The sequence below is a fragment of the Gluconacetobacter tumulisoli genome (assembly GCF_014174155.1).
Classification (GTDB): Bacteria; Pseudomonadota; Alphaproteobacteria; order Acetobacterales; family Acetobacteraceae; genus Gluconacetobacter; species Gluconacetobacter tumulisoli.
Genome location: NZ_JABEQM010000010.1, coordinates 113,484 through 155,402, shown reverse-complemented (window position 1 = coordinate 155,402; position 41,919 = coordinate 113,484). Strand labels below are relative to the sequence as shown.

At 66.6% G+C, this 41,919-nt stretch carries 38 protein-coding genes (1 of these 38 cut by a window edge); 26 read left to right on the top strand and 12 right to left on the bottom strand.

Annotated elements, in window-relative coordinates:
- The 5 genes from HLH28_RS13155 to HLH28_RS13135 form a co-directional block, all read left to right on the top strand.
- On the top strand, nucleotides 1-184 hold a 184-nt coding region (locus tag HLH28_RS13155; RefSeq protein WP_182959886.1), incomplete at its 5' end, for a hypothetical protein.
- A gap of 31 nt (nucleotides 185-215) precedes the next feature.
- Complete coding sequence (locus HLH28_RS13150) at nucleotides 216-956, top strand: TlyA family RNA methyltransferase (RefSeq protein ID WP_182959884.1); 741 nt, start codon at nucleotides 216-218, stop codon at nucleotides 954-956.
- Nucleotides 957-1,055: 99 nt separating this feature from the next.
- The gene (gene rlmN, locus HLH28_RS13145) at nucleotides 1,056-2,273 is read left to right on the top strand and encodes a 23S rRNA (adenine(2503)-C(2))-methyltransferase RlmN (RefSeq protein ID WP_182959882.1); all 1,218 of its coding nucleotides are present in this window, start codon (nucleotides 1,056-1,058) and stop codon (nucleotides 2,271-2,273) included.
- 133 nt (nucleotides 2,274-2,406) lie between these two features.
- Nucleotides 2,407-3,636 (top strand): argininosuccinate synthase, encoded by a 1,230-nt coding sequence (locus tag HLH28_RS13140; protein ID WP_182942698.1) that lies wholly within the window; start codon nucleotides 2,407-2,409, stop codon nucleotides 3,634-3,636.
- Nucleotides 3,637-3,686: 50 nt separating this feature from the next.
- Complete coding sequence (locus HLH28_RS13135) at nucleotides 3,687-4,181, top strand: FKBP-type peptidyl-prolyl cis-trans isomerase (protein ID WP_182959880.1); 495 nt, start codon at nucleotides 3,687-3,689, stop codon at nucleotides 4,179-4,181.
- A gap of 50 nt (nucleotides 4,182-4,231) precedes the next feature.
- On the opposite strand, the gene HLH28_RS18155 is transcribed toward HLH28_RS13135, so the two are convergent.
- Entirely contained in the window at nucleotides 4,232-4,453 is a 222-nt protein-coding gene (locus tag HLH28_RS18155) for a hypothetical protein (RefSeq protein WP_246396151.1), read from the bottom strand.
- Nucleotides 4,454-4,467: 14 nt separating this feature from the next.
- On the opposite strand from HLH28_RS18155, the gene HLH28_RS13130 reads away from it, so the two are divergent.
- From HLH28_RS13130 to HLH28_RS13120, 3 genes are read left to right on the top strand one after another with little or no spacing between them, the layout of a single operon-like run.
- Entirely contained in the window at nucleotides 4,468-5,010 is a 543-nt protein-coding gene (locus HLH28_RS13130) for a c-type cytochrome (RefSeq protein WP_338029732.1), read from the top strand.
- 40 nt (nucleotides 5,011-5,050) lie between these two features.
- The gene (gene trpS / locus HLH28_RS13125) at nucleotides 5,051-6,046 is read left to right on the top strand and encodes a tryptophan--tRNA ligase (RefSeq protein WP_182959876.1); all 996 of its coding nucleotides are present in this window, start codon (nucleotides 5,051-5,053) and stop codon (nucleotides 6,044-6,046) included.
- A 29-nt stretch (nucleotides 6,047-6,075) separates the two neighbouring features.
- Complete coding sequence (locus HLH28_RS13120; protein WP_182959929.1) at nucleotides 6,076-6,495, top strand: secondary thiamine-phosphate synthase enzyme YjbQ; 420 nt, start codon at nucleotides 6,076-6,078, stop codon at nucleotides 6,493-6,495.
- A gap of 25 nt (nucleotides 6,496-6,520) precedes the next feature.
- On the opposite strand, the gene HLH28_RS13115 is transcribed toward HLH28_RS13120, so the two are convergent.
- From HLH28_RS13115 to HLH28_RS13105, 3 genes are read right to left on the bottom strand one after another with little or no spacing between them, the layout of a single operon-like run.
- A complete protein-coding gene (locus HLH28_RS13115) occupies nucleotides 6,521-7,318 on the bottom strand; it encodes a ribonuclease T2 family protein (protein WP_338029731.1) in 798 nt (265 codons plus the stop codon).
- Nucleotides 7,319-7,321: 3 nt separating this feature from the next.
- On the bottom strand, nucleotides 7,322-8,170 hold the full coding sequence (gene fghA / locus HLH28_RS13110; RefSeq protein WP_182959874.1) for an S-formylglutathione hydrolase: 849 nt from the start codon (nucleotides 8,168-8,170) through the stop codon (nucleotides 7,322-7,324).
- A 4-nt stretch (nucleotides 8,171-8,174) separates the two neighbouring features.
- Nucleotides 8,175-9,290 (bottom strand): S-(hydroxymethyl)glutathione dehydrogenase/class III alcohol dehydrogenase, encoded by a 1,116-nt coding sequence (locus HLH28_RS13105; RefSeq protein WP_182959872.1) that lies wholly within the window; start codon nucleotides 9,288-9,290, stop codon nucleotides 8,175-8,177.
- 311 nt (nucleotides 9,291-9,601) lie between these two features.
- Between HLH28_RS13105 and HLH28_RS13100 the strand changes: the two genes are divergently transcribed.
- Together HLH28_RS13100 and HLH28_RS13095 are read left to right on the top strand one after the other, a co-directional pair.
- On the top strand, nucleotides 9,602-10,477 hold the full coding sequence (locus tag HLH28_RS13100; RefSeq protein ID WP_182959870.1) for a bestrophin family protein: 876 nt from the start codon (nucleotides 9,602-9,604) through the stop codon (nucleotides 10,475-10,477).
- A 74-nt stretch (nucleotides 10,478-10,551) separates the two neighbouring features.
- Nucleotides 10,552-11,142, top strand: coding sequence for a CarD family transcriptional regulator (locus HLH28_RS13095; protein WP_182959868.1), 591 nt, complete (start codon nucleotides 10,552-10,554; stop codon nucleotides 11,140-11,142).
- 77 nt (nucleotides 11,143-11,219) lie between these two features.
- Here the strand turns inward: HLH28_RS13095 and HLH28_RS13090 are convergent, their stop codons facing one another.
- Nucleotides 11,220-11,672, bottom strand: a complete 453-nt coding sequence (locus HLH28_RS13090; RefSeq protein WP_182959866.1) for a PACE efflux transporter — start codon at nucleotides 11,670-11,672, stop codon at nucleotides 11,220-11,222.
- A 2-nt stretch (nucleotides 11,673-11,674) separates the two neighbouring features.
- Entirely contained in the window at nucleotides 11,675-12,652 is a 978-nt protein-coding gene (locus HLH28_RS13085) for a sterol desaturase family protein (RefSeq protein WP_182959863.1), read from the bottom strand.
- Nucleotides 12,653-12,829: 177 nt separating this feature from the next.
- Here HLH28_RS13085 and HLH28_RS13080 point away from each other — a divergent pair, with 177 nt between their 5' ends.
- On the top strand, nucleotides 12,830-13,204 hold the full coding sequence (locus tag HLH28_RS13080) for a response regulator (protein ID WP_182959861.1): 375 nt from the start codon (nucleotides 12,830-12,832) through the stop codon (nucleotides 13,202-13,204).
- Nucleotides 13,205-13,267: 63 nt separating this feature from the next.
- A complete protein-coding gene (locus HLH28_RS13075) occupies nucleotides 13,268-14,875 on the top strand; it encodes a tetratricopeptide repeat protein (protein WP_182959859.1) in 1,608 nt (535 codons plus the stop codon).
- A gap of 28 nt (nucleotides 14,876-14,903) precedes the next feature.
- Here the strand turns inward: HLH28_RS13075 and HLH28_RS13070 are convergent, their stop codons facing one another.
- Both HLH28_RS13070 and HLH28_RS13065 read right to left on the bottom strand, forming a co-directional pair.
- Nucleotides 14,904-19,112, bottom strand: coding sequence for a translocation/assembly module TamB domain-containing protein (locus tag HLH28_RS13070; RefSeq protein WP_182959857.1), 4,209 nt, complete (start codon nucleotides 19,110-19,112; stop codon nucleotides 14,904-14,906).
- Nucleotides 19,112-21,004 (bottom strand): autotransporter assembly complex protein TamA, encoded by a 1,893-nt coding sequence (locus HLH28_RS13065; protein WP_408869849.1) that lies wholly within the window; start codon nucleotides 21,002-21,004, stop codon nucleotides 19,112-19,114. The genes HLH28_RS13070 and HLH28_RS13065 overlap by 1 nt, the downstream gene beginning before the upstream one ends.
- 598 nt (nucleotides 21,005-21,602) lie before the next feature.
- Here HLH28_RS13065 and miaB point away from each other — a divergent pair.
- From miaB to HLH28_RS13030, 7 genes are all read left to right on the top strand, one after another.
- A complete protein-coding gene (miaB, locus tag HLH28_RS13060) occupies nucleotides 21,603-22,982 on the top strand; it encodes a tRNA (N6-isopentenyl adenosine(37)-C2)-methylthiotransferase MiaB (protein ID WP_246396143.1) in 1,380 nt (459 codons plus the stop codon).
- A gap of 134 nt (nucleotides 22,983-23,116) precedes the next feature.
- Nucleotides 23,117-24,127: a PhoH family protein gene (locus HLH28_RS13055; protein WP_408869848.1), complete on the top strand. Its 1,011-nt coding sequence runs from the start codon at nucleotides 23,117-23,119 to the stop codon at nucleotides 24,125-24,127.
- 43 nt (nucleotides 24,128-24,170) lie between these two features.
- Nucleotides 24,171-24,683, top strand: a complete 513-nt coding sequence (gene ybeY, locus HLH28_RS13050) for an rRNA maturation RNase YbeY (protein WP_182959853.1) — start codon at nucleotides 24,171-24,173, stop codon at nucleotides 24,681-24,683.
- Nucleotides 24,680-25,615, top strand: a complete 936-nt coding sequence (locus tag HLH28_RS13045) for a hemolysin family protein (RefSeq protein WP_246396124.1) — start codon at nucleotides 24,680-24,682, stop codon at nucleotides 25,613-25,615. The genes ybeY and HLH28_RS13045 overlap by 4 nt, the downstream gene beginning before the upstream one ends.
- 57 nt (nucleotides 25,616-25,672) lie before the next feature.
- On the top strand, nucleotides 25,673-26,620 hold the full coding sequence (panS, locus tag HLH28_RS13040; RefSeq protein WP_246396122.1) for a ketopantoate/pantoate/pantothenate transporter PanS: 948 nt from the start codon (nucleotides 25,673-25,675) through the stop codon (nucleotides 26,618-26,620).
- A gap of 74 nt (nucleotides 26,621-26,694) precedes the next feature.
- Nucleotides 26,695-27,315, top strand: a complete 621-nt coding sequence (locus HLH28_RS13035) for a thioredoxin domain-containing protein (protein ID WP_182959843.1) — start codon at nucleotides 26,695-26,697, stop codon at nucleotides 27,313-27,315.
- A gap of 16 nt (nucleotides 27,316-27,331) precedes the next feature.
- Nucleotides 27,332-31,870, top strand: a complete 4,539-nt coding sequence (locus tag HLH28_RS13030; protein WP_182959841.1) for an AAA family ATPase — start codon at nucleotides 27,332-27,334, stop codon at nucleotides 31,868-31,870.
- Between the two features lie 98 nt (nucleotides 31,871-31,968).
- Here the strand turns inward: HLH28_RS13030 and HLH28_RS13025 are convergent, their stop codons facing one another.
- Entirely contained in the window at nucleotides 31,969-33,489 is a 1,521-nt protein-coding gene (locus HLH28_RS13025) for an acetyl-CoA hydrolase/transferase family protein (RefSeq protein WP_182959839.1), read from the bottom strand.
- Nucleotides 33,490-33,686: 197 nt separating this feature from the next.
- Between HLH28_RS13025 and HLH28_RS13020 the strand changes: the two genes are divergently transcribed.
- The 5 genes from HLH28_RS13020 (at nucleotide 33,687) to gltA (ending at nucleotide 37,493) form a co-directional block, all read left to right on the top strand.
- Nucleotides 33,687-34,010 carry a hypothetical protein gene (locus HLH28_RS13020; RefSeq protein WP_182959837.1) on the top strand — a complete coding sequence of 108 codons (324 nt, stop codon included), beginning with the start codon at nucleotides 33,687-33,689 and terminating at the stop codon, nucleotides 34,008-34,010.
- A gap of 293 nt (nucleotides 34,011-34,303) precedes the next feature.
- The gene (locus HLH28_RS13015; RefSeq protein WP_338029735.1) at nucleotides 34,304-35,023 is read left to right on the top strand and encodes a metallophosphoesterase; all 720 of its coding nucleotides are present in this window, start codon (nucleotides 34,304-34,306) and stop codon (nucleotides 35,021-35,023) included.
- A 70-nt stretch (nucleotides 35,024-35,093) separates the two neighbouring features.
- Entirely contained in the window at nucleotides 35,094-35,438 is a 345-nt protein-coding gene (locus tag HLH28_RS13010; RefSeq protein ID WP_338029734.1) for a chorismate mutase, read from the top strand.
- Nucleotides 35,438-35,998 (top strand): SixA phosphatase family protein, encoded by a 561-nt coding sequence (locus HLH28_RS13005; protein WP_246396120.1) that lies wholly within the window; start codon nucleotides 35,438-35,440, stop codon nucleotides 35,996-35,998. Before HLH28_RS13010 ends, HLH28_RS13005 begins: the two co-directional genes overlap by 1 nt.
- Before the next feature lie 196 nt (nucleotides 35,999-36,194).
- Nucleotides 36,195-37,493 carry a citrate synthase gene (gene gltA, locus HLH28_RS13000; protein WP_182959833.1) on the top strand — a complete coding sequence of 433 codons (1,299 nt, stop codon included), beginning with the start codon at nucleotides 36,195-36,197 and terminating at the stop codon, nucleotides 37,491-37,493.
- A 326-nt stretch (nucleotides 37,494-37,819) separates the two neighbouring features.
- Here gltA and HLH28_RS12995 read toward each other — a convergent pair whose 3' ends face one another.
- Nucleotides 37,820-38,059 (bottom strand): hypothetical protein, encoded by a 240-nt coding sequence (locus HLH28_RS12995; protein WP_182959831.1) that lies wholly within the window; start codon nucleotides 38,057-38,059, stop codon nucleotides 37,820-37,822.
- Nucleotides 38,060-38,281: 222 nt separating this feature from the next.
- On the opposite strand from HLH28_RS12995, the gene HLH28_RS12990 reads away from it, so the two are divergent.
- Complete coding sequence (locus HLH28_RS12990; protein WP_182959829.1) at nucleotides 38,282-39,040, top strand: orotate phosphoribosyltransferase; 759 nt, start codon at nucleotides 38,282-38,284, stop codon at nucleotides 39,038-39,040.
- A gap of 55 nt (nucleotides 39,041-39,095) precedes the next feature.
- Here the strand turns inward: HLH28_RS12990 and murI are convergent, their stop codons facing one another.
- Nucleotides 39,096-39,893: a glutamate racemase gene (murI, locus tag HLH28_RS12985; protein ID WP_182959827.1), complete on the bottom strand. Its 798-nt coding sequence runs from the start codon at nucleotides 39,891-39,893 to the stop codon at nucleotides 39,096-39,098.
- 85 nt (nucleotides 39,894-39,978) lie between these two features.
- Nucleotides 39,979-40,983 (bottom strand): polyprenyl synthetase family protein, encoded by a 1,005-nt coding sequence (locus HLH28_RS12980; RefSeq protein WP_182959825.1) that lies wholly within the window; start codon nucleotides 40,981-40,983, stop codon nucleotides 39,979-39,981.
- A gap of 115 nt (nucleotides 40,984-41,098) precedes the next feature.
- Between HLH28_RS12980 and HLH28_RS12975 the strand changes: the two genes are divergently transcribed.
- On the top strand, nucleotides 41,099-41,919 hold the 5' portion of the coding sequence (locus HLH28_RS12975; protein ID WP_246396118.1) for a tRNA1(Val) (adenine(37)-N6)-methyltransferase. The gene runs 13 nt beyond the window's last position; the window shows 821 of its 834 coding nt (coding positions 1-821); it begins with the start codon at nucleotides 41,099-41,101; its stop codon lies off the right edge, out of view.

Genomic DNA, 41,919 nt, shown 5'->3' with positions numbered 1-41,919 from the left:
GCACCACCTGGCCCGCACCGGCCTGCTCGACACCGTCCGCTTCCGCCCCATGACCCTCCCCGACCGCTTCATCGACCACAACACCCAGGACGCCCAGTATCACGAGGCCGGGCTCGACGCCCTCGCCATCTCACACACCGCGCTCCACGCCCTGGGGGTCGCCGCGTCCCAGCAGACCGCCTGATCCGGGACGGATAGGACAGGGGGATCGGCGGATGGCCAAGCAGCGTGTGGACCAGATGCTGGTCGATCGGGGCCTGGTGGAAACGCGCAGCCGCGCGCAGGCGCTGATCCTGGCCGGTTTGGTGTTTTCGGGCGAACAGCGGGTCGCGAAGGCCGGTGACCAGTTGCCCGAGGACGCGCCGCTGACGCTGCGGGGGCAGGACCATCCCTGGGTATCGCGCGGCGGGATCAAGCTCGCCCATGCGCTGGAACATTTCGGCCTGTCGCCCGAAGGCGGCATCTGCCTGGATGTCGGCGCATCGACCGGCGGCTTCACCGACGTCCTGCTGACCCACGGCGCACGGAAGGTCCATGCGGTCGACGTCGGGCATGGGCAATTGGCGTGGAAGCTGCGCAGTGATCCACGCGTGGTCGTCCTGGAAAAATGCAACGCCCGCGCGCTGGATCGCACGATCATCCCCGATTCGATCGACGTGCTGGTGTGCGACGCCAGCTTCATCGGCCTGCGCACCGTCCTGCCGGCCGGGTTGGAATTGTGCCGGCCTGGCGCATGGGCCGTGGCGCTGATCAAACCGCAATTCGAAGCCGGACGGGCCGCCGTCGGCGCCAAGGGCGTGGTGCGCGACCCGGCCGTGCATGACGAGGTCTGCCAGACCGTTCGCGACTGGTGGGACGCCCTGCCCGGCTGGCAGGTCCTGGGGATCGAGCCCAGCCCCATCACCGGGCCGGAAGGCAATCGGGAATTTCTTATCGCCGCCCGGCGCGACGCCTGAACCATCCAGGGACGCACCCGCAGGTATTTCCCCTTTTGCCGCGCGAATGTGTTACGCAGCGCGGATTCAGCCCTGCCCCAACCGGATGATTATCTTTCCATGAGCGCCGTTTCCGCCCCCGCGACCCAGCATCCCGCCGACACCGGCCTGGCCGCCACCCTGACGGATGCCGAACGCCAGCGGATCCTGGCGAAATCCGCCCTGTTCGCCCCCCCCAGCGGCGTGCTGCCGGACGGACGGCGCGAACTGGTGGGCCTGTCGCGGGAGGAAATGACCCAGGCGCTTCTGGAAATCGGTGAAAAGCCGTTCCGGACCAAGCAGCTATGGCACTGGATCTATCATCAGGGCGTCACGGATTTCGAGCGGATGAGCTCGATCGCCCGCCCCTTGCAGGCCAAGCTGGCCGAACGGTTCGTCATCGGCCGGCCCGAGGCCGCGACGGTGCAGACATCGAGCGACGAGACGCGCAAATTCCTGTTCCGTTTCCGCGACGGGCAGGAAGCCGAGACCGTCTATATTCCCGACCGGCGCGAGGATCGCGGGGCGGTGTGCATTTCCTCGCAGGTCGGTTGCACCCTGTCCTGCACCTTCTGCCATACCGGCACCCAGAAGCTGGTCCGGAACCTGGGCGCCGCCGAAATCGTCGGCCAGTTCATGGCGGCCCGCGACAGCTATGGCGAATGGCCCAGCCCCCGTGGCGAGACGCCGCGCCTGCTGTCGACCATCGTGCTGATGGGCATGGGCGAGCCGCTGTACAATTACGAGAACATCGCCAAGGCGATGAAGATCGTCATGGATGGCGAGGGGATCGGCCTGTCGCGCCGGCGCATCACCCTGTCCACGTCGGGCGTGATCCCGATGATGGACCAGTGCGGCAGCGAACTGGGCATCAACCTGGCGATTTCGCTGCATGCGGTCCGTAACGACCTGCGCGACGAGATCGTGCCGCTGAACCGCAAATACCCGATCGAGGACCTGATCGCGGCGTGCCGGCGCTATCCGGCCGCCAGCAACGCGCGGCGGATCACCTTCGAGTACATCATGCTGCGCGGCATCAACGACAGCGAGGCCGAAGCCCGTGAACTGGTGCGCCTGATCGCGGGAATTCCGGCCAAGGTCAACCTGATCCCGTTCAATCCCTGGCCCGGCAGTTCCTACAAGCCCTCGACGCGCGAACAACTGGCGAAATTCGCCCAGATCGTGATGGAAGCCGGCTTTGCCTCGCCCATCCGCATGCCGCGCGGGCGCGATATCCTGGCCGCATGCGGACAATTGCGTACCGAAAGCCAGCGCGAACGCCGCGGCCAGCCGGCCTGACGCCGCTTCGGACCGGCTGCGCCCAAAAAACAGGCGCACCCGCTGGCACCGCCCGCCATCCAATGCTAGGACGCGGGAACCCTACAGGCGGGTCCGCCCGTACTTCAGCTTCGACGACAGGAGACCTCTTTCCATGGCCGCAAAGGACGTCAAGAAGGTCGTACTCGCCTATTCAGGCGGTCTCGACACGTCCGTGATCCTGCGCTGGTTGCAGACCAGTTACGGGTGCGAGGTCGTGACCTTCACGGCCGACCTGGGCCAGGGAGAGGAACTGGAGCCCGCCCGGAAGAAGGCCGAGATGTTCGGCGTGAAGGAAATCTTCGTCGAGGATCTGCGCGAGACCTTCGTGAAGGATTTTGTCTTCCCGATGTTCCGCGCGAACACGCTGTATGAAGGCCAGTACCTGCTGGGCACCTCCATTGCCCGCCCGCTGATCGCCCAGCGCCAGATCGAGATCGCCGAAGCGGTCGGCGCGGACGCCGTCGCCCACGGGGCCACCGGCAAGGGCAACGACCAGGTCCGTTTCGAACTTGCCTACTACGCTCTGAAGCCCGATGTGACCGTGATCTCGCCGTGGCGCGAATGGGACCTGACCTCGCGCACGCGCCTGCTCGCCTTCGCCGAGGAACATCAGATCCCCATCGCCAAGGACAAGCGCGGCGAGGCCCCGTTCTCGGTCGATGCCAACCTGCTGCACTCGTCGTCCGAAGGGAAGCTGCTGGAAGATCCGGCTGTGGCGCCCGACGAGATCGTGTTCCAGCGTACGATCTCGCCCGAAAACGCCCCGGACGTCGCGACCGAGATCGCGATCGACTTCGTGTCGGGCGATCCGGTGGCGCTGAACGGCGTGACCTTGTCGCCCGCGACCCTGCTGACCCGCCTGAACGAGCTGGGCCGGGCGAACGGCATCGGACGTCTGGACCTGGTGGAAAACCGGTTCGTCGGCATGAAGTCGCGCGGCATCTATGAAACGCCGGGCGGCACCATCCTGCTGGCCGCACATCGCAGCATGGAGACCATCACGCTGGATCGCGAGGCCGGGCATCTGAAGGACAGCCTGATGCCCCGCTATGCGGAGCTGATCTATAACGGTTTCTGGTTCTCGCCCGAGCGCCGGATGCTGCAGGCCCTGATCGACGAGAGCCAGCATTCCGTGACCGGCCGCGTGCGCCTGAAGCTGTACAAGGGCAATGTGATCTGCGTCGGACGCGAAAGCCCGAACAGCCTGTACGATACCCGCGTGGTGACCTTCGAAGACGACGAAGGCGCCTATAACCAGGCCGACGCCCAGGGCTTCATCAAACTGAACGCCCTGCGGCTGCGGCTCGGGGCCCAGATCGGGCGACGCGGCGGCGCGCTGTGACCATGGCGCGGCCGGCTCTTCCTCCTCCGCCATTTTCCGACCGAGGTGTCATGAAACGTCTGTCCCGCTTCATCCCCCTCCTTGTCGCATCTGCGCTGGCCCTGCCGCTGGCGGCGTGCGGCAACAAGGCCGGTGATGACGAACCGGATCTGACGCCCGCGCAGTTCATGACGAAGGTGCGCGCCCAGCCGGGGGTCAAGACCCTGCCGGACGGGTTGGCCTACAAGATTCTGGATTCCGGCCCGAAGGATGGCCAGAGCCCGTCGCCGGGCGATATGCTGATGGTCATCTACGAAGGCCGCCTGCCGGATGGCGGCATCTTCGACAGTTCGGACCAGCACGGCCACGGCGCCTACATGCAGATGCCGCTCGACGGTGTCATCAAGGGGTGGATGGAAGCCCTGCCGATGATGCATGTCGGGGATACGTGGATGCTCTATGTTCCGCCGGAACTGGGATACGGACACCGGGCGATGGGCATCATTCCGTCGGACAGCCCCCTGGTCTTCAAGATCCAGTTGCTGGGCGTGTCCCGGGGCCAGTAACGGGCCGGGGCTGAATGGCGCGACCGGATCACCCCATCGCGCCATCCGCCCTAGCCCCCTGTCCTGCCTTTCCCATGCCTGCCTTTGCCGAACATGGCCCGGCAACGGGGCGAGAGCTTGTCGATCTTCTTTTCCATGCAGGCCTGCACCTTGCTTTCGTTCGGGATGGCGAAGGCGCAGAGCTTGATCGCGTCGCCCCGGCAGGCAGCGGACTGCTCCTCACGCGTTGGGGCGGCGGTCGCGGGCCAACTCCAGGGGCCAAGGCTGGCCAGCGCTGCAACGCAGCATGAAACGGGCAATAAAATGCGGCGCACCGAAATCTCCTCTTGTCCGCAGCTTATGCGATAGTGCCTTGATGCAACGTCGCCCGCGAACAGCCGTTTCCTGCCTCGCCATCCTGCTTCTGCTTCCGCTGGCGGACTGTTCGCGGCATGGCGGGCCGGGGCTGTCACGATACCGTCCCAACTGCGGGATCTGCCATCATGGCGGGGAAGGCATGAAAGGGGAGATCCCGCCCCTGATCGGGCGGATCGACCAGATCGCACGCACGCCCGAAGGCCGGCATTACCTGGCCGACGTGCTGTTGAACGGGTTGAACGGACCGCTGATCGCCAATGGCGATCGCTACAATTTTTCGATGCCATCCTTCCGGCGTCTGCCGGACCAAGACATCGCCGCCATCCTGACCTATCTTTCGGCGGCGGGGGATCGGCCGGATCCGCCGGTCTTCCACGCCGCCGATATCGCCGCCCAGCGAACGCCAGTCCTGTCTCCGTCGGCGGTTGCGGATGAACGTCGGGCCCTGGACAAGATCCATCCCCTGCCCTGACCCTTGACCGAATGGGGCCGGACGACTGAAAAGAACGCTCATGCAACGCATTTTTTCCGGCATCCAGCCGACCGGTATCCCGCAACTGGGCAACTATCTCGGCGCGATCCGCAACTGGGTCGCCCTGCAACGCGATCACGAGTGTATTTTCTGCCTCGTGGACATGCACGCGATCACGGTGTGGCAGGATCCGGCCGCCCTGCGCCAGCAGACGCTGGCCCAGACCGCCGTGCTGCTGGCGTCGGGGATCGACCCCCATGCCCATATCCTGTTCAACCAGTCCGCCGTGTCGGCACATGCGCGACTGGGCTGGATCCTCAACTGCGTGTCGCGCCTCGGCTGGCTGAACCGGATGACGCAGTTCAAGGACAAGGCCGGCAAGGACCGCGAAAACCATTCCGCCGGCCTGTATGTCTATCCCAACCTGATGGCCGCCGACATCATGGCCTACAAGGCAACACGGGTGCCGGTGGGCGACGACCAGCGCCAGCACCTGGAACTGGCCAACGATATCGCGCAGAAATTCAACCATGATTACGGCGTCGATTTCTTTCCGGCGATCGAGGCGCTGATCCCGCCTGGCGCCGCGCGGGTCATGAGCCTGCGTGACGGCACGAAGAAGATGTCCAAATCCGACCCTTCGGCCCAGAGCCGGATCGAGATGACGGATGACGCCGACGCGATCGCACTCAAGATCCGCCGGGCGAAGACCGACCCCGAACCCCTGCCCACCGACCCGGCCGACCTGCCGGCGCGGCCCGAAGCCCGCAATCTGGTTGAAATCTATGCCGCGCTGGCGGGCATGACGGTCGCGGATGTCCTGGCGCGCCACGGCGGCGAAGGGTTCGGCCCCTTCAAATCGGCGCTTACCGACGTCCTGGTCGAGACCGTCGTGCCGATCGCATCTGAAACACGTCGGCTTCTGGATGATCCAGAGCATCTGCAGACCGTATTGCGCGAGGGTGCCACGCGCGCCCGGGCCATCGCGGAGCCGGTGGTAAGCGAGGTCGAACGGCTCGTCGGCTTCCTGAAATAGGATTGAAAGAGGACAGAGGACATATGCCCATGCGTCAGGCCCTGCACCGTCTAAGGATCGCCACGCATGGCAAGGGGCTGGTGCCCTTCACCCGCGATGTCCGGGATTGGGTCACCTCTACCGGGATCGGAACGGGGTTGCTGACAGTATGGTGCCGGCATACGTCGGCATCCCTGACCGTTCAGGAAAACGCCGATCCGACGGTGCTGGAGGATATCAAGCGCTATTTCGAGGCGCTGGTGCCCGAGGCGCCCGGGCGCTACATCCATGACGACGAGGGGCCGGACGACATGCCCGCGCATCTTCGCACCATGCTGACCCAGACCCAGATCTCGATCCCCGTGGCCGACGGGCGCCCTGTCCTGGGGACGTGGCAGGGTCTGTACCTGTTCGAACACCGGCGCCATCCCCATCAGCGGGACATCGTCCTGCACCTGATCGGCGAATAGGGGCCTCCATACCCGACGGCCGCCTTTACCGTGCCACTGCGGGCCAGATCGGGATCGTGAAGTTTGCGGGGCAGTTGTCCTGCGGTTCCGGCGACCTCATGAACGATTCCGGCCGGGGAAACGAAGCAACGGCCCCGGTTCGGATGGTGAACCAGAACTGGGTCAGCATGCTGCGGCCATGATCGGTTTCGCAACGTAGCTGCAGGGCGCGGTCGACGTCGGTCCCAAAGGTGCCCCGGAACACGGCCAGAAGCGCGTCATGGCCGACCTCCTGGCCGGCATGCGCACGCAGATACGCCCCCATCGGAGAGGCCGCGACCGTCGCCCGCATGGCCAGGGCAGTGCGGAAAAAGGTTTCCGCGGGCATTCCGAAGCATTGCACATGCTTGCGGTATTCATGTGTCGCCAGATCGTCGCGCAGATGCGCGACGGCGTCACCCAATGCCTGCCGCGTGCCCTCTGTCAGGACGATCGGCGCGCCCTTGTCCTGACCGGGATAGATGTCGCATCCGGCGGCCCACCATTGCGGCGGGGTCACGCCCTGATCGATCAGCTTCTGGGGGCGCGACGCCCATAGCCCGTGCAATCCGATCAGCGGCGCCTGCGGCTGGTCGGCCAGGCAGCCGGGTCCGCTGGCGCAAAAGCCGGGCTGCCATGTCAGGGCCAGCGTATAATGACCGAAATCGCCATGCGCGGTCGGCTGCAGTACCGGCAGGCCAAGGGTGGCCTCGGGCAATGGGGCCGGCGCCTTGGGCGCGCACGCCGCAAGCCCCAGCACCAGCAGTGCCGTCAGGGCCAGGCCCGTCACATGTCGGAACAACACCCTCTAGCCCCTGAGGATGGCAGCATGGTGGGCCAGATGGTCCTGGATGAAGGACTGGATGAACCAGTACGAATGATCGTAGCCGGGATGGCGCCGCAGAGTCAGCTCCTGCCCTGCCGCCTTCGCGGCATCTTCCAGATGCTGGGGCTGCAATTGCTCGGCCAGGAACTGGTCCGCCTTCCCCTGGTCGACCAGGATCGTCGTCGGATGACGATGCCCCGCCCGCAGCAGCAGGGTCGCGTCATGCGACGCCCAGCTTGCCCGGTCCGGCCCCAGATAGCCGGAAAACGCCTTCTCGCCCCACGGCACGCCGGCCGGATGAACGATCGGGGCAAAGGCGGAGACCGACTTCCAGCGATCCGGCGCGCGCAACGCATGGACCAGCGCCCCATGGCCGCCCATCGAATGGCCCATGATCCCGCGCCGAGCCCCGTCCAGAGGGAAATGGGCCTCGGTCAGAGCCGGCAGTTCCGTGCCGACATAGGACCCCATGCGGTAATGGGCGTTCCAGGGCGCCTGGGTGGCGTCCAGGTAGAATCCGGCGCCACTGCCGAAATCATAGGACTCGTCTTCGCCGGCGACGCCCGCGCCGCGCGGCGACGTATCGGTGGCGACCAGCGCGATGCCGGTTTCCGCGGCGAAGCGAATGGCATTCGCCTTGATCAGGAACGTCTCCTCGGTGCAGGTCAGGCCGGCCAGGACGTGGATCACCGGCACCCGCGCCACGTCCGACGCCCCACCGGGCAGGAAGACCGCAAAGCGCGCCTCCAGCCCCAGGGACGCCGACATGTGGCTATAGAACCCCACCCTGCCGCCACAGCAGGCATGTTCGGATCGCGTGGTGATGGTCATCGGATCAGAACTCGACGACGGTGCGGATGCTCTCGCCGCGCGTCATCAGGTCGAAGCCTTCGTTGATCTTCTCCAGCGGCAACTTGTGGGTGATCAGGCTGTCGATGTCGATCTTGCCGTCCATGTACCAATCGACGATCTTCGGTACGTCGGTCCGGCCGCGCGCGCCGCCGAAGGCCGATCCGATCCAGCGCCGGCCGGTGACCAGCTGGAACGGGCGGGTGCTGATTTCCTGCCCCGCGCCGGCTACCCCGATAATGGTCGATACCCCCCAGCCCCGGTGCGAACATTCCAGCGCCTGGCGCATCAGGGTGGGATTACCCACGCATTCGAACGAATAATCCGCGCCACCGCCCGTCAGTTCCACCAGATGGCCCACGACGTCGCCGTTCGGTCCCAGGTCCTTGGGATTGACGAAATGAGTCATGCCGAACTTGCGCGCCATCTCCTCGCGCGCCGGGTTGATGTCGACGCCGACGATCATGTCGGCCCCGACCATCTTCGCGCCCTGAATGACGTTCAGGCCGATGCCGCCCAGGCCGAACACCACCACGGTCGATCCGGTTTCAACCTTCGCGGTGAACAGCACGGCGCCGATGCCCGTCGTCACCCCGCAGCCGATATAGCAGACCTTGTCGAAGGGCGCGTCGGGGCGGATCTTGGCCAGGGCGATCTCCGGCAGGACCGTGTAGTTCGCGAACGTCGAACAGCCCATGTAATGATGAATCGGCTGGCCCTTGTACGAAAAGCGCGAGGTGCCGTCGGGCATCAGCCCCTTGCCCTGCGTCGCGCGAATCGACGTGCACAGGTTCGTCTTGCGCGACAGGCAGGACTTACATTCCCGGCATTCCGGCGTGTACAGCGGAATCACATGGTCGCCGGGCTTCAGGTGGGTGACCCCCGGTCCGACCTCGACCACCACGCCCGCGCCCTCGTGCCCCAGAATCGCGGGGAACAGCCCTTCCGGGTCCGCGCCCGACAGCGTGTACTTATCTGTATGGCACAGGCCGGTCGCCTTAACTTCAACCAGGACCTCGCCCGCCCGGGGCCCGTCCAGCTGGACCGTTTCGATCTCCAGCGGGCGTCCCGCCTCGAATGCCACTGCCGCTCTTACGTCCATGCCCGTGATGCTCCGCGTCCGTCAGGTTAGAAATCGTGTACGAAATAAAGACGTGCGTTCCCGGACGGTCAATGTCCGGCGGCGCATTATGCGGGATCGGCGACATGTGGCCCGCACACTTTCCTGATTGCGACAGAAAATGTCGGGATCGTCACAAATTTTCTTCATGAATGCCAAGGCATTGTCTTTCCCGTGGCACCGTGCGAGCCACAATGGCCAAACGGCATGGCCGTCGGGACCACCACCATCCACTCGCAACAGGGGCCGTGCGGTCGGCGCGCGCGTCACACGCCCCGAAGGAGAATCATGCGATGATTGTCGACCGGAAGATCGGCCTGTTCATCCTCATGAGGGAGAGCCTGCTGTCGCTGACGCTGCTGTGCGCGTGGGACGTCTTCGTCGTCGTCATGTTCCAGGTCTTTCACCAGGATTGGATGGAGCAGCCCAGCCTTCCCGTATCCCTGATCGGCTCCGCACTGGTACTGTTCATGAGCGTCCGGAACAGCACCGCCTACAACCGGTGGTGGGAAGCACGGACGTTGTGGGGGGCGATCACCAACAACTGCCGATCTTTCGGACGGCAGGCCGGTACCCTGCTGGGCGGGCGGCCCGACCTGGCGCGCGCCATGGCGGCCTATCCCTACGCGCTGCGCGGCGCGCTGGGCCGTCTGGACGCCTCGGCCGACGTGGAACGCCTGCTGCCGGAGGCGATGAAGGATGCGATTGCCGGCTGGTCCAACCAGCCGAACGCCATCCTGTACCAGATCGGACGCGAAGTGAACGCCGAGGTCGCGCGCCAGGGGATTGACGGCGCGGTTCATGGCCAGATCGACCGGATCCTGTCCGACCTGGCCAACGCGCAGGGGGGGCTGGAACGGATACGCAACACGCCGCTCGCCATCCAGTTCTCGGTGATCCCGCGGCTGGTCGCCAATGTCTTCTGCATCGTCCTTCCGCTGTCGATGGTCCAGACCCTGGGATGGATCACGCCGCTGGGGTCATCCCTGGTGGGACTGCTGTTCGTGGCGCTGGACAAGATCGGCAGCGACCTGCAGGAACCGTTCATCCATTCGCCGCACGCGATGCCGATGCTGACCATGGCGCGGACGATCGAGATCGACCTGCTGCAACCCGACCGACAGCCGGTCGGCGGGCCGATCGCCCCCGTGGGCGGCGTGCAATCCTGACCCTTGGCGACCGGTGCCGCCCGCCCCTCCGAGGGGTCAAGACAGAATATGAAAAATGTGGTATGTCATGCCCCATGAGCATGTTCAGAACGACTCCTAAAGGCGGCGTGACCGATGCAATGGCCCGGACTGCCGCCGCCGTAACCGCCGCGCAGGCCAAGACCAAGGTCAAGGACGAGGATCCGTTCCGCGAGGGAGATGCCATCGTCTATGCGGCTCATGGTGTCGGGCGCGTGGATCGCATCGGCATCGATGAGATCGCCGGCACGAAGCTGGAAATGATCCAGATTTCGTTTCCCGGCAACCAGATGACCTTGCGCATTCCGCTGTCGAAGGCGCGCAAGGCCGGCCTGCGCAAGATCGTCTCGCGCGAGATCGTGGACAAGGCGATGGCCATCATCAAGGGCAAGCCGCATGTCAGCCGGGGCATGTGGGCCCGCCGCGCCGTCGCCTACCAGGAAAAAATCAATTCCGGTGACCTGGTGCAGATCGCCGAAGTGTTGCGCGACCTGCGCCGCAATGTCGACAGCCTGGACGGCAGCTTCAGCGAGCGCAAGCTGTTCGAAGCCGCGCAGGAACGCTTCGTGGCCGAGGTCGCGGTCCTGGAAGGCAAGGAACCCGCCGCAGTCCTGGAAACCCTGACGGCGGCGATGAAGGCCGCCTGAGAGTTGGCGCCGGCTCGGCTGAATGGCCGGTCCATGCACCGAAGGCCCCGGGGGACATTGCTCTCCCGGGGCCTTTTTTACGTTCCCTGCGCCCTGGCGGCCTCTGGATCCATGCGGGCGCACGGAATCGGGAAGACCAGGTCATAGGCCCAGGTGAAGACGAAATTGTACACCAGATAGAACAGGGTCAGGGTGATATTCGCCAGGAACGCCGCGCGCATGCCCTGGCCAAGATAGAGCGCGATCGCCGGCACAAGCATGACGATCAGGCCCACCTGGAACAGCACCGCATGCGCGATCCGGTCGGCCAGCGTCTTGCGGGCCGCCCCCCTCAGCCACAGAACGAACTGGTCGAACACGCGATTGAACGCATAGTTCCACAGGACCGCGACCACGGACGATCCCACGCCGATGAATCCCATGTCGACCAGGCGGATACCCAGCAACAGCCGTCCACCCGGCAGCACCATCGCCAGCCCCGCGGCCTCGAACAGGATCGTGTAGCGGATCCTGTCCGCCGTCGTACGCACCCTTATCGCGCCATCGGGCGGGACCCGCTGGATGGGGGCGGCGAACGCCGCCAGCGCCGCGTCGCCAGGCGCCAGGACAGGCGCAGCCCCGCCGCCTGCTGCGCCCCCCATCCCCCGTTGACCAGCGCGGCCTCGGCCTTCGGATCCCCCGTTTCCACCACATTGTGCGAAAAATTGGCCGTCCGCAGGATCATGTCCCACCAGGGGAACACAGCCCCGTAATTGCATGAATTCCGCCCCGCCGACCGCATGCCGTGATGCACCCGATGGAATTGCGGCGACACCAGCAGACGCTCACCCAACCAGCCGAATCCGACGGTCGTGTTGGCGTGCGACAGGCTTTCGACCAGACGCAGCAGCAGGATCAGCAGGGGAAACTGCAACGGGGGCACCCCGATCAGCAGGCCCACGGCAATGGCCCATACATAGGACACGACGTCGTCGAGAAGATGATTGCGGTCGTCCGACCAGAATGTCATCTGGGTCTGGGCATGATGCAGGGCATGCAGGCCGTACCACCACGCGAAGACATGGGACAGCCGATGTCGCCAGTAATCGGCGAAATCGAGAATCACGGCGTAGATGAAAAAGGTCAGGACCGGCCAGTCCATCAGCGTCGGGAACAGGCTTTCGAGCGTCGGCGGGATATAGCCCCGATCGGTCAGGAACCCGTTCATCCAGGTCTGGATTTCATAGAATCCGAAAAACGTCACCAACGGGAACAGGCCGATCCGCGCCACGATGGTATAGACGATATCCATCGTCACATTGTCGCGGTTTTCCCATTTCTGCAGCGGTCGGAACCGTTCCAGAGGCACGCAGATCGCCAGGTTCAGGACCACCTGCAACACACCGTAGATGGCAAACATCGCCCACAGGAACGACGTATCCTCCCATTCCATCCATCCGAAGCGATAGAGGACGGGAATCAGCCAGTTTTCCTGGATCCATCCGGCAAGCCATGTAAACGGGTCGATCATTCCGGCCTTCCTGTCGTGGGTCGTTGGGCGCGATGCAGGATCCTATCGCATGCCGGCCGACCTCATCAGCCCGCCCCGGGAATACCGGGTACGTGAACCTCCGGGTGCGGCCGGCGTTGGACAGGACATGCGCAAGCTTCTTCACCCGCGCCTTCGCACGCATCCGATTCCTGTCGCATGACTATAGCGCCCATTCTTCTGGTCGAGGATGATTTCCTGATCCGCACGATGCTGGCGACGTACCTGCGCCTGCGCGGCGGCTTCACGGTCATCGAGGCCGAGACCGCCCCCGACGCCCTGGCCGTCATCGACGCGCAGGACGACATCGCCATCCTGCTGACCGATATCCGGGTCCCCGGCGAACTGGACGGTTCGGGAATCGCGGCGAGGGCACGACGGAAATGGCCGGACCTGCCGGTGGTCTATGTCAGCGGCTACGCCAAGGCGCCCGGCGGCTCGACCCCGGAAGGAAAGCGCGATAGCTATATCGCCAAACCCTACGAGCCCTCGACTGTCCTGAAACGGGTCCGGTTCATCTTGGGACAGGCCTGACCCCCGCCCGCGCCGGGCTTCGGTTGCCCGAGAGTTCAGATTCCAACCGGGCGATCCTGTACGATGACCATCGATCCTTCTCCCTCCGCCTCGGTCCTGGACAATGTCCTGCGGCAGGCGCTGGAACGGATCAGGGCCGGCCGGTTCACCGAGGCCCTGAACCTGCTGACGCCGCTGGAACACTGCGTCGACGAACGGATCGACCTGCTGCTGGCGCATGCCCGGGCCGGATGCCACGATCCCGCAGGGGCGGCAGCGCTGTTCTGCCGGCTGGCCCGCAGGCACCCCACGGCCATTCACCCGGCACACGAGACGATCGGGTTCCTGGTGGCGCAGGATCGCCGCGCGGACGCCGAACCCGTCCTGCGGTCGGTCGTGGAACTGGCGCCGGAGGACGCCCGCGCCCATGAATCGCTGGGCGACCTGCTGATCCAGCTTACCCGCTTCACGGAGGCGGAGGCCGTGCTGCGATCGGCGTTGCATCTGCGTCCCGACAGCATTTCGGCCGGCAATCTTCTTGCGGCCGCGCTGTCGGAACAGGGGCGGATCGCGGAGGCCGATGCCCTGCTCCGCAAGGTGCTGGATGCCCATCCGGACAATTCCATGACCCACGCCAACCGCGCCAGCCTGCTGTCGATGGAAAACCGCGTGGAAGAGGCACTGGATCATTTCCGGACGTCGATCACGCTGAAACCCGACGACGCCCGTGTCAGGCTCAATCATTCGATCGCCCTGCTCAAGGCAGGTCGTCATGCCCAGGGCTGGGCCGAGCATGAATGGCGGTTTTGGCTTCCGGGCCACACCAGCCTGCCGCCGGAGACGCTGATGCCGTCGATCGCGCCGGGGCTGGACATCGCCGGCAAGCGGATCCTGGTCACACAGGAAGAGGGGCTGGGCGATACGCTGATGTATCTGCGCTTCCTCCCCGCCCTGATCCGCCGCGGCGCGCGCCTGACCGTCTGGGTGCCGGATGCCCTGGCCGGCCTGGTCCGTCGCATGCCGGGGCTCCACAGGGTCATGAGCGGCGATCACGCCGTTCCGGCGCATGATTGGCATTGCCCGTTTATCAGCCTGCCGCGGGTGTTTTCGGCGACGGCCGACACGATGGGGGACCTACCCCCTTATCTGGCGGCCGCACCTGCACTGGTCCGGCATTGGGCCGCGCATGTGCCGTCCAACGGCCGGCTGAACGTCGGCCTTGTCTGGGCGGGCGCCCCCCGGCCCGACATCACCAATGCCCACATCATCGACCAGAAGCGGTCGATGAAGCTGGCCGTCCTGGCGCGCCTTGCCAGTGTTGCCGGGATCAACCTGATCAGCCTCCAGAAAGGTGGCGCCACCAGTCAGATGGCCGACATGCCGGACGGCATGCGCTTGTACGACCCGATGGACGACGTCCGGGACATGCACGACACGGCGGCACTGATCGCCAGCCTGGATGTCGTCGTTTCCGTCGATACCTCGATCGTGCATCTGGCGGGGGCGCTGGGCTGCCCGACCATCCTGATGGATCGGTACGACAATTGCTGGCGCTGGCTGTCCGGACGCGACGACAGTCCCTGGTACCCGTCGCTGAAAATCGTCCGGCAGACCCGGCCCCGGGACTGGAACGACGTCGTCCGCCGCGTGGCCACCCTTCTGGGCGACATGGCGGAACGGCGCCAGGCCTGATTCCCCCGACCAGGCACCGGAAGCGGCGTCAGTACTGGAACTGGTAGGCCAGGCCGACGCTGCTGCCCGGATCGTTCTCAGGCGTGGTGAAGCCGGTGACGTTGCCCCCGGTACCGACCGTCGTATTCAGTTTCAGCCGCCGCGTCAGGTCGACCTGGACCTGCGCCTGCGTGCCCGAACCCGACGTCGCCTGCTTGGCCCCGACATAGACGCCGCGCATGACGTACTTTCCGGCCTCGACACTGGTGCCGGCACCATTGCCGACCCCCGATCCGCTGCCCAGCTGCAGCCGGTCCAGGCCCAGCGTGTTGCGCACCGTGCCGATGGGATCGAACCCGCCTCCGCCGGTCAGGCTGGCGACAGCCGCCGCGATCTCGGCCATCTGCGTCGGCGACAGGGATTGCGCGTCGGTGCCGAACAGCAGCATGGCCATGATCTGGTCCTGCGACAGAGGCGGCGAGGACGAAAAACTGATCTTCGGGGCACTGGCATATCCGCCGACCGTCAGGCGGGCCGTCCCCGCGTTCGTACCCCGCTCGGCCTCGAAATCCAGGGTCGGGTCGATAGCCTGCGTCACGCCGGTGCCATTGAACGCCACGCGCCCCTTGGTGAAGTCGAGCGAGATCCCCGCCAGGTTGAAACTGCCGCGCCGCATGGTGAATCCGCCGGTGATCACCGGCGCATCCGCGGTGCCGCCGACATGCAGTCGCCCGAGCATCTCGGCATCCAGGCCATGTCCACGCACGAACATCTGCCCCGGCGAGGACGCCGTGACATCCAGCCCCACGACCATGCTGCTGCCCGTATCCTGCGCGGCCCGGGTATCATCGCCCGGACGGATGACGTCCAGCCGCGCGACGGAGGTCGGGAGCGAACTGGGGATATTGATTTCGGCATGCGGAATTGCGACCGACCCCGCAACATCGATACGCGAAGCCAGAAGCCCCCGAACGGTCAGGTCGCTGTCAATCGTCGCCGTCACCAGGTCGCTGGCCAGAGGCCGCGCCTTGGCCGCCCTGATCCGCAGGTCGATCGGCAGGCCGGGCTGGAACGCCCCGACGGTCCCGCTGACCGTGATCTCGCCCGGACCCGCCACGGCGCTCAGCTGGTCGATCGTCAACTGGTCGCCATGGGCCACGATCGACCCGTTCACGTTCGACAGCTGGATGCCTTGGGCATAATCGTGGACCTGCCCGTTGGCCAGGCTCACGGTCCCGTCGGCGCGCGGGGCCGATAGCGGCCCCGTCAGTGCCAGGGCGAACCGCATCATGCCTTCCGCCTGGCGTCCCTGCGCGCCCAGATAGGCGTTGGCCGCCGACAGGTCGATTTTTCCGTCAGCGTGCAGGGCCATGCTCCCGCTCGTATTGGTCGGCACCGTTCCCCGCACCGCCAGGTCCAGCATCGATCCGGCATGGGCGCTGGCGTCGAGCCGTGCCTGCGTTCCCGCCAGTTGCGCCGTGGCGTCCAGATTTGCCGCCGGCAGGGCCCCGCTGAAATCGGTATGATATCTCATGTCGCGGGCGGTCAGCGTCACCGTGCCCTGCGGGTTGGCCAGCGTCCCGGACAACTTCGCCCGTGCCGAAATGAAGCCGCTGGCATCCAGGGACGGCATGAACGGCCGGGCAACAGCCGGCGTCAGGCTGTCGATCGCGACGTTCAGGGACAGGACGGGCCTGACGCTGCCGGAAATGTCGATCTGCGCCGGGGCAACACCCGGCGGCGCCACCGTCGCCCGCAGACGGTCGACGCCGATCGCGGTGCCGAAGCCGATCCTGGCCGGCGCCAGCAGGCGCACCGTCTCGCCTTTCGCGTTCGCCTGCAAGGTACGCAGGGCCACGGCCCGGCCGGGCAGGTCGAAGACGAAATCCGTCGACAGGCTGGCCGGCGCACCGGCCAGGTTCTGCAGCGCCGACGTCGCCGTGACGGCCAGCGCGCCCCGGGGGCCGCGGGCCGTCACGCGGGCATTGCCGGTCACGCCGCGCACGGCGACCCCATCGATCGCAAGCGTCAGGTCAGATCGCGCCGTCCCCACCGGATCGGCGATACTGCCGGCCAGGACGACATGGCGAACGGTGGCGGCACTGCTGGAAACATTTCCGTCCAGATGCAGGGTCACCGTAGGGGGAACGGCGGCATTCGCGATATCCGATGTCCGAACCGACGCCGCGACGGCGCCCGAGATCGGCTGGCCCAGCAGCCGGGACAGATCGGCCAGCCGCGTCATCTGGAAATCGAGATTTCCCAGCGGAACCATCTTGCCGGCCGCCAAGGCCAGATGGCCCTTGCCGGAGGCGCTTTTCCAGTCGAGATGGTCCAGGTCGATCGTGCGCGTGCCCTGTGCGTCCTGCTCCAGGTCCGCCGCGATGGAAAGCGGCGCGCCATCCACGGTGCCCTGTGCCATCACCGTGCCCTGCGGCGTCGACGGCAGATGATGGATCACCGCATCCAACATGACGGGGCCGGCCGGCATGTCGCCGGTCCCCATTTGCCCGTCCAGGTGCGCGGTCGCGGACAGGTCGTTCATCGGACCGTTCACGGCCAGGTCAAGGTCGCTGCGCCCGCGCAGGGCGGGCAGGACCCGCCGCAGATCGTCCAGGCCCAGCTTGAGGCGGCCATCCAGCATCCTGTTGTCCGCGGCCCCCGTCTGGCTGCCCGACAGGGCAAGATGCATCGCCTGTCCGTCGACGTTCAGGCTGTCGATCCGGATCGCGCGCGCGCCTGCTGCCCCTTGCCCGGCTCCCAGTCTGGCCCGCAGGGCCAGATGTCCGTCCGGCCCGACCAGGCCGACGGCCTGCGGCTGGCCCCCGGTCAGTCCGACGTCGCCGTCAAGTGCTAGATCCGTGTCGCCGCCGGGATGGACCGGCAGGGCAAACGTGCCGTGCAGGCCGGCATGGCCCGCCAGCGCGACCGACCCGATGGCCGCCAGAGGACCCAGTTGCGGCACCGCCAGGTCGAACGCGCCATGTGCCGGGCTGGACGTGGCGACGCGGCCGACCAGATGGAGGAGGGAATGAGACAGATCGATGTCGAGCGGCGATCCCGTATCGTCGGGATGCAGAAGCAGATCCATCGTGATCGGCGCCGCCGCGAACAATGTCGGACGTGACCCCGATATCGTCAGCCCATCGAGCGTGGCGCGCAGATGCGCCAGGGCCGGCTGACCTGCCGCCGCCTCATGCCCGTCGAAGCTCACCGCGATCCGGCTGGCATCGGTACCGGCCACCGATGGCCGGTCGAGAACCAGCCGCCCGTCGCCGACCGGATGGCGCAGATCGCCCGAGAGATGGGCGTCGAGCGCGACTTCGCGCCATCCGATGCCGTCACGCACCGTCATCTGGGGCGCATGCGCCGTCAGGGCAATCTGCGTTCTTCCGTGAAGAAAATCGACTATCCCATTTATTTTGGAAGATATTTCCCCTGCTTTCAGCACGAAATTCAAACGGTTTGCATCGCGTGGTCCGTCAAGGTCGAGCGCCAGGTGAAGCGGATCCAGCGGCGCCATGCCGGCGACGGTCGCGAACCCGCCCGCTGTTTCGTCGGCGGTCAGATGCAGGCCCAGCCTGCCGGGCGTCACCGTCGTGCGCAGGGCCAGGGCGCCATCGTGATCCAGGCGCTGCAGGCCCAGGGTGATGGCGGCGTCGGGCAGTGTAGCGACGCTGGCGCCGTTCAGCACCGGCGCGATATGGGCCAGGCGCGCCTGGCCATCGAGGGCGAATGATGCCGCGGTGCCGGCGATATCGGGTCCGACATCGATCCGCCCGACATGGATGGCGCGGATATCGACGCCGAGATCGAGCCCCCCCTGCGAGGACGACTTGCCCGAACTGCCCGTCTGGCCGGCCGGCAGGCGTGGGATCGACAGCCGGTCCATCGCGATGCGGTCGACCCGTGCCGTCCTGAACAGCAGGCGCGTGGGACGCCAATCCAGGGACAGGCCATCGATGGAAAGCCAGGTGCCCTTGCTGTCGGTCAGGGCGATATGACGGATCAGCAACGCATCGGGAAAACGGCCCGCCACCCCCTGCAACTGAACGGTCCCCGCCGTCAGGGCAGCAGTCTGCCGTTCGATGAAATGACGGCCGGGACCGGTATTGGCGGCGATCAGGATGCCGGTTACGGCCAGCAGGACCAGACCCGCCGGCACGCCCAGCATCAGGCCGGCCGTCCACAGCAGGACCCTGGACCAACGCCGCCTGGCGGAAGCCCCCGGATCGGGATTGCGTGGGTCCGGCGCCATCAGAACGTCTCCCCCAGACCGATATATAACTCCCACGTGTCGCCTTCCGGCGGGCGGTTGAGCGGCACCGCGACGTCTACCCGGACGGGGCCGATCGGGGTGTAGTACCGCACGCCCGCCCCCGCGCCGACCCGCAGCTTGCCTTCGAACGGGCGGCTGCCGGTTCCGACCTGTCCGGCATCGGCGAAGAGCGCCGCGCCGAAACTGCGGAACAGGCGCTGGCGGAATTCGAACGATCCGGCATCCATCGATGTTCCGCCGATCGCATATTTGCTGTTGGGAAATTGCGGACCCACGCCCTGGTAGCGGAATCCCCGCACGGTGGCACTGCCACCGGCGTAGAGACGCTGGTCCGGCGGGATATCGAAGGTCGAGGCCCCCTGCACGTTGCCGATGATGCCGCGAAACGCCAGGACGCTGCGTCCGGGGCGGGACAGTCCCAGATGCGCCAGGTCGAAATAGGTCGAGGCATTGGCCTGCAGGATCGTGAAGAAGGACGTCCCGTTGATCAGCGAGGCCGACGGGGTGGCGCTCATCGACAGGCGCACGCCATGGGTCGCGGGGTCGATCGGGTTGTTCACCCCCGTCCCGTCATACGTCGCCGACAGGGGCAGCGAGACGATCGTATAATCGTTCGTCCGGCCCATCTGGTCGATCTGTTCCTGTTCCGCCTCGCCCCCGTAGGACACGGTCCAGCGCCGGCCCAATCGCCGGACCAACCCTGCCCGCACCAGCAGTGCCGTCTGGCGATAGGAATAGAGCAACTGCCGGATTCCTTCGACCCGCACGCTGAGGTTCTGGTTGCGGGACCCGAAGTCCGGCTTCATCAGGTCGGCATAGACGTCATAGCCCAGCCCCTGCTGCGCGGAGCCGCCAAGGCCCGTTATCAACGCCGTCAGCCGCAATTTCTCGGCATTGCCGAAGATGTTGTTGTGCGTCCAGCTGACGCCGCCCCGGCCGCCCAGATCGGTCGAATAGCCGCCTTGCAGCTCCACCATCCGCCGCTTGCCCTCGGTGAACCCGAAATCGAGCGGCATGCGATCGCCCGGCGTCAACGGGGGTACGTCGCGCACCTGGACGTCGGAAAACACCCCTAGCGACGCCAGATCCTGGCGTGCCGCCTCGATACGCGAGGGCTGGTAGAGCATGCCGGGATGAATCGTCAGCCTGCGTGCGATATAGGCCGGATGCACCCGCTTCAGGCCGGTCAGCGTGATGGCGCCGATATCCACGATCGGTCCGCGCCGCACGGTGAACACCAGGTCGAGCGTGCGCGTCTCGGGATGCAGCCACGCCTTGGGGGGCCCGACCTCGGCCAGGGCGTAGCCTTCTTCCTTCAGTTCCGACTGCAGGCGCGTGGCGGCCGCCAGGACGTCCGATGCGACAGCCGGCTGGCCGACACGCAGCCCGAACGCCGCGGCCTGCGGGTCGGTCAGCACGACGTCCCCGACCCCGTCCTGGGGCGCCCGCTGCAGCGTCAGGCGCCCCAGCCGAAAGAGGTCCCCGCGCGTGGAAGTAACGGTGATCTGCACGTTCTGCCCCTTCGGGACGGACAGCAGCCATTCCGGCAACCGCGGATCCCGGCCGTCCAGCGTGGCGCCACCGGGCGCCCCCTTGCGGGGCGACATCCCCACCTCGATCCGGATGGTCGGCGCATAATAGCCGAAGCTTTCCAGGGCCGTGCGAATGCGGTCGTACTCGCCGCGGATCCGTCCCGCCAATGCGAACGGGCTGACGGCATGCGTCTTCTGCAGGGCCAAAAGATTGGAGGACGAGTTGATCGCGGCATCCAGGTCGCCCTGCCCCGTCGCGCGAATCGTCGTGACGTAGGTTTGCGGATCGGCGGCCCGGGCAGGGACAGGCAGCCAGACCGACAGCGTCGAGACCGCAATCCCGGTGGCCAGCAGGACCGCGCGCCGCAACCCGCTTCGTCCCTGATCGGCATCACCTGTCCCAGCCACGTTTTCCCGTGAAATCGCCTGGGGGTGCCGTGACGCTGCCAATGTGTCCGAGCCCTGCCTCTGTGCTTCACCGATGGTAGAACGACCCGGCCAGCCGTTTGTTCGCCGTCCTTGTCAACCGTCCCCCGGGAAACGGCCTGCCTGCCCTGTTTATACGGCAGCCATTTGACAAGACGATAAAAAATTGTCGCCTGGCATGCCGAAGAGCAGTTCGTCCCCGGCGCATCCAGGACACCCGGCCCGGCGAGATATTTTTTTTGATGCGGGACTCGGAGAGTTACCTTGACAAGGACGGGGCTTCTTTTGCCAGATCACGAACAGGAATGCTGCGGCCACCGGCATTGCCTGATGGAGGTCCGCCACGCGATGATCCTGTCGTACACCGGTCTCGCTGCTTCCGGCCCAGCAGGTGCCGGGCCTTGACCCGGAGCCCCGCACATATGATGTGTTCGCGCGACCGCGCGGGATGGTCCGGCGGTACGCCGAGAAAGTTTCAGCCGTGACCGATCGCTCTGACTGCCCCCCCGTCATGGACGCCGCCCCCGAGGATGGGCGCAAAGGCCTCCATGTCATCACATGGGGCTGCCAGATGAATGTCTACGACAGCGCGCGCATGGCCGATGTGCTGCGTCCCCTGGGCTACAGGCCGGTCGACACGCCGGACGCGGCGGACATGGTCATCCTCAATACCTGTCATATTCGCGACCGCGCGGCGGAAAAGGTGTTTTCCGAGCTCGGCCGGCTGCGCGTGGTCAAGGACGCTCGCGCGATCGAGGGACGCAGGACCGTACTGGCCGTCGCCGGCTGCGTGGCGCAGGCCGAAGGCAAGGAGATCCTGGCGCGCGCGCCGTTCGTCGACATCGTCCTTGGACCGCAGACCTATCACCGGCTGCCGGAAATGGTGGCGCGAGCGTCCCGGGCGGCCGGGGCCGTGATCGACACCGATTTTCCCGCCGAGCAGAAATTCGACTTCCTGCCCGATACCCAGGCCCGGCAGACCCCGGGGGGAATCACGTCCTTCCTGACGATCCAGGAAGGGTGCGACAAATTCTGCTCGTTCTGCGTCGTGCCCTACACGCGCGGGGCCGAGGCCAGCCGGGCCGTGGCATCGGTCCTGGCGGAGGCCCGGCGCATGGTCGATGCCGGCGCCCGCGAAATCACCCTGCTGGGCCAGAACGTCAACGCCTATCATGGCGCGGCACCGGACGGGCGCGTCTGGGGCCTGGCCCGGCTGGCCGAGGCCCTGTCGGCGATTCCGGGGCTGGCACGCATTCGCTATACGACCTCGCACCCCCGCGACATGGACGAAGCGCTGATCGCGGCCCATCGCGACCTGCCGGCGCTGATGCCGTTCTTGCATCTGCCGGTGCAGTCGGGGTCCGACCGGATCCTGGACGCGATGAACCGGGGCCACACGGCCGGGCAATATCTGGAACTGGTGCATCGCCTGCGCGAGGCCCGGCCCGATATCGCCCTGTCGTCCGACTTTATCGTCGGCCACCCCGGCGAGACCGATGCGGATTTCGAGGCGACCATGCAGTTGATTCGCGATGTCGGATTCGCGCAGGCATTCTCGTTCAAATATTCCCCCCGTCCCGGCACGCCAGCCGCCGGCGCCGCCCTCCAGGTCGCGGAGCCGGTGAAGGATGCGCGCCTGCAGGCCTTGCAGGCCCTGTTGCGCACTCAGCAGGACGCCTTCAATGACGCGACGGTGGGACGAGCCCTTCCGGTCCTGTTCACCGGGCGCGGACGCAAGCCGGGTCAGCTTTCCGGCCGCTCCCCCTATCTGCAAGCCGTTCACGTCGATGGACCGGATACCCTGATCGGCCAGGTCACGGATGTGGAGATCGCAGAGAGACTGACCAATTCGCTGAGTGGAACCCTCGTGCAGGAGAGAGCCTTCGCTTGAGAGAACAGACGGTATCACCGGTCCTGTCCGGCCAGCGCCCGACACGGACGCCTTCCCCCCAGGATCCGTCACGGCATGGCGCCGACGCCATGCGGACGGTTACCCTTCAGTTCGACGACAATGCCCTGCTGGCGATGCTCGTCGGGGATCATGACCGTCATCTCCTTCTTCTCGAACGCGGCTTCGGCGTGCGGCTGTCCTGCCGCGGCAACCGCATCGCCATCAATGGCGAGACCGGACGTGTCGAGAGCACCCGAATCGCCCTGACCGGCCTCTATCGCAAGCTGGAATCCGGTACCGGGCTGGATACCGCCGAAATCGAGGCTGCGATCCGCATGGCCGCGCCCTCCCGTCCCCCCATTCCCCCCCCGGCGACGGAAGGAAGGTCGAAAATGTCCCCCGAAGGCACGAACCTGCTGACCCTGTCCGAACTTCCCGCGATTCGCACGCGGCGCGGCGCCATTGCCCCGCGTTCCGCCGGCCAGGCCGGCTACATGGAAATGCTGGCCCAGACCGAAATGGTGTTCGGCATCGGCCCGGCCGGCACCGGCAAGACCTACCTGGCGGTCGCGCAGGCGGTGGCGATGCTCCAGGCCGGCCAGGTCGACCGGATCGTGCTGTCCCGCCCCGCCGTCGAGGCCGGCGAACGGCTGGGATTCCTGCCCGGCGACATGAAGGACAAGATCGATCCCTATCTGCGTCCGCTGTACGACGCCCTGCACGACATGATGCCGGGCGACCAGGTCGTGCGCCGCATGGGCACCGGCGAAATCGAGGTCGCGCCGCTGGCCTTCATGCGCGGGCGCACCCTGGCGCATTCCTTCGTCATCCTCGACGAGGCGCAGAATACCACCTCGGCCCAGATGAAGATGTTCCTGACCCGCATGGGCACGGGCACGCGCATGGTGGTGACCGGCGACCTCAGCCAGGTGGACCTGCCCAATGGCGTGCCGTCGGGCCTGCGCGATGCGGTGGACACGCTGGAAGGCCTGCCCGGGATCGGCATCACGCGCTTCGAATCCCGCGACGTCGTGCGTCACCCGCTGGTCGCGCGCATCGTGGACGCCTATGATCAGCGGGCGGCGGCCGAAAGGGACATGTCCCGCAGCAGGGCGCGCCGGGAGAACAATGGAACCTCGAAGTAGCCAGAACTCCGTTAATCCTGACGGAGTCCCGGAAATATCGCCGATGGCCGGTCCGGCCGTCGGCCTTTCCCCCATTCTGCCTCCTGACGAGGCCGAATTTGACGTAATCGTGGCCGATCCACGCTGGCATGGCGCCGTCCCCCGGGTGGGCGCGCTCGTCCAGCGCACCGCCCGGGCGGCGTGGGAGGCCTGCGGGTCGGCCCCCGTCACCATCGTGCTGGACAGCGATCGCGCCATCCGGCGGCTGAATGCCCGGCACCGGAACAAGAACAAGCCGACCAATGTGCTGACGTTCGAATATCCGGCTGGCCATCCGGGGGGCGACGTCATGATCGCGCTGGACACCGTCCGGCGCGAGGCCAGGGCCGCCGGTCGCCCGATCCGCCACCATCTGATGCATCTGGTGGTCCACGGGATCCTGCATCTGCGCGGCCATGACCATCATCAGGCCGGCGAGGCGCGACGGATGGAAATGGAGGAGGCCCGGATTCTCGGGCGCCTCGCCGTTCCCAATCCTTGGAAAAATCGGGCCGGCATGGCGGGGGACGACCAATGAGCCGCCCCCCGCCCGAGCCGGTGCCGGATGGTGGTCCGGGCCGGTCCGACGACGCCTCGCCTGCCGCCAGACCGCGCAGCCGCGGCCTGCGCGCGCTGTTCGGGCGGCGGCGGGTCGAACAGGGGCTGCGCCATTCGATCGCCGCCCTGGTGCAGGAAGCCGACGAGGCCGAGGGCGACGGCTCTGGCGAGGCATCGGAACTGGACCGCCAGGAACGCGCGCTGATCGCCAATGTCCTGCGCCTGCGTGGAATCACCGCCGATGACGTGATGGTGCCGCGCGCCGACATCGTGGCGATGCCGGTGGCCCTCAGCCTTGCCGACGCGCTGGCGCTGATGCGGCGGGAAAATCATTCGCGCATGCCCGTCTACCGCGAACAGCTGGACGACATCGTCGGCATGATTCACGTGAAGGACCTGATCGCCTACGCCGGCACCAGCGAAGCCTTCAATGTCGAGTCCCTGTTGCGCCAGCCCCTGATGGTGGCGCCCCAGATCCCGGTGCTGGACCTGTTGTTGCAGATGCGCCAGCGGCGCGTCCATCTGGCGCTGGTCATCGACGAATATGGTGGCGTCGACGGCCTGGTGACGATCGAGGACCTGGTGGAAACCATCGTCGGCGACATTTCCGACGAGCATGACGAACCGACTGCCGTCCTGATCCAGGAACGGCCGGACGGCACGTTCGATGTCGACGCCCGGATGCCCGTGGAACAGTTCGAGGCCCGCATGGGGCCGATCCTGACCGAAGCCGAGCGCGAGGCGGAAATCGAGACGGTCGGCGGACTTGTCTTCTTCCTGGCCGGGCACGTGCCGACGCGCGGCGAAGTCCTGACACATGGCAGCGGTCTGGTCTTTCGGGTGCTGGACGCCGATTCGCTGCATATCCGCAAGGTCCGCGTCCGGTTGCCGGCGCCACCCCCAACCCCCTGATCCATATGGCCGGACGGGCGCATGCCCGTCCGGCCTCCGCAAGCGGATTTTCGTTTCTTGCAGATCCTTACACGCTTGTTTCCCCTGTGGGCGATACTGGTCTCGGCCGCCGCGATCGGCGTGCCGGGACCGTTCCTGGCCCTGTCGCCCGCGATCACCCCGCTGCTGGCGTTCGTCATGTTCACGATGGGGGTCACGCTGACGGCGGCGGATTTCCGACGGATCGCCGTGCGTCCCGCGCCGGTCCTGGCCGGGATCGGGCTTCATTACACCGTCATGCCGCTGGCGGCATGGCTGGTGTCGTGGATGCTGGACATGCCGCCGGCCCTCAGGGTCGGCATGATCCTGGTCGGCAGCGTCTCCAGCGGGACGGCGTCGAACGTCATGATCTATCTTGCCCGGGGGGACGTCGCGCTGTCCGTCAGCATCAGCACGCTGTCGACCCTGGTGGGCATCGTCGCGACCCCGTTCCTGACCCGCCTGTACGTCTCGACCGACGTCGCCGTGAATGTCTGGGGCCTGCTGCGCAGCATCGTCGAACTGGTCGCCCTGCCCGTCATCGGCGGCGTCGCGGTCAATGCCTTCGCCGGCCGCCTGATCCGGCGCGTCGAATCCGCCCTGCCGCTGGTGGCCATGGTGGCGATCATGGCGATCATCGGCTCCATCGTCGCGGCGACACGCCCGGCGCTGGCCTTTGCCGGACCGGTGGTCCTGCTGGCCGTGGTAATGCACAACGGCATCGGCCTGCTGGGCGGCTATTGGGGCGGCCGCCTGCTGCGCCTGGACGAAAGCACCTGCCGGACACTGGCGATCGAGGTCGGCATGCAGAATTCCGGCCTGGCCGCCACGCTGGGGCGCCTGTATTTCGGCCCTCTGGCCGCGTTGCCAGGGGCGATCTTTTCGGTGTGGCACAATATCTCGGGCTCGGCCCTGTCGGCATGGTGGGCTGGCCGGCCCACCGGGGAGGCCGCGCCGCCACCGGCCACCGTTACGCGGGCACCTTGACGTTCACGCGCTTTGTGGGCTCTGTCGCCTTTCACGCGCCCCCTTCGTCCCAGCCTGCCGGAGACCGTTCAGCCATGTCCGTTACGCGCCGCACCCTGCTTGCAACCGCGACTCCCGCCCTGCTGTTCGGGCCGCAGCTGGTCGCAGGCACGGCCCGAGCGGCCACCGATCCGCGCATGTCGGTCCGCGCCGCCGGCAACCCCGCCGCCAAGGTCCATGTCGAGGAATGGTTTTCCCTCACCTGCACCCATTGCGCGCGCTTCGCCTCCGAAGTCTTCCCCGAAATCCGGACCAAGCTGATCGACAGCGGGAAGGTCTATTATATCTTCCGCGATTTCCCCCTGGATCAGATCGCGCTGATGGCCGCGATGGTCGCCCGCACCCTGCCGCCGGAACGGTACGAGCCCTTCGTGCTGTCGCTGCTGTCCAGCCAGGACCGCTGGGCCTTCGCGCGCGACGTCAATCCGCAGGACGAGTTGCAGAAGATGGCTGCTCTGGCCGGGATGCCGGCCGACCTGTTCCAGAAGACGGTCGCCGACGACACGCTGCGCCAGGCCATCATGGACGAGGAAAACCGTGCGCAGGCGCTCTACAAGATCGAGGGCACACCGACCTTCCGCTTCAACGACAAGGTCCAGATCGGACAGGAAATGACCTACGACGCCTTCGCCCAGCAGGTTGCCTCGGCCGCCTGATCCGGTTCGTGGCCTCATGACCGCCCGTTTCGTCCGCCTGCGCATCGTCGGGTTCAAGAGCTTCGCCGACCCCGTTTCGGTCGATATCCTGCCCGGGCTGACGGGTATCGTCGGCCCCAACGGGTGCGGCAAGTCGAATGTCGTCGAGGCCCTGCGCTGGGCAATGGGCGAAAGTTCCGCCCGATCGCTGCGCGGCGGCGAGATGGATGACCTTATCTTCGCCGGGACGGCTGCACGCGCGGCGCGCAACCTGGCCGAGGTCACGCTGACGCTGGAGGGCACGACCGGCATCGCCCCGCCGCCGCTGCATGACCAGGACGAGTTGCAGATCAGCCGGCGCGCCGAGCGCGGGGCCGGCAGCGACTACCGCGTCAACAGCAAGCCCATTCGCGCGCGCGACGTGCAGACGCTGTTTGCCGACCTGGCGTCGGGCGCACGGTCCTCGGCCATGGTCAGCCAGGGGCGCGTTTCGGCCCTGGTCAACGCACGGCCCGAGGAACGGCGTTCGATCCTGGAGGAAGCCGCCGGGATTACCGGCCTGCACGCCCGCCGGCATGAGGCCGAACTGAAGCTGCGCGCCACGGAGACCAATCTGTCGCGCGCCGACGACCTGCGCGTGCAGCTGGAAGGTCATCTGGACAATCTGCGCGACCAGTCGCAGCAGGCCCGCCGCTATCGCGAGATATCCTCCGGCCTGCGCGAAGCCGAAATCACGCTGCTGGCGCTGCTGCATGCCCGCGCCCGGCTGGCGGTCGAACGTGCGGGAACGGCGGCCCGCCAGGCCCGTCAGGCCCTGACCCAGGCCGAGGAAACGGCCGAAAGCGCCGTCATCGCGGAATTCGAAGCCAATCGCGACATCCCGGCCCTGCGGATCCGGACGGATGAAAGCCGCACGGTACTGGAACGCCAGAAACTGATCGCCGAAGGCATCGCGCAGGAAGAACACCGCGCCGCCGAGGCGGCCTCGGCCGCCACCGAACGCCTCCGCCAGGGTGAAAGCGATCATCAGGCGGCCCAGGCCCGGCAGGACGACGCGCAAGCCAATGTATCCCGCCTTCAGGCGGAACGGGACGCGATCGACGCGCGGCTGGCCACCCTGCCCGCCGATATCGCCGACGCGGACGCGGCATTGCGGGCGGCGACGGCCGGCGTCCGCGGCGCGGAAGATACGCTGGAACGCGCCACCGCCGACGCCGGCACGGCGCACAGCCGCATCCACCAGACGGCCGAAGCCTATCGGGACGCCCTGGGCCGCCACCTGCGCCTGGACGAACAGTACGGCCATCTGGCCACGCAGCTGGATACGCTGCGCCAAGCCCTTCCCGACCAGGGCACACTGGACGCCCATGTCGCAGCCCTGGCCGTGGCGACCGAAACGCTGGCACAATCGCGGACCGACCTGGAACAGGCGACGCAAGCGCAGGCCGACGCCGTGGTGGCGGCCGACCTGGCCCGCAATGCGGTCGCCGAGACCCGTCGCCTGCATGACGACGCACGGCAGCGCCTGGCCCAGACCTCCGAACGCGCGGCCGCCCTGCGCACGGAGCAGGAAAGCTTGCAACGCCGCCAGGCTGACGCGCTGTCGCAGCAGGTCGCGCAGGATCGGCGCGACGCCTTGCGCGACGAGGTGGCGGCGGCGGAATCGGCCCTGATGACGGCCCGCGGTGCCCTGGAACAGGCGGAGCTGGAGCGGCAGGCGGCGTCCGCGGCGCACATCGAGGCCCGCGCCCGGATGCAGGAAGCCAGCACCCGGCGCGCCGGCCTGACATCCGCCCTGCAGACAGCCGAATCGGCACAGGCCCGCGCCGTGGCGCGATTCCAGACGCTGGACCGCGATCTGGCACAGGCCCGCGCCGGGATCGTCGACCCGGACAAGCTGACTGCCGCGCGCGTCGCCCGGGAACAGGCTGAACGCGAGGTCGCGGAGTCCGGGCAGGCGCTGGATACCGCCGAGGCCGATCTGGTCGCCCGTGCAACGGCGCGCGACCTGGCCGCGCAGCATCTATCGGACGTGAAGGCCGACCTGTCGCGCCTGGAGGCCCAGGCCGAGGGGCTGACGCGGGCGCTGGCCGCCGATGACGGCAACGCCGGGGTTCGGGGGGTGGTGGACGACATCACGGTTCCGGACGGGCTGGAAACCGCGCTGGCCGCCGCCCTTGCCGACGGGCTGGAGGCGTCGGTCCAGCCGGATGCCCCGCGCCTGTGGCATCTCCTGCCGGACCTGGCGACGCAGGTCCTCCCGGGCCAGGGCACCGTCCCGCTTTCCACGCTGGTCATGGCCCCGCCTGCCCTGGGCCGGGCGTTGGGGGCCGTCGGATTGCTGGCGGACGGCATGGACGGCGCCCCGTTGCAGCTGCAGCTGCGTCCCGGTCAATGCCTGGTGCGCCGGGATGGTGGGCTCTGGCGCTGGGATGGCTATCGCCTGGCGCCGGGCCTGCCCAGCCGTGCGGCGCTTCTGCTGCAACAGCGCAACCGCCTGCGGGAAACGGCGGCGGCATTGGCGACCCGCCGCGCCGACCTGCCGGCGGCACAGGCAGATCAGGCCGCGACCGAATCCGCCCGTATCCAGGCCGCCGACGCCGTGATCCGCGCCCGCGCCGAGCGTACACGGGTCGAGACCATCCTGCGCCAGGCCCGGGCGGACGAGGCCGAGATCAGCCGGCTGGACGCCACGGTCCGGGCGCGGCTGGACACCGTGCTGCCGCAACACGAACAGGCCGTGCAGGGGAAATCCGAAGCGGAAGCCACGCTGGCCGCCGCGCGACAGGCCCTGTCCGGCCTTCCGGACGAGGCGCAGTTGCGGCGTGACCACGACGCGGCACGCCAGCGGGAACAGGCATCGCAGGCCGCGGAAAGCACGGCCCGCGATGCCCGGCGCCGGGCCGAGACGACTCTGGAAACCGCGCGGCGGGCCGCCGGGACCGCCGCGGCCCGCCATGATGAGGCCGAAACCCGCCTGGCCACGATCGTCCCCGAATTGCAGCGCATCGTCCGCGAGGCCCAGCAGGCCGAAACTGCCCGGCAGGCAGCCGAACAGGCGTTGTCCGACCTACCCCCCATCCAGGATGTCGAAACGGTCCTGACCGCCGCGCAATCGCGGGTAACGCAGGCGACGCAGGCGCTGGAATCCGCACGGCAGCACCGGCTGGAGGCAGAGAAGGCCTTGGAGCAGGCGCAATCCGCCCATTCCGCCCTTCAGACCACCCTGATCGAAACCCGCAGCGCGATCGAAGCCCAGGCGCCGCGTCTGGCAACTCTGGGCCAGGAACGGGACGACGCGGCCCGGACCTTGGCGCGAATCGTCGCGGAACAGGCGACCCTGCCCGACCCGGACGCGATCGCCGAGCATATCCGGACCCTGCGCGAGGAACTGGTGGCGGCCCGCCAGGTAGAGGATGCCGCCCGCGATCGTCGCGCTGCCCTGGCCGGCGAGGACCAGACGGCGCAGACGCGCCTCGCCGGTCTGCGGGACGCCATCGCGGACTGGTCCGCCCGGCACGAAGCTGCCATCGCCCAGGCCGGGCACAGCGCCACGCGGCTGGCGGCCACCCAGGCCGAACATGCGCGCTTGTCCGCCCTGCCCGACGAAGTCCTCCGCACGCGCGAGACAACGCGCGAGGCCCTGGGGCAGGCCCAGGCCGCATATGACGCCGTGACCGGTGCGCTTGCGGCGGCCGAGGCCGCCCTGTCCCAGGCCCAGGCCGGCCGGCGGGATGCCGACGCTGCCCTGGCGACCGCGCGCGAGGGGCTGCTGCGCGCCGAGGGGCGACACGAGCAGGCCGAGGCCATCCTGACGCAGCTTCTGACGGAGACGCCCGAACCGCCGGGCGTGGTGCCGCCCGACCTGACGGAAGCCGCCGAAAGCAGCCTGCGGCGAAAGATCGCCCGCCTGACGCGCGAGCGCGAGGACATGGGGCCGGTCAATCTGCGCGCCGAGCTGGAAGCCGACGAGGCCGAGACCCGCATCGCCGTCATCCGGACCGAAAAGGACGAGCTGGAAACCGCCATCGCCCGGTTGCGAGGATCAATCGGTGCCTTGAACCGCGAGGGGCGCGAGCGGCTGCTGGCGGTGTTCACCGAGGTAGATCAGCATTTCCAGGCGCTGTTCGCCCGGATGTTCAACGGCGGCCGCGCGCATCTGGGCATGGTGGGCAACGACGACCCATTGCAGGCGGGGCTGGAGATCTATGCCCAGCCGCCTGGCAAGAAACTGGCGACCCTGTCCCTGCTGTCGGGTGGCGAGCAGGCGCTGACGGCCTTGTCGCTGATCTTCGCGGTGTTCCGCTGCAACCCCGCGCCGATCTGCGTCCTCGACGAAGTGGACGCGCCGCTGGATGACGCCAACGTGGGCCGGTTCTGCGCCCTGCTGGGCGACATGGTGGCCGAAGCCGGCACGCGCTTCCTGGTCGTCACGCACCATCAGCTGACGATGGCGCATATGGACCGGCTCTATGGCGTGACGATGCAGGAACGCGGGGTCAGTCGCGTGCTGTCCGTCGATCTGGAACACGCTTCGACCATGGCCGGACAGGCCCGTGCGGAAGCGGCGGTCTGACCAGGGTCGGGCGTTGCCCAAACCCATCAGGACCTGATGCCCTGTACCGGATCATGGATGGCATCCCCCGGCCCGAATGGGTCGGGGGATGCTGTGCGTCAGGCCGGCAGCATCGAGCCGGTTTCGATGAACCGCTGGTGCCACGACAGCGATTCCTTCAGCAGGTGCGGCGACTGCAGCCCGTAGGACCCTTCCTTCGCCCGCTTGAAGTAGTCCTGCAGCATCGGCCGGTAATCGGGATGCGCGCAGTTCTTGATGATGGTTTCCGCACGCTGCTTGGGCGACAGGCCGCGCAGGTCGGCCAGCCCCTGTTCGGTCACCAGGACCTGCGAATCCTGCGTGATATGATCAACATGGGATGCCATCGGCACGATCGCGGAGATCTTGCCCCCCTTCGCGGTGGACGGCGTCATGAAGACCGAAATGTAGGCGTTGCGCGCGAAATCGCCGGAACCGCCGATCCCGTTCTGAACGCGCGATCCCATGATCTGGGTCGAATTGACGTTGCCGTAGATATCCGATTCGATCAGCCCGTTCATCGCGATACATCCCAGGCGACGGATCAGTTCGGGATGGTTGCTGATGTCCTGGGGCCGCAGGATGATCTTGGACCGGAATTCGGTCATGCGCGCATTCAGGGATTCGGCGGCCTCGGGGCTGAGGGAGAAGGCCGTGGCCGATGCGACGCGCATCTTGCCGGATTCCAGCATGCCCAGCATGCCGTCCTGAATGACCTCGGTGAAGGCGGTCAGGTCCTCGAACGGTCCTTCCTCCAGGCCGCCCATCACCGCATTGGCGACGTTGCCGACGCCGGACTGCAGCGGCAGAAGCGACTGCGGCAGGCGACCGCGCGCGACCTCATGACGGAAGAATTCCATCAGATGGCCGGCGATCGCCTTGGCCGCCGCATCGGGGGGCGAGAACGGGGCGTTGCGGTCCGGGGCAAAGGTTTCGACGACTGCAACGACCTTGGACGGATCGACACGCAACGTCGCCTGGCCGATCCGGTCATCCGGCCGCAGCAGCGGAATCGGCTGGCGCTCGGGCGGCAGGGCGGTGCCGTACCAGATGTCGTGCATGCCCTCCAGCGCCGCATCCTGCCAGCTATTGACCTCGATGATCACCTGGCGCGCGGATTCGACCCACGTCTTGTTGTTGCCGACCGAAGACGACGGGACGATGGTGCCGTCCTCGCGAATGGCGACAGCCTCGATGACCGCGACATCCATGTCGCCGAAGAATCCCTGCCAGACCATCGGGGCGACATGGCTGAGATGCATGTCGAGATATTCGGCCTCCCCCTTGTTGATCAGGCCACGCAGCGTGGCATCCGAATTATAGGGCATACGGAACGAGATTCCGTTGACCTTCGCCAGCGCGCCGTCCAGCTCGGGACCGGTCGAAGCACCGGTGAACAGGCGGATGCGAAACGGATTTCCCTTGTCGTGCTCGACGCCCATGATCGCGGCCAGCGCCTGGGGGACGGCCTTGGGGTAGCCCGACCCGGTAAAGCCGCTCATGCCAACCATGGCGCCGGGACGGATGTAAGAGGCAGCCTCCTCGGCAGTGGTTATTTTTGCCCGGAAGGCCGCGTTCCGGATTCGGCTGTGATCGATCATGGAACCTTTCCTCGTGTCTTTTCATTTTATGTCGCGGGAAAGTGCAGAATCGCCTGTCCCGCGTCCGGCAGCAACGCCCGTCCCGGTCCGCATCCGTCCGACGGCCTGACCGGTGGTATCATCCCGCCTAATCCCTGTCCGACACACAATCTCTTCTCTTTCCCGTCCGGCGCGTCACAACAAAAGAGTGTTACAGCATGACCCATTCCGTCGTTTTGAATGCACTGGCCGAACGCGAGCGCCGGATCGGCCTGCTCCTGGCACGGGCACCGCACCGGCTGCGCCGGACGGTGAACTGGCTACGGGTACCGTCGCGCCGACGTTGGCGGCTGCTTTCGGGGGGATTGCTGATTCTGGGCGGTTTTCTGTCCATTCTCCCGTTGCTGGGGATCTGGATGCTGCCGCTGGGACTGGTTCTGCTGTCCGACGACTTTGCGATCCTGCGTCGCCGCGTCGATCGGATTCTGGCCTATATCGAACAGAGCCATCCCCGCTGGATGGGCCTACCTGACAGGAAATGAATGGCAGATATGCAAAAATAGCTTCTATTTTTCTGTCAACCGAAGAGCCGACGCGTCAGTCTGCTTCAATCATTCCCAAACACGCGCCTTTCCGTCTCGCCTCCATTGGCCCGGGAGGACATGGCGGAATGGGATGTTCATACCAATATCAGGAAACGGACTCTGTTATCGCCCCTCTGACGCCAGAAACGGAATTTCGATTGGACCCCAGCCCGCCCTCCGGATCCGCGCAGCCCTACGCCGCCGACGATCTTCGGTCGCCCGGCCTGCCGTCCTTCGTGCCGCCCGATACCGTGCCTGCGACCTACGACAGCGCCGTCGTCGAACGCCTGATCGCGGGACGACCGATTCGGGTGGTGGGTGACGTTCATGGCGACCTGCGGGCCTTCCGCCATGCGGTGGCCACCGACCGTTTCGTGATTCAGCTTGGCGACCTCGTGGACCATGGGCCCGACAGCGCGGGAACGTTCCGCCTGATGCAACGCCTGCTGGACGAGGGACGCGGGCTGTTCATCCTGGGCAACCATGACCGCAAGCTGGCCCGTGCGCTGGCCGGCCAGAAACTGCGTCGCGACGCGCCGCTGACGGAAACCCTGCGCCAGTTCCAGGCGCCGGAGAACGAGGACGTCCGACGCAGGGCATGGCACGACATCGCCCAGGCCCCCCCCTGGCTGGTGCTCGGACGGCGGATCTTCGTGCATGGCGGCTTTCATTCGCGGATGCTGACGGAACGTCCGCCCTCCGGGCTGGGCCTCGTCACGCCGGTCCTGTCGCGGGCGCTGTTCGGCGAAACGACGGGACGCATGCAGAAGGACGGCTACCCCGAACGGCGCCTGAACTGGGTCGACCATATCCCGGCGGGATACACGGTCTATTGCGGGCATGACCGGCGGTCGACGGATGGACGCCCGTGGGTTCGCGCCGGTCGCGCCGGGGGCAGCTCGGTCTTTACCGATACGGGCGCCGGCAAGGGCGGACATCTCGCATGGATCGACCTGCCCGACGATTCCTGAAAACCTGTATGGTGATATGATAGTGCCGATCAACATTCAGGAGCATGTTCACGTGAGCGACAGCACGGCCATCGATACGACCGTCCAGACGTCAGGCGACGCCACACAGCAGGGTGCGCGGGACACCCTGCTGGCGCTGCGCCGGAGCATCGACAATATCGACGCCGCGTTGATCTACATGCTTGCGGAACGGTTCCGCCATACCCAGGCCGTCGGCGAACTGAAGGCCCGCCACGACATGCCGGCCGCCGACATGGAACGCGAAGCGCGACAGGTCCGCAGGCTCCGCGAACTTGCGGCGGCGGCGCAGCTCGATCCCGATTTCGCCGAGAAATTCCTGGCCTTCATCATCAAGGAAGTCATCCGCCATCACGAGGCGATCGCCCGCAAGACCGCGGGAAACGGCACGTCCTGATGCCGGATATGGCAAAATCGGACGACGCGGCCGTCCCCGGCGCGCGCACGCTGGTGCTGATGCGCCATGCCGAGGCCTTCCCCGCCCCGCATGGCGACCTGGGGCGGGCCAGCGACCTGTCCCGTCCCCTTACGCCATCGGGGCGCCGCAAGGCGGGGCAGCGGGGAACACAACTGCGCGAGATCGGCTTCCATCCCGACCTGGTCCTGATCAGCCCGGCTATCCGGTCCAGCGAAACCTATACCGCGCTGGGCCCCTTTCCCGCGGCCCCGCCCCCCACCATCGTTCAGGAGGCCGGGCTGTATGAATCCGGTCCCGACAGCATTCTCGACATCATTCGGCTCATACCCGATAAGTTCAATAATATCATAGTGATAGGGCACAATCCGGACCTGTATCACCTGACCCTGGACCTGGCGGGGCGGGCCATCGACGACCCGGACAAGTCCGTCCTGATCCGCGGTTTTCCCACGGCCTCCATTGCCTCTTTCCGGATCCATGGCCACTGGCACGACCTGGCGGCAAAACGGGCCACTCTTTCCCTGGTGCTATGCGCCTGACGGCATGACGGACCCCGCTTCGGCGGAGTTGCCACGTCTGTCGTTTCGTCCTTATCTCGGCGCATGCCTGCCGTCCCGAACGGGGGCGCATCGATGGGCCACGCAACGAACTGTCACACAGAGGACAGGAGTGCCCGCAGGTTTGGGATGAGATCCGTCGCACCGCAAGGCGGCGAACGACCAAGAGGAGAGTTTGATGACCGAGTCAGGAAAAGTGGCCACCGTCTCGCTAGAAGGCAAAACCGCCAGTCTGCCGGTCCTGTCCGGAGTCCTGGGGCCTGACGTTCTGGATATCCGCAAGATCGCCGCCGACCTGGGCGTATTCACGTTCGATCCAGGCTATGGCGAAACGGCATCCTGCGAGAGCAAGATCACGTTCATCGACGGCGGCAAGGGCGTGCTGCTGCACCGGGGATATCCGATCGCCCAGCTGGCCGAGCAGGCAACGTTTCTGGAAGTCGCACACCTTCTGCTGAACGGCGAACTGCCGACCCGGGCGCAGAACGATGCGTTCGTCGCCACCATCAAGTCGCACACGCTGCTGCACGAGCAGATCCGGAATTTCTTCAACGGCTTCCGCCGCGACGCCCATCCGATGGCGATCCTTTGCGGCACCGTCGGCGCCCTGTCGGCCTTCTATCACGAAGGCACCGACATCTCGAACGCCGCCAGCCGCGAACTGTCGGCGATGCGCCTGATCGCCAAGCTGCCGACGATCGCGGCCTGGGCCTATAAATACACGCAGGGCGAGGCGTTCGTATATCCGCGCAACGACCTGAACTATGCCGAAAACTTCCTGTCGATGATGTTCGCGCATCCGTCAGAGCCCTATGTGGTCAATCCCGTCCTGGCCCGCGCGATGGACCGGATCCTGATCCTGCACGCAGACCATGAACAGAATGCCTCGACCTCCACGGTGCGTCTGGCGGGTTCGACGGGCGCCAATCCGTTCGCCTGCATCGCCGCCGGCATTGCCGCCCTGTGGGGCCCCGCCCATGGCGGCGCCAACGAGGCCGTGCTGAAAATGCTGGCCGAGATCGGCAACAAGGACAACATTCCGGACTTCATCGCCAAGGTGAAGGACAAGAACAGTGGCGTGCGCCTGATGGGCTTCGGGCATCGTGTCTACAAGAACTTCGACCCCCGGGCGAAGATCATGCAGGCGACCTGCCACGAAGTGCTTGGCGAACTCGGCATCAAGGATGATCCGCTGCTGGACCTGGCGATCGAACTGGAGAAAATCGCCATCCACGACGAATATTTCGTCAAGCGCAGCCTGTATCCGAACGTCGATTTCTATTCGGGAATCATCCTGAAGGCGATGGGCATCCCGACCAGCATGTTCACGGTCCTGTTCGCCGTCGCCCGCACCGTGGGCTGGATCAGCCAGTGGAAGGAAATGATCGAGGAACCCGGCCAGCGCATCGGCCGCCCGCGCCAGCTTTACACCGGGTCGCCCCAGCGCGACTTCCCGTCCTTCGACCAGCGCGGCTGAGGCCGAATGCCACCCCGAGGGCCCGATGCCCCGGGGTGGCTTTGGCGGCGACAGCTTGGTCCGGCCGGGAAATCAGGATGAAACAGGTTTCAAACCCGGCCTGACTCAATCCAGGACATTCGGATTCGACGCATCCCCCGCCTCATGGCAAGGGTGGCTTGCGACGACGATCTACGTCGCCTTTTTCCTCACCGGAATGCCTGGATTCCGGTGTGTGGTACGATGGATTGGCGTGGGCGCCCTGTTCGTCGGTCTTGTGACATTGGTATGTGCCGGAACAGACGGCGTTGGCGCTGATCGGGTTCAGGCCGCTGACGGCACCCGAATCAGTCGCAGGCGCATCCCGCTGTCGGCCCCTGGTCGCGACGGACGACGTGATGGTCGATCCATTCGGACACCAGACGCCGCGCCTCGTTCAACGAGGCTTCGGGATGATGAATCCTGTACAGGGTCGTGCACGCATGGAATGCCGACATGTCACCGGTCCCCACGTCGCGCAGCTCCTGATAGGCGGTCACCACCGCACGTTCGCAATTCCGCGCAATCCTGCCGGTTTCGACACCCACTGCTCACACCCTTATTTGCAAACGATTTGCAATTACGATTATAGTAGCGTCTCCGTCAGGTACAGGCAAGGAAAACCCCGGTCGCCGAAACGCATCCCTGCCTTCCGCCGAAGGATGGATGTCCCCCCTTGCGCGATCTTTTCCGGAGCATGGATTTTCCCGCCCGTTCCCGCTAAGCGTCATCCACCAGTCACGTAACGAACGATCGGAGATACAGGCGGCATGAGCGACACGACAGGAAACGGGGCGGGCCTCTCGACGGGCTCCACAGCCTGGGACCGGGACGCTGCCCTGACGACGGCCAAGCTGCTTCTGGAAATCGAGGCCGTCAATTTCCGGCCCGAGGAGCCGTATACCCTGACGTCCGGGTGGAAGTCGCCGGTCTATATCGATTGCCGTCGCATCATTTTCTTCCCACGGGCCCGCGCCAAGATCGTCGAACTGGGCGTCGAGAAGATCGGGCGCCATGTGGGTTATGAAAGCATCGACGCCGTGGTCGGCGGCGAGACGGCCGGCATTCCCTTTGCCGCCTGGATCGCCGACCGGATGATGGCGCCGATGGCCTATGTCCGCAAGAAGCCCAAGGGATTCGGCCGCAACGCCCAGATCGAGGGCGACGTGCCCGAGGGCATGCGCACCCTGCTGGTCGAGGACCTGACGACGGACGGATCGTCCAAGGTTCGATTCGCCAAGGCGCTGCGCGATGCCGGCGCGATCGTCGATCATACCTTCGTCGTCTTCTTCTATGGCGTGTTCCCCGGTGCGCATCGCACCCTGGCAGACATGAATATCTCGCTGCACGCCCTGTGCACTTGGTGGGACGTGCTGGAAGCCTGTGCGGGGCGGCCCTATTTCTCGGAAAAGGCCGCGGCCGAAGTGCGGCGGTTCCTGGAAGATCCCTGCGCGTGGTCCGCGCGCCATGGCGGCGTCGGCAGCGCCGAGGAAGCCCTCGCCTTCAAGGGCGCGCAGGCCCAGGGCTGACTGGATTTCAAAGGCTCGCCTTTGAGGGATTCGAGGGGCGATGCCCCTCGGGCTTTCAAAACTGCTGGAACGTTACAAGTCCGAACCGTGCCAGGCTGGCCCGAAAGGCGGGCGTGGGATCAAGCGGCCCGGTGAAAACGGCAATCCCCGGCGGGGGCTCATCGGGCCAGGACTGCCCTTCGGTCAAATGGGCCACGCGACGTGCGATGCCGGCGCCCCCGTCGACGAAGGCGAACGGTCGTGGGGCGACGGCGGTCAGGCGACCGGCAACCAGCGGGAAATGGGTGCAGGCCAGGACGATCGTGTCGAGGCGTGCGCCGCCTGGCTGGTCGAGCAGGCCTGACAGGACCGCGCGATAGGCATCGTCAGGCGTGTCCTCGCCGCGAAGGTCGGCCTCCGCCAGTTCGACCAGCCGGGCCGAGCCATGGCGCAGGACCAGGCAATCGGCGGCATAATCGGCACTCAGACGGTCCACATAGGGCTGACGCACGGTGGCCTCGGTGCCCAGCACACCGATCACACGGGTGCGAGAGGCCTGCGCCGCGGGACGGATCGCGGGCACGGTGCCCACCACGGGCAGGTCCAGCGCCGCCCGCATCGTTGCCAGTGCGATGGTGCAGGCGGTGTTGCAAGCATTCACGATCAGGCGGGGACGATAATGCGCCGCCAGCCGACCCAGCAGGGCGGGAACACGGTCGGCGATCTCGGCCTCGGATTTCAGGCCGTAGGGAAAGAAGGCATTGTCGGCCGCATAGACAATGGGGGCCCGAGGCAACAGCGCGCGCGTGGGGGCAAGGACCGACAGGCCGCCGACGCCCGAATCGAAAAAGAGGATGGGACGACGATCAACCATGGCCCGGCAGTGAGGGTCCGTTTGAATATGCCTGTCCCGACGACCGGGTCACGCGGCGATTGGATCGATCCGGTTGCGATACGCCTTAGCGGGCGCGGCTCACGGTATAACCGGCCGTATCCTGCAGCAGACGGCGCAGACGGCTCTCGGGGAAGATTTCCAGCGCGTCGCGTGCCGCCTGCGCATAAACGGCGGCACGGTTCAGCGTCGTCTCGATCGCATCGGTGGCCGCGATCAGCGAGAGGGCATGGTCCAGATCTTCCGGGTTCTGTTCGCTGTCCTCGATGACGCGGCGCCAGAAGATCCGATCCTCGTCGCTGCCGGCGGCATAGGCCGCCAGAACCGGCAGCGTGATCTTGCCTTCACGGAAATCGTCCCCGACGGTCTTGCCTAGAATGGCCTGGTCGGCCGCATAATCCAGCGCATCATCGACCAGCTGGAACGCCATGCCCAGATTGGTGCCGTAGGCTTCCAGCGCCAGCTCCTCGACATCCGGCCGGGCGGCGACGACCGCGCCGACGCGGCACGCGGCGGCGAACAGCGCCGCCGTCTTGCCGTGAATGACCTCCAGATATTGTTCAACCGATGTCGACAGGTCGTTCTGGGTGGACATCTGCAGGACCTCGCCCTCCGCGATCGTCGCGGACGCCGAGGACAGGATGGCCATGACCTTCAGCGAGCCATCGTCGGTCATCAGCTGGAACGAGCGGGCGAACAGGAAATCGCCCACCAGCACCGACGCCTTGTTGCCGAACACCGCATTGGCGCTGGCCAGGCCGCGCCGCAGCAGGCTGTCATCGACCACGTCGTCATGTAGCAGGGTCGCCGTGTGGATGAATTCGACGCAGGCGGCGAGGGAAACATGACGCTGGCGGTTGGGACCCGGCTCGTACCCGCACAGGCGGGCCGACGCCAGCGTCAGCAACGGGCGCAGTCGCTTGCCGCCAGCGGCGACCAGATGGGCGGCAAGCTGCGGAATCAGGGCGACCGGACTGTCCATCCGTTCGACGATCGCGCGGTTGCACGCCGCCATATCATCGCCAAGATAGTCCGACAGTTCCCGCAGCGCCGCTTCCGTTCCGTCCGCCATCGGATTGGTCGCCCCTCTGTCTTTCGCGCTTGCCGTTCGCTCGGATTCCGGCAGGGTGACTGCAACGCCCAAAAGGTTAAACTCCCCGGCTCCGTAGGATTGGTCTGCTGAACATATGAGCGGCGCAGGAATGACGGTCAAGCCGAAGGACACGATAGATGAGGTCCCACCGGACCAGGCATGTCCGGGGGACAACCCGGAATATGGCACGACCACGGTGGGAAGCCTGCTGGATGGCCGTATTCGCTACCGCCAGTTCCGGCAGGGGTATCGTACCGGACTCGAACCCGTCCTGATGGCGGCACATGTCCCCGCGCGCGCCGGGGATCGGGTGCTGGAGGGCGGATGCGGCGCCGGCGCCGGGCTGATGTGCCTTGCCCATCGGGTCGCGGAGGTGACGGGGCTCGGCCTTGAACGGGATTCGCGGACCGCCTGTCTGGCGGAGACCAATTTCGCCGACAACGGCTTCGATCGCCTGCACGTCGCGCGGACCACCCTCCCCGCCCTGCCCGCCGCGGCAATGTTCCCGTCCGAGGGGGGATGGTTCGACCACGCCTTCGCCAACCCGCCCTGGCATCGCCATGACGCCACCGCCTCGCCCGACGCGCGGCGCGACCTGGCGCGCCGCGTCGCCTCGGCCGACACCATCGCCGCCTGGGTCCGCAGCCTGGGCCGGCAGGTCCGTCATCGTGGCACGCTGACGCTCGCCCTGCCCGCCGCCCTGCATGACGTGGCGGTCGCCTCCATGCGCGATCACGGAATCGGCGGGATCACCCTCTTCCCGTTCTGGCCCAAGGCCGGACGGCCCGCCCGGATCGTGCTGGTGCAAGGGCGAATCGGATCGAAAGGCGACGCCGCCGTCCTGCCCGGCCTGATCCTGCATGAGGATGACGGGCGCTTTACCCGCCAGGCGGCATCGGTCCTGCGTGACGGGGC

Coding starts and splice junctions, on each gene's coding strand:
- HLH28_RS13150 (WP_182959884.1), top strand. CDS start 216: ATGGCCAAGCAGCGTGTGGACCAGATGCTGGTCGATCGGGGCCTGGTG.
- rlmN (WP_182959882.1), top strand. CDS start 1,056: ATGAGCGCCGTTTCCGCCCCCGCGACCCAGCATCCCGCCGACACCGGC.
- HLH28_RS13140 (WP_182942698.1), top strand. CDS start 2,407: ATGGCCGCAAAGGACGTCAAGAAGGTCGTACTCGCCTATTCAGGCGGT.
- HLH28_RS13135 (WP_182959880.1), top strand. CDS start 3,687: ATGAAACGTCTGTCCCGCTTCATCCCCCTCCTTGTCGCATCTGCGCTG.
- HLH28_RS13130 (WP_338029732.1), top strand. CDS start 4,468: ATGAAACGGGCAATAAAATGCGGCGCACCGAAATCTCCTCTTGTCCGC.
- trpS (WP_182959876.1), top strand. CDS start 5,051: ATGCAACGCATTTTTTCCGGCATCCAGCCGACCGGTATCCCGCAACTG.
- HLH28_RS13120 (WP_182959929.1), top strand. CDS start 6,076: ATGCGTCAGGCCCTGCACCGTCTAAGGATCGCCACGCATGGCAAGGGG.
- fghA (WP_182959874.1), bottom strand. CDS start 8,170: ATGACCATCACCACGCGATCCGAACATGCCTGCTGTGGCGGCAGGGTG.
- HLH28_RS13105 (WP_182959872.1), bottom strand. CDS start 9,290: ATGGACGTAAGAGCGGCAGTGGCATTCGAGGCGGGACGCCCGCTGGAG.
- HLH28_RS13100 (WP_182959870.1), top strand. CDS start 9,602: ATGATTGTCGACCGGAAGATCGGCCTGTTCATCCTCATGAGGGAGAGC.
- HLH28_RS13095 (WP_182959868.1), top strand. CDS start 10,552: ATGAGCATGTTCAGAACGACTCCTAAAGGCGGCGTGACCGATGCAATG.
- HLH28_RS13085 (WP_182959863.1), bottom strand. CDS start 12,652: ATGATCGACCCGTTTACATGGCTTGCCGGATGGATCCAGGAAAACTGG.
- HLH28_RS13080 (WP_182959861.1), top strand. CDS start 12,830: ATGACTATAGCGCCCATTCTTCTGGTCGAGGATGATTTCCTGATCCGC.
- HLH28_RS13075 (WP_182959859.1), top strand. CDS start 13,268: ATGACCATCGATCCTTCTCCCTCCGCCTCGGTCCTGGACAATGTCCTG.
- HLH28_RS13070 (WP_182959857.1), bottom strand. CDS start 19,112: ATGGCGCCGGACCCACGCAATCCCGATCCGGGGGCTTCCGCCAGGCGG.
- miaB (WP_246396143.1), top strand. CDS start 21,603: ATGGACGCCGCCCCCGAGGATGGGCGCAAAGGCCTCCATGTCATCACA.
- HLH28_RS13055 (WP_408869848.1), top strand. CDS start 23,117: ATGCTCGTCGGGGATCATGACCGTCATCTCCTTCTTCTCGAACGCGGC.
- ybeY (WP_182959853.1), top strand. CDS start 24,171: ATGGCCGGTCCGGCCGTCGGCCTTTCCCCCATTCTGCCTCCTGACGAG.
- HLH28_RS13045 (WP_246396124.1), top strand. CDS start 24,680: ATGAGCCGCCCCCCGCCCGAGCCGGTGCCGGATGGTGGTCCGGGCCGG.
- HLH28_RS13035 (WP_182959843.1), top strand. CDS start 26,695: ATGTCCGTTACGCGCCGCACCCTGCTTGCAACCGCGACTCCCGCCCTG.
- HLH28_RS13030 (WP_182959841.1), top strand. CDS start 27,332: ATGACCGCCCGTTTCGTCCGCCTGCGCATCGTCGGGTTCAAGAGCTTC.
- HLH28_RS13025 (WP_182959839.1), bottom strand. CDS start 33,489: ATGATCGATCACAGCCGAATCCGGAACGCGGCCTTCCGGGCAAAAATA.
- HLH28_RS13020 (WP_182959837.1), top strand. CDS start 33,687: ATGACCCATTCCGTCGTTTTGAATGCACTGGCCGAACGCGAGCGCCGG.
- HLH28_RS13005 (WP_246396120.1), top strand. CDS start 35,438: ATGCCGGATATGGCAAAATCGGACGACGCGGCCGTCCCCGGCGCGCGC.
- gltA (WP_182959833.1), top strand. CDS start 36,195: ATGACCGAGTCAGGAAAAGTGGCCACCGTCTCGCTAGAAGGCAAAACC.
- HLH28_RS12990 (WP_182959829.1), top strand. CDS start 38,282: ATGAGCGACACGACAGGAAACGGGGCGGGCCTCTCGACGGGCTCCACA.
- murI (WP_182959827.1), bottom strand. CDS start 39,893: ATGGTTGATCGTCGTCCCATCCTCTTTTTCGATTCGGGCGTCGGCGGC.
- HLH28_RS12980 (WP_182959825.1), bottom strand. CDS start 40,983: ATGGCGGACGGAACGGAAGCGGCGCTGCGGGAACTGTCGGACTATCTT.